A 57,299-nucleotide genomic window follows, 5' to 3' on the forward strand; every position below is an offset into this window, starting at 1 on the left:
ATGAGCTACGAGCTACGAGCTACGAGCTACGAGCTACGAGCTACGAGCTACGAGCTACGAGCTACGAGCTACGAGCTACGAGCTACGAGCTACGAGCTACGAGCTACGAGCTACGAGCTACGAGCTACGAGCTACGAGCTACGAGCTACGAGCTACGAGCTACGAGCTACGAGCTACGAGCTACGAGCCGGGCGGCGCCAACATACTGCACGCCTCACGCCTCACGCCTCACGCCTCACGCCTCACGCCTCACGCCTCACGCCCCGGCGGTGGTGCTTCGGTGACCACGTCTTCGTCGGCTTCGAACAGCTCTTCCAGTTCCTTGGCGGCCTGCTGCGCGGTCTGGATCTGTCGGGCTTCGTCGCCGAAGATTTCCATCTGGCGCATCAGGGTGGTCGCGTCGTGACGGCGGAAGGTGTCCACGGTGTGCTGTGCGCGCTGACGGTCGATGCCGAGCGCCACCAGGACCTCCCGGGTCAGCTCGAGGCTGGCCGGCAGCAGGTCGCGGACGATGTCCTGGACACCCGCACGCATCAGCAACTGGGCGTGATGGCGATTGCGGGCCCGGGCGAACAGGCGCAACCGCGGGAAGCGGCGTTGTACGCGCTGAACGATACGCAGTGACGCCTCGACATCGGAGATGGCGATCACCAGGATGCGGGCCCGGTCGGCGCCGGCGGCTTCCAGCAGGTCGAGCCGGGAGGCGTCGCCGAAGTAGATCTCGTTGCCATAGCGGCGCACGAAGGCGACATGCTCGGCGTTGATGTCGAGAATGGTGTAGGGGATGTTCAGCCCCTGCAGCGTACGTCCGATGATCTGACCGAAGCGGCCGAACCCGGCGATGATGATCTCCGGCGAGGTGTCGGCAGGGCGGTCGTACTCGTGCTTCGGCGTGGCCGGCGCGAACCGCGGTCGGACCAGTCGAGCATGGAGCTGGAAGAGCACCGGCGTGGCGGCCATCGACAGCGAGACCACCAGGATCAGCAGGCCGACCAGGTCGGGGGCCAGCAGGGTCGCGGCGCCGGCGGCGGTGAGCAGCACGAAGGCGAATTCGCCGCCCTGGGACAGCAGCGTGCCGAGGTTCAGGGCATCGCGCCAGTCGGTGCCGTAGGCGCGGGCGGCGATCACCACGCTCGACCACTTGGCCACCAGCAGCAGCGCCGTGAGGCCCAGCACCAGGCCGGGGCGTTCGGTCAGCAGGCCGATCTGGGCGGTCATGCCCACGGCCATGAAGAACAGCCCCAGCAGCAGGCCGCGGAAGGGCTCGATGTCGGCCTCGATGCTGTGCCGGTACTCGGAGTCGGCCAGCAGCACGCCGGCGACGAAAGCGCCGAGGGCCATGGAAAGGCCGGCCAGCTCCATCGACAGGGCGGCGCCGATCACCACCAGCAGGGAGGTGCCGGCGAACACCTGCCGGCTGCGCGTGGCGGCGGCGAAGCGGAACAACGGCCGCAGCAGGTAGCGCCCGCCGACGATCAGGGCGATGAAGGCGCCCACGCCGATCAAGGCATCGCGCAGCATGCTGTCCCAGCCGTCCGCCATGGCGGCGCCACCAGCCAGCAGCGGGATGGCGGCCAGCACCGGGATCGCCGCCATGTCCTGAAAGAGCAGCAGCGCGAAGCCGAGGCGGCCATGGCGCGTGGTCAGCTCGCCTTTCTCGCCGAGCAGCTGGAGTACCAGGGGCGTGGAGCAGAGCCCCAGGCTGAAGCCCGCCACCAGGGCGGCGGGCGGCGAGAGCCCCAGGACCAGCGCGAGACCGCCCAGCGCCAGGCTGGTGATCAGCATCTGCAGGCCGCCGAACCCGAATACCGGCTTGCGCATCAGCTTCAGTCGAGCGGGCTTGAGCTCCAGGCCGATGACGAACAACAGGAAGACGATACCCACTTCGGAGAACTGCAGCACCGCTTCGGCGTCGGGGACCAGGCCCAATACCGAGGGGCCGATGACGACGCCGGCGATCAGGTAACCGAGTACCTCGCCGAGGCCGAGACGCTTGGCCAGTGGCACGATCAGCACGGCGGCAGCGAGGAAGATCAGGCAGTTGTAGAGCAGGTCGATGGCCACACGGTTACTCCCTCGTCAATGTCGGTCCCGGGGGGCTCCACGCTTGCACTTGCGGCACGTCAGGGCGAGGCCGAGTCGCGAGCGACGTCCTTCTTCGGTCAATACCCAGGGACGTTCGGTCCAGGGTGGCTGATGCCGCACGTGCTGGTCGTGGCCGCAGGCGAGTTCCGCCACCCAGTGGCCCTCCTCGTCGCGATGATAGCCGATGATCGCCTGATGCATCCGTCGGGCGTGGCGATTCAGGCCGCCGGTGCACCGGCCCGGGGCAGCACCACATCCCGGGTCAGGGGCGCCAGAGGCAATGTCATGGCGTCGTCGGGCGTGACCCAGCGCAGCTCGGCGATCTCCGCGGCGGCCCGGGGCGGGCCGTCCAGCTCGACGCGAAACAGGTGGGCAGACAGCCGGTGGCCGGGCTCGTTAGCCGCTGGGGCGGTAAACTCGCCGAGCGACTCGAGGCGGCGGGGCCGACACCCGAGTTCCTCGAACACCTCCCGCGACAGAGCGTCAGCCGGTGACTCTCGGGGCTCGATCTTGCCACCGGCCTGCATGAAGGCGGTGGTATCGTGCTTGCGGACCAGCAGCAGGCGCCCTGTCTCGTCCTCGATCAGGGCGGCGGCGATATGCAGAGTGGGCACAGCGGCGGGCATGGCGGACTCCGATGATGATGACCGCGCCATTCTAGCATCGTCGGCCGTCAGGCCGAGATATCGTAGAGGCGCAGGTGCGAGACGACCACGTCTTCGATGGTGGCCAGGGTATCGGCATCGAAGGACGTCAGGGAGAGGCGGCGTAGCAGGGGCTCCCGCGCGATCAGGAAGAACACCATCTGGCCGACCAGAGTGTGCGTCTCGAGTGTCGTGATCGGGTCATCGGCGTCGCGCCCGGTGAGGCGCGCGATCAGTTGGCTCAAGGTTGCCTGGATCACGCCGAAGGCCTGATCCTGCAGGATGTCGAAGGCCTCGCTGGGGTGGATCTGCTCGCGCATCACCATCAGTAACCAATGGCGGCATTCGACGTCCGTGGCGAAGGTTCTCACCATGCGTCGCACGATGACCTCGAGGGTCGCCCGGGCGGTATCGCGGTCGTCGGGGGGGACGAGGGAGTCGCCGATGCCCAGGCGTTCACGCAGCGCACCGGCGATGTGGCGGGCCGCGGCCAGATAGAGGCCGTGCTTGTTGTCGAAGTAGTAGGCGATGGAACCGATATTGGCCCGGCCCTCGTCGGCCAGCATGCGGGTGGTGGTGGCCTTGTAGCCGTGCTCGCCGAACAGCCGGATGCCGGCCTGGATCAGGCGGTCTCGGGTGGTGTCCTCGGTCGTCATGGTTCAGGTGTCTCCGTCGCGCTCAGGAAATACTGAATAAATCGCCGAGCATAGTGAAGCGCAAGGCGCACGGAGCACAGAAAGCGAGACATAACGAGGGGTTAGGCGAGCTTTCGAGCACCGCGTAACGCAGCGATTTGCATGCGCAGGCATTTAAGCAGTGTTTCCCTCTGTGGTGTCGATGCCGAAGAAAAGGGTGTAGAGCACCGGCACGACCCCGAGGCTCATGATGGTACCGATGCCGAGGCCGAAGGCCATGGCGGCGGCCATGCCGTAGAACAGCGGGTCACGACCGACGATCAACGGCAGAAAGCCCAGAATCGTGGTGATCGCCGACATCAGGATCGGCCTGAGTCGGCGCGCCGAAGCGCGCACCACGGCATCCCGGGCGGGGGCGTCGGAGGTCAGTGCGCGACGTTCGATGTCGATGCGGTCGATCAGCACGATGGCATTGTTGATGATGATGCCGGCCAGGCTGTAGAGGCCGAGCATCACCATGAAACCGAAATCGGCCCGGGTGGCCAGTAGCCCCAATGCCACGCCGACGATCACCAGCGGGATGGTGGCGACGATCAGCAGGGGGCGCTTGAAGGAATTGAACTGGGCGACCAGCAGAATGAAGATCAGGCCGATGCACAGCGGCAGGTTGGCTTGCAGTGCCGCCTGGCCCTCCGCCGACTCCTTCACTACGCCGTCGAACTCGATCCAGTGGCCGGGCGGCAGGTCTGCCTCGAGTGCCCGCAATGCCGGCTCGACCCGGGGGACCATGTCCTCGGCGGTGAGGTGGCGGTTGCGCCCCTCGACGGTGATGGTGCGCACCAGATTCTCGCGGTCGATCCGGTAGTAGCCGTTGTCCAGCCGCACCTCGGCGACCTGGCTCAGGGGCACGCCCTCGCCGGCGGCTTCCAGGGGATAGACGGTCAGTGACTCGAGGCGCTCGATGCTGGCGCGCTGTCGCTCGGTGTAGCGCATCATCACCGGAATGATGTCGTCGCCCTCGCGGTAATGGCTGAGGTGATAACCGTCGATGGCGCTGCTCAGCGAACGGGCGATGTCCTCGGAAGTGATGCCGGCGCTGCGCGCCCGGGCCTGGTCGACGTCGATGGTCAACGAAGGAATGCGCGCTTCCCAGCTCTGACGAATGTCCTGGGCGCCATCGACGTCGCCGAGGATGGCCTCCACTCGCTTGGCCGCGCTGAACAGGACCTCCCGGTCCGGTCCCTTGACCTGGACCTGGAGCAGGGTGCTGTCGGAGGGGCCCAGGAACATCCGGGTGACCTGGGGCGAGATGTCCGGGTGGTGAGTGGCCAGATAATGACGCGTGGCGTGGATCACCTCGTCGACATGGTCACGGTCGGCCACGTTGAGCACCATGAAGCCCTTGTTGGGCGCCGGGTCGATGGGGGTCAGCGACAGCACGAAACGCGGGCCGCCGAAGCCTGAGTAGGCGGCGACGCCAGTGAGGTCGTCACGCAACGAGGGTGCCTCGAGCAAGGCCTCGCTCAGCTCGCTGACACGCCGGTCGGTGGCGTTGGCGGCGATGTCGGAGGGGAAGTCGATCGTCACGAGGACCTGGTTGCGGTCCGAATCGGGAAAGAACTTCTGGGGCACCAGTTGCATCATGCCCACGCCGCCCGCCAGGGCCAGTCCCATGATGACCAGGAAGATCGCGCGATGATGAAGCACGCGCCGCAGCAGCCGGGCGTAGCGTCCCGACATCCAGCGGAACAGTCGGTCGGAGAGGCTCGGCGCGGCGTCTTCCCGGAGCGAGGTCGGTGCCTTGAGGAAACGGTGGCACAGGGCCGGCGTCACCGTCAGCGACAGGAACCAGGAGCTCAGCAGGGTGATGGCGATGACGATCGAGATCGAGCGGGTGTACTCGCCGGCGACGTGTTCGGCCAGCATCAGTGGCAGGAAGACCAGGATGGTGGTCAGGGTCGAGGAAAGCAGTGGCATGGCCAGCTCGCCGCCGGTCTCGGCCAGCGCCTGGTCCCGGGTGGCGCCGGCCTCCAGTCGGGTCTTGAAGTCCTCGGCGATGACGATGGCGTTGTCCACCAAGAGTCCCAGGGCGATCACCAGGGTGGCCAGGCTGGCACGCTGCAGGGTCATTTCGGTCAGGCCCATGATGGCCAGGGTGACCAGCATCACCGCGGGGATGATCGAACCGACGATCAGGCCCGTGCGCAGACCGAGGAACAGCACCACCACGGCGAGCACGATGACCAGCGTCTGCATGACGCTCGACGTCACCCCGTAGACGGCGTTGGCGACCTGCTCGGGCTGGAAGGTCATGATGTCGAGCGCATAGCCTGCCGGCAGCGTCTCGCGCAATTCGTTCAGGCGCGTCTCGATGGCATGGCCGTAGTCGAGCACGCTCTCGCCCTCGAGCATGGAAATGGCGAAGACGATGGCCGGCTTGCCGTTGAAGTAGGCGGTGCGATCGGCGGGGTCCTCGTAGCCTCGGAGGATCTCGCCCAGGTCGCGTAGCCTCAGGGTGCCGCCTTCGGGCAGGCGAATTTCGGTGTCGCCCAGGGCCTCGAGGCTCTCGAACTCGCCGGTCACCTCCAGGGCCAGGCGTTGTTCGCCGCTTTCCAGCACGCCTCCCGGCGGGTAGATGTTGCGGCCCTGGATCTGGCTGGCCAGGTCGGAGGGTGACAGGCCGAGTTCGGCGACGCGTGCCTCGGCGATATCGATGAAGATGCGTTGTTCCTGGATGCCGAGCAGCTCGACTTTCTGGGTGCCCTCGACGTCGTAGAGGGCGGCGCGGACGTGTTCGGCGATCTCCTGCTGGTCGGCCTGGGGAAAGTCATCGGCGGTCAGTGCCGCGGTGACCACTGCCACATCGCCGAAATCGTCATTGATGACCGGGTCCTGGGTGCCCTCGGGCAACCGAGGGGCCGTCGCCTCGACCTTCTTGCGCAACTCGTCCCAGATCTGTTCGAGATCGAAGTAGCGATCCTTGATTTCCACATGAAGGATCGAGCGGCCACGCATCGACGTCGAACGGATGCGTTCCACCTCACCGATGGCACGGATGCTCTCTTCCAGGGGCTTGCTGATGTTCTGCTCGACCTGTTCCGCGGGCAGGCCAGGATAGGCGGTGGTCACCAGCGCCTCGCGGATGGTGATCTCCGGATCCTCCCGGGCCGGCATGGCGAAGTAGCTGAAGATGCCATAGAGCATGGCCACCAGGGTGGCCAGATAGAGGACGGGACGGCGTCGGTGGGCGAGCTGGCTGAGGTTCATGGTGGCCCCGGTCATGGTCGAGTCAGTTGTAGCGTTCCGGCCCCTGGCCGAGCAGGCTCACGACCTGGCCCGGCTCGACGAATTCGGCGCCCCTGGCGACGATGCGTTCGCCCGCTGCCAATTCGCCGCGCACCTTGGCGCGCTCTTCGCCGATACTGATCACCGTGACGTCGACGCTTTCCAGGCGGCTATCTTCGCCGATGCGAAGGACGTGCGCATGCTGCTGGTCGTCATGGACCAGGGCGGTGAGGGGAATGGGGAGAACGAAGGCGTCTTGCGACGCGTCGGCCAGCGAAAGTGCGATCTCGGCGGTCATGCCGGCGCGCACGCCTTCGGGCGGCTCATCCAGGGACAGGGTGACGGGATAGTCGTTGGACGAGCGGGGCTGGGTTCCCAGTCGGGTGAGCGTGGCCGGTGTGGTGGCGTCGCTCAGGGCGGGGAGGCTGACACTGTGGGTTGAGCCCGTCGACAGGTCTCCGACAAGGGTCTCGGGCACGCTGGTTTCTACCTCGAAGCCTTCCCGGTCGGAGATGACCTCGAGAATCGCCTGATTGGCGGCGACCCGTTCCGAGGGTTCCGCCTGGCGAGCACTGACCGAGCCCTCGAAGGGCGCGTTCAAGGTGGTCTGGGAGAGGTCGCGCGCGGCGAGCTCCTGGGCGGCGACGGCAGAGGCATGGCGCGATTCGGCGGTATCCAGCCCTGCCCGGGCGGTGTCGAGCTGTGTATCACTGACGTAGCCCTTCTCGGCGAGGCTCGATTGGCGCCGGAAGTCCTGACGTTTCTCGATCAGCGAGGCCTCGGCCTCTCGGACTTCGGCGCGGCGCTGACGGGCCACCAGACGGTAGCGTTTGTCATCGAGGGTGGCCAGGGGGGCTCCGGCATCGAAGCGGTCGCCTACATCCACGGCGATATGTTCGATCTGGCCGGCGATCTCGAAGCTCAGGGTCGTGTGCTCGGCAGCCTGGACCCGGCCCGAGAGGCGAGTGATGTCGGGGCCGTTGGCGGCCTGGATCTCATGGCTGTCCACCACCGTCGGTATCTCGGTGGTGGACGATGTCTCCGGCGAACAGCCGCCCAGCTGCAAGGCGAGACCGAACAGGAGCGTGACAAGGGACAATGGCCGATACGCGCGGGGCATGGTAGCGATCCTCGAGTGCTAAGCGGTCAGGCGCTGTCGAGGCGTCCGACGTTTCGAGGCAGTGTATTAATCAAATGATTAAATCGCAAGTCATGAAAACCCGACGGAAGGACCGCCGGGATCGAGCCATTGTCTCGAGGGAGCCGCCGGTTTCTCAGCTATCGTCCGGCTTCCTGTAGTGTCCGGGCACCGTGACGCGGTCGCCATTGGCTGTCTGTCGTACATGTGTGGGGACATAGACGCGCTTGATGACGCTCTTGCGCTCGCTCATGGGAACCTCCTTGCTTGCCATCGACGCCATGGTTCGACCGTACAGTAGCCATAAAAGCGGGTGAGAATCAATATTGTTCTGGAAAACAGGACGCGACGTTGCTCGAGTGGACGCGAGGACCGCCCATGGATTGTTGGCCATTCATGGATGCTGTTGGCAGCGAGCGCGCATTATCTTGCCTGCATTGCCACCTAGACTGTCTACCCGTCACTGACCGGTACTGAAAGGAGGCACTCCATGGTGAATCGTACGCTCGACGGCAAGGTGGTCCTGATCGCTGGCGGCGCCAAGAATCTCGGCGGCTTGCTGGCGCGGGATCTCGCGGAACATGGCGCTGGCGCGGTGGCCATTCACTACAACAGCGACGCCACGCGTCAGGCCGCCGAGGCGACCCGGGACGCGGTCAAGGCGCAGGGTGTCGACGCCGACCTCTTCCAGGAGGACCTGACCCGCGCCGATCATGTCACCGCGCTCTTCGAGGCGGTGTCGAGCCGGTTCGGCAAGGTGGATATCGCCATCAACACGGTGGGCATGGTGCTCAAGAAGCCGATGCTGGAGATCAGCGAGGCCGAATACGACACCATGTTCGACATCAACGCGAAGAGCGCCTTCTTCTTTCTCAAGGAGGCCGGGCGTGTGCTGGAGGATCACGGCAAGATCGTGACGCTGGTGACCTCGCTGCTCGGCGCCTTCACGTCCTTCTACTCCACCTATGCCGGTGGCAAGGCGCCGGTCGAGCATTTCACGCGTGCGGCGGCCCAGGAGTTCGGCGAGCGCGGCATCTCGGTGACGGCCGTCGGGCCCGGCCCCATGGATACGCCGTTCTTCTATGGTCAGGAAGGCGAGGAGGCCGTGGCCTTCCACAAGAGCGCCGCTGCCTTGTCGGCATTCAGCAAGACGGGGCTGACGGATATCGAGGATGTGGTTCCGCTGATCCGTCACCTGGTGACCGATGGCTGGTGGATGACCGGCCAGACCCTGCTGACCAATGGCGGCTATACCACCAAGTGAGCCGGATACGGCCAGGCAAGTCGCCTGGCCTCGGTTCCCTCTGTGCTCTGCGGTACGCCTGGTCGGCATTCAACGGCTAAGCTAGGGTCTGTACGAAAAGTCCCTGCACTCGGTGATACGGTGTTGAAATCAGGTCTCGTGCGCGAGTCCGATCAAAATGCTCATTTACTCCTTGTAAACTGCGCTTTTTGACTCCGACATCCCTGTCGCTCGCTCTACGAGCAGCAGGGCTGCTCAAATCGTTCATCCTGACGATTTGTCGACCGATTTCGCCTTGTCTCGCCTTTGCTCGCCGACTTTTCGTACAAGACCTAGGAAACGTGTGGTTGGCATTCAGGGAGGAAAGATGCGCACCTTGTTGATTCTGTTGATAGGCATCGTAGCGGTGTGGCTGCTCGCCCGATATTGTCCGCGAGCGCACCGGCGCCCAGCGGCGGTAGCCTTCTCACTGGCCTGGCTGGTGGCCTGCGGCTGGAATCTTGTCATCGGCCTCTCCCATGGCTATGCGCTCGGGGAGGAACTGGCGATTCACGCCGTGCTGTTCGCCATACCCGTCGGGCTGGCGTGGTGGCGCCTCGGGCGTCGGGCACCCCCCGCTCCGTGAGAGCCCGCCTTGCCGGGATGACGTCCATTTTCGTTTTTCGCGTCGATCGGGAGTCTGCATGACATCGGAACGTCCCCACCCCTTGATGCGGCCTCGTGATGGGCACGAGGCCGCTGTCAGCTATGTCGAGCTGCTGTTCGACCTGATCTATGTCTTCGCCATCATCCAGGTCTCGCATTTCCTGCTGGATAACCTGAGCCTGCTGGGTGCGGCCCAGGCGTTGCTGCTGTGGTTCGCGGTCTGGCTGGGCTGGCAGTACAGCGGCTGGATGACCAACTGGTTCGATCCCGATACCACGCCCATTCGGCTGGTGCTGTTCATCACCATGGCCCTGGCCTTGATGATGGCGGCGGCGCTGCCGGAGGCCTTCGGTTCCCGTGGCCTGGTATTTGCCGGTTGTTTCGCGGCGATGCAGGTGGGGCGGTCGCTGTTCATTCTGTGGAGCCTCAAGGGGCATGGCCTGGCCGATTTGACGGCGAATTATCAGCGTATTCTGGGATGGGCCTGCCTCGGCGCCGTGTTCTGGCTGGCGGGCGGCTTGGCGGAGGGGCCGATGCGTCTCTTCCTCTGGGCACTGGCGGTGGCGTGCGAGTATGTCTCGCCGATGTTCGGCTTCCGCCTGCCCGGCCTCGGCCGGTCATACACGCGGCACTGGAACATCGAGGGAGGCCATCTGATCGAGCGTTGTGCGCTGTTCATGATCATTGCGCTCGGCGAGACGATCCTGATCACCGGGGCCACCCTGGCCGGGGCCGATGCCTGGAGCAGCGGTACCCTGCTGGCCTTCGGGGTCGCTTTCCTGGAAACCGTGGCCATGTGGTGGGTGTACTTTCACATTGCCATTCGTGATGCCTCCCGGGTGATTACCGAATCCGACGACCCGGGCCGGATCGGCGCCTACTTCCACTATGTCCATGTCATCATTCTGGGCAGCGTGATCCTCTGTGCGGTCGGCAGCGAGCTGGTGATCGCTCACCCGGTCGGGCACCTGACGACCACGGTGACGAGCGTGCTGCTGGCCGGCCCGATGTTGTTCCTGGCGGGCATGGCGATCTACAAGTTCGTCGTCTACGGGCGGCCGCCGTTGTCGCATCTGGTCGGGCTGGTGCTGATGCCGGCTCTCCTGCTTCCTCTGACGGCCTCGCACAGTGCGCTGCTTTTGCAGGGAGCCAGCGCCTTGCTGCTGCTGGGCGTGGGGGCCTGGGAAATGTTGTCGCGCCAGGGCGTGTTGCGGATCTGACCGCCATGGACAGGATCGATCAATGGCGGGCCTTCATCAGGGTGGCGGAAATGGGAAGTTTTACCCGGGCCGCCGTGGCGCTGGCCTGGCCCAGGGCGACCGTGTCGCTTGCCGTGCGGCGTGTCGAGGAAACACTCGGTGTGCGGCTCTTGCACCGCACGACGCGCAAGGTGCGGTTGACACCGGACGGCGAACGCTTCCTGCAACGGGCCAGGACCCTGGTGGCAGACGCGGAGGACCTCGAACGATCGTTTCGGCATCCGAGCGAGGAAGCCTCGGGCAGACTGGTCATCGATGTGCCGAGCCGCGTGGCCAGGCGACTCGTGGCGCCGGCGCTGGGGCAACTGCTGGAACGACATCCCCGCCTGCAGGTCGTCCTGGGGTCCACGGATCGCCATGTCGACCTGGTGGCCGAGGGGGTCGACTGTGTCGTGCGGTTCGGTCCGCTTCAGGACAGCGACCTGGTCGCGCGCCGGCTGGGACGGGTCGCGCTGGTGAACTGCGCCAGTCCCGATTATCTGAAACGCCATGGCATGCCTCGTCGGGTCGATGATCTCGCCGAGGGGCATCTCATGGTGGGTTACGCCTCGCCGCATAGTGGTCGCGAGGAACGCTTCGAAGTGGTCGAAGATGGTCAGGCCCGGAATATCGAGCTTTCGAGCCGGGTCGTGGTCAACAACGCCGAGAACTACATTGCCTGCTGCCGGGCCGGGCTCGGTCTCATCCAGGTGCCGCGCTTCGACGTCGACGATCTGCTGCGTGGCGGCGAACTGGTCGAGGTGTTGCCCCAGAGCCGAGCCGACGCCATGGAGGTTTCGGTGCTGTATCCGCATCGTCGGCATCGCGCGGTGCGCATCGATGTCTTCATGGACTGGTTCGCCGCCATGATGGCGCCCTACTTCGAGACGCCTTCGCCGTCATGACCTTTCGGCTGGTCGGCCTCCCGTTCCAGCAGAGCTCGCTTGCGTTCGACGCCCCAGCGATAGCCGGAGAGGTCGCCGTCCCGACGCACGACCCGATGGCAGGGAATCGCCACGGCCAGCGGGTTGGCCGCGCAGGCTCGAGCGACGGCCCGCACCGCGGTCGGTGAACCGATGCGCTCGGCGACCTCGGTGTAGCTCGCGGTGGAGCCGGCGGGGATCTCGCGCAGCGCCTGCCAGACACGTTGCTGGAAGGCCGTGCCACGGATGTCCAGGGGCAGCTCGGTGCCCAGAGCGGGATCGTCGATCAGGCCGACCACTCCGGCGACCCAGTCTTCGAAATCGCCTTCGCCGGCTGTGAGCTCGGCCCGTGGGAAGCGATCCTGGAGATCGCGGACCAAGGGGGCGGGGTCGTCACCCAGCAGGATGGCGCAGACGCCGCGCGCGCTGCATGCCACCAGTACCGAGCCCAGCGAACACTCGCCGACGGCGAAGCGGATGGTGGTATCTCGACCGCCGCCCTTGTAGGCCGTCGGCGTCATGCCGAGCATGGCGTCGGCATTCTCGTAGAAGCGGCCACTGGAGCGGAAGCCGGCGCCATGGATGGCCCGGGTGACGTCTCCGTCCGGGGCGTTCAGCGCCTCGCGTACCCGACGCGCCTGGTGCGCCCTGGCATAGGCCCGGGGCGTGAGGCCGGTGACGGCCTTGAAACGATGGTGCAGGTAGGAAGGGCTCAGTCCGACCCGTGCCGCCAGTTCGAGCAGCCCGAGCGGCTCGTCGGCCTGCTCGATGATCCGGCAGGCCCGTTCGACGAGTGCGGCGATCGGGGTGTCGGCCGAGGGAGCGTTCGGTGCGCAGCGCTTGCAGGGGCGGTAGCCTGCCGCCTCCGCGTCTTGCGGGCGGTCATGGAAGGAGACGTTCTCCGGTTTCGCCAGACGCGACGGACAGGAGGGGCGGCAATAGACGCCGGTGGTGAGCACCGCGTAGACGAAGCTGCCGTCCGCCGAGGCGTCGCGTTGGAGCACCGCCTGCCAGCGGCGGTCGCGTTCGGTGTCGATGGGACGCTGTGTTGCCATGGTGAGGGTCATCCCGGTGTCCTCTCATTGTGGGCCATGTGCCGAGTAAAGGACACCGGGAGGGGCGGCGCACTCCGCTGCGGGCTTTTCAATCTCGCTCAGCTGAGTGCGCAGAGTCGGGCGGTCAGAAGGTCAGCTCCAGCCCCGCATAGACACTGCGGTCCGGCGCCGTGGAGAAGTAGCGCCCGCGCTGGTCGTTGATGACGATATTGTCGTAGTGCTCTCGGTCGAACAGGTTGCTGACGCCGACATAGGCCTTGAGCAGGGTGTCGTTGCTCAGTCGCCAGCCGTCGCCGGCGCGCAGATTGGCCAGCCAGACCTCATCCACCTTCACTTTGTTGGCGTCGTCGGCGTACATCGAGCCGACGTAGCGGGTTTCCAGGGTGGTGAAGCGCTCGCCGGTGCCCTGCCAGGTCAGCTGGTTGACCCAGGTGCGCTCGGGCAGGCCGGGAATGCGATTGTTGGCGTGATCGTTGCCGGCGTCGTCCACGTAGTCCTGGAACTCGTAGCGTGCCAGCGTCAGGGCGCTGTCGAGCCGCCAGTCGTCGGCGAACTGCCAGCCCAGGGCCATTTCCAGGCCGTCCTGACGGCTGCGTCCGGCATTGCGATAGAAGTCGCGACCATCGCTGTTCTTGTAGGCAATCAGCGAGTCGCGTACCCGGGTCGAGAACAGCGCGATGTCGTAGTCCAGGCCGCTGTCGATGAAGTGGCCGCGCAGACCGAGCTCGCGATTCCAGGCCTTCTGCGGCTCGATCTCGGGATTGAAGCCGCCGACGCCGGCCGGGTTGGCGAACTCGGTGAAGGTCGGGGTCTCGTAGGCGGTACCCACCGAGAGGTAGGCCTGGTGGTTGGGGAGGTAACGATAGTTCACCCCGGCGCTGCCACTCCACTGGTCGAAGGTGCGATCGCCGCTGTTGTCGCCGTCGCTCAGGTAGTCGTCATCGATGTCGAAGTCGATGTGGTCGAAGCGGGTGCCGAGCGAGAGGGTCCAGCGGTCGGTCAGGTCGAGATCGCCCTGGGCGAAGGCACCCAGCGAGGAGGCCGTCTGGGTCTCGTCGGCAACGCGGTCCTGATGGTCGCCATCGATGGTGACGTCGTCGCGGTAGCGGTCATCCTCCTGGCGGGCCACTTCGACCCCGGCGACGTAGCTCAGCGGCAGTCCGCCGAGCGACAGGGACTGGCGATATTCGGCGTTGGCACCGTAGTAGTCGCGATCATAGGCGACGAAGCTGTCGCCGGCATAGGCGAGCTGCTGTTCGAAATCGCGCTGCAGATAGAAGCCGCGCAGCGTCAGCTCACCCGGGCCGGCGGCGCGGTCCTCGTACTCGAGGCCGAGGACCTGTTGATCGACCGTCTGTCCGGCGTCGATGCGGGTCGGCGAATAGAAGTTGCTGTCGATCGTGCCTTTCCGGTCCTCGGACACGGCCTCGGCGGTCAATCCGCCAGGATCCTCCGAGCGCGGATTGTCGAGCAGGTTGACGATGGCGGTGAGCGAGCGGTCAGCGTCGAGTTCGCGCTTCAGCTTGGCGTTGAGCAGGTATTTCTCGACGTTGCTGTGGTCGCGATAGCCATCCATGCCCAGCGCCGAGACGCTGACATGGTGCGACCAGGGGCCGTCGACGCCACCGTGGCTGACGTTCAGCTTGCGATAGCCGTCGCTGCCGCCTTCGACGCGCAGGCGGGTGCCGGGATCGCTCTCGCCGTCGGCAGTGGTGACGTCGATCACCCCGCCGGCAGCATTACCGTACTGCACCGCCGCCGGGCCACGAATGACCTCGATGCGCTGGGCGCTGTCGAGGTCGATGGCGTCGAGCTGGGCCTGGCCGTCGGGCAGGGTGTAGGGAATGCCGTCGACCCGCACCCTGATACCCCGCACGCCCCAGGGAGTGCGAGCGCCGAAGCCGCGGATCGACACCCGTTCGCCCTGGACGAAGTTGTGGCGATTCTGGAGGTAGAGGCCGGGAACGGTGGCCAGTGCTTCGTCGAGGCGCTCACGCTGCTGGCCCTGGGCGATCTTCTCGCGATCCACCACCGAGACGGCGGCGGGCGTGTCGTAGAGTTCGCGATCGAGGCGTGGGGCGCTGACCTCGAGGGTATCCAGCGTGACGGGCTGGGCCAGGGCCATTCCGGAAACGCTCAGGGTACCGGCGATGAGGAGGGATGGCACGGCACGGTGGGGCATGATGCAACCTCAAGATGCGTAGACAGGTAAGATGCGTAGAAAGATAGTGCGCAAATGATCTCACCGGAGCGCCTAGGCGACAAATCGAGATGAATCGATTCCGTGTCTTCGGTCCCTCGAGGCGCGATAATCGCAAGGCCGTCGGTACCCGAATGGGCTCGGGAAGTCGTCGCCGCCGTGTCGAACGAACAAGGGACGTCACCGTCCCCGATGCTGGGCGACGGTGACGTGGCGGGAGGTTCAGTGGTAGCGCCGGGCCTCGTCCTCGAGGCGCGTGAAGCGGACCGGCGGGCTGTATTCTTCGCCTTCGGGGGCGCGTTCGGGGGCGGGCCTGACGCGCCAGCCCCGGTGGGTCGCCCACTCCTTGAGCCCTCGATAGTCGAGCAGCGGGTACTCGCGGGTGTAGGGGTTCGGCGATGACGAGGGAAAGGCGTAGGCCACGTGCGGATAGTGGGCGAAGGCGTCTTCGCCACCATGTGCGGCCAGGGCGCGATCCAGGGCCGACTGCCAGTCATGGGCGTCGCGTCGGGTGCCGTTAGCTTGGGATACATGCATCGGATTGCCCTCCATTGATACACCTGTGCCAGGGCCTTGCCCGGACGGCGTGGGTGCCGGCGGCACCGGGGCTGCCGGGAGCCATGAAAAACGCCCCGCCCGGCGGGGCCGGGTGGGGCGTCATCATCAGGAAAGGGACAGGGCGTTCAGTCGCCCGGCCCCCATGCGACGGAGGTCGGTGGATGCGCACCATGGGGCGCGGGTGCACGGTGAAGTTCGAGGTTGCCACCATCTTGCTACCTCCCGCCGATGTGCTGGTCAGTCCCAGCTCAGTGCGCCGCCGACCTGATACTCGGTGACGCGGGTTTCGAAGAAGTTCTTCTCCTTGCGCAGATCGATGATCTCGCTCATCCAGGGGAAGGGGTTCTGCGCACCGGGGTACTGTTCCTTGAGGCCGATCTGGGCCAGGCGACGGTTGCAGATGAAATGCAGGTACTCTTCCATGATCGCCGCGTTCATGCCCAGCACGCCGCGTGGCATGGAGTCGCGGGCGTAGGCGATCTCGAGTTCGGTGCCCTCGATGATCATCTGGGTGCATTCGTCCTGGAATTCCGGCGTCCACAGGTGCGGGTTCTCGATCTTGATTTGGTTGATCATGTCGACGCCGAAGTTCAGGTGCATGGACTCGTCGCGCAGGATGTACTGGAACTGTTCGGCAACGCCGGTCATCTTGTTGCGACGGCCCATGGAGAGGATCTGGCTGAAGCCGCAGTAGAAGAAGATGCCCTCGGTCACGCAGTAGAAGGCGACCAGGTTGCGCAACAGTTCCTGATCGGTCTCCGGGGTGCCGGTGTGAAAGTCGGGGCGTGCCAGCGACTGGGTATGCTTGAGGCTCCAGGCGGACTTGGCGGCCACCGAGGGGACCTCGCGGTACATGTTGAAGACTTCGCCTTCGTCCATGGCCAGCGACTCCACGCAGTATTGGTAGGCGTGGGTATGAATGGCCTCTTCGAAGGCCTGGCGCAGCAGGTACTGGCGGCACTCGGGGTTGGTGATCAGGCGGTAGAGTGCCAGCACCAGGTTGTTGGCGACCAGGGAGTCTGCCGTGGAGAAGTAACCGAGGCTGCGTTCGACGATGCGTCGCTCGTCATCGGTGAGACCATCGGCGCTTTTCCATAGCGCGATATCGGCGTTCATGTTCACTTCCTGGGGCATCCAGTGATTGGCGCTGCCATCCAGGTATTTCTGCCAGGCCCACTCGTACTTGAAGGGCACCAGCTGGTTGAGGTCGGCCCGGGCGTTGATCATCTTCTTGTCGTCGACCTCGATGCGCGCCGCGCCCATCTCCAGCTCTTCCAGGCCGGCGGCCACATCGAGCTCGTCGATGGACTGACGGGCACGGGCCAGGCGGTCCTGCTCGGCGACCCGGTAGGTGCCGGCGCTGTCGCGGACCTCTGCCGTGGCGGGCGCCTCGGGAGCGGGCTGGGCGGCCGGTTGGGGAGCGGGGGCCGGCTGAGGCTGCTCGGCAACCGCGCTGTCGTCTTCGTGAAAATCGTCCCAATCGATCATGAGTCATCCTGTTCTATCGCTGGTGGCGTCAACGCATGACGCGGGTCGCTATCTTTGTTGGCTTCGAGCTTCGAGCTTCGAGCTTCGAGCTTCGAGCTTCGAGCTTCGAGCCACTCGCTGCTCGAAACTCGTCGCCCGTGACTGGCGCGAAGCGCCTTACTGACAGGCCTCGCAGCCCAGCTCGTCGATCTCGCCCGCCGACGGCGCCCGGGAACCGCTGCCGCTCTTGCCCTGCAGGAAATCGTCGACGCCGCGTGGTTCCTGTGCCTGGGGCGTGGCCTCGGGGGCGGGCGCCGAGGCAGTGGAAGGCGAGGCGTTGCTCACGGCATTGAGGTTGCCGCGATCGACCGTGGATTTCTCCACCGAGGTGGCGCCCAGGGCACGCAGGTAGTAAGTGGTCTTGAGGCCGCGGAACCAGGCCATGCGATAGGTCACGTCGAGCTTCTTGCCGGAGACGCCCTGGATGTAGAGGTTCAGCGACTGGGCCTGGTCGATCCATTTCTGGCGACGCGCGGCGGCTTCCACCAGCCACTTGGGCTCCGTCTCGAAGGCAGTGGCGTACTTGGCCTTGAGGTCCTCGGGGACGCGGTCGATGGCCTGCACGCTGCCGTCGTAGTACTTGAGGTCGTTGATCATTACCTCGTCCCACAGGCCGCGATCCTTGAGGTCGTTGACCATGTAGGCGTTGACCACGGTGAACTCGCCCGACAGGTTCGATTTGACGAACAGGTTCTGGTAGGTCGGCTCGATGGACTGCGAGACGCCGCAGATGTTGGAGATGGTCGCGGTCGGGGCGATGGCCATGACGTTGGAGTTGCGCATGCCCTGCGCGGCGATCTTGTCGCGAATGCGATCCCAGTCCTGGGTGGCCGAGGTGTCGACCTCGATGTACTTCTCGCCGCGCTCCTGCTTCAGGTTCTCGATGGAATCGATGGGCAGGGTGCCTCGGCTCCACAGCGAGCCTTCGTAGCTTTCATAGTGCCCGCGTTCGGCGGCCAGGTCGCTGGAGGCCTCGATGGCGTGGTAGCTGACCAGCTCCATGGATGTGTCGGCGAAGGTCACGGCCTGCTCCGAGGCGTAGGCGATGTCCTGGGCGTAGAGGGCATCCTGGAAGCCCATGATGCCGAGTCCGACCGGGCGGTGCTTGAAGTTGGAGCGCTCCGCCTGGGGCACCGCGTAATAGTTGATGTCGATGACGTTGTCGAGCATGCGCACGGCGGTGCGTACGGTCTTCTTCAGCTTGTCGCCGTCGAATTGGCCGTCCACCACGTGCTGGGCCAGGTTGATGGAGCCCAGGTTGCACACCGCGATCTCGTCGGGGCTGGTATTCAACGTGATCTCGGTGCACAGGTTGGAACTGTGGACCACACCGGCGTGCTGCTGCGGGCTGCGCAGGTTGCACGGGTCCTTGAAGGTGATCCACGGGTGGCCGGTCTCGAACAGCATCGACAGCATCCGGCGCCACAGGTCCTTGGCGCGGACGCGCTTGAACAGTTTGAGCTGGCCGTTGCGCGTCATCTCCTCGTATTCCTGATAGCGCTTCTCGAAGGCGGCGCCATACAGATCGTGGAGGTCCGGGCAGGTGGCCGGCGAGAACAGTGTCCACTCGCCATCGTCGAAGACACGCTTCATGAACAGGTCCGGCACCCAGTTGGCGGTGTTCATGTCGTGGGTGCGGCGGCGGTCGTCGCCGGTGTTCTTGCGCAGCTCGAGGAATTCCTCGATATCGAGGTGCCAGGTCTCGAGGTAGGCGCAGACAGCGCCCTTGCGCTTGCCGCCCTGGTTGACGGCCACGGCGGTATCGTTGACCACCTTGAGGAAAGGCACCACGCCCTGGGACTTGCCGTTGGTGCCCTTGATGTAGGAACCCAGTGCGCGCACCGGGGTCCAGTCGTTGCCGAGGCCGCCGGCCCACTTGGAGAGCAGGGCATTGTCACGAATGGCGCTGTAGATGTTGTCCAGGTCGTCCGGCACCGTGGTCAGGTAGCAGGAGGAGAGCTGGCTGCGCACGGTGCCCGCGTTGAACAGCGTCGGCGTGGAGGCCATGTAGTCGAAGCTGGAGAGCAGCTCGTAGAACTCGATGGCCCGCGCCTCGCGGTCATCCTCGTTGAGTGCCAGGCCCATGGCGACGCGCATGAACATCACCTGAGGCAGCTCGTAGCGCACCTCGTCGCGGTGGATGAAGTAGCGGTCGTACAGCGTCTGCAGGCCCAGGTAAGTGAACTGGGCGTCGCGGGTGTGATCCAGGGCGTCACCCAGTCGTTCGAGGTCGAACTCGGCGAGCTGCGGATCGAGTTGTTCGAATTCGATGCCACGGGCGATATAGGCCTGGAAGGCCGGCTTGTAGAAGTCGGCCATCTCCTGGTAGGTCGCCTCGTCGGCGATGCCCAGGAACGACAACGCCTCACGGCGCAGGTTGTCCTGCAGCAGGCGCGCGGTGACGTAGGTGTAGTTGGGGTCCTTCTCCACCAGGGTGCGCGCGGTCATCATCAGCGCCTGGGAAACGCCGTCGACGGTCACGCCGTCGTAGAGGTTCTTCAGCGAGTCCTCGACGATCCTGGCCGGCTCGACATTGGTCAGGTTCTCGCAGGCGTCGAAGACCAGGGTCTCGACCCGGCCGAGGTCCAGCGGACGAGTGCTGCCATCGGGGGCGGTGACGTTCAGCGAAGGATGCGGCTTGGCGATGTCGGCACCGGACTCGGCCCGGGCGCGAGCATGTTCCTCGCGGTAGAGCACGTAGGCTCGCGCCACTTTTTGCTCGCCGGCGCGCATCAGGGCAAGCTCGACCTGGTCCTGTATGTCTTCGATATGCAGGGTGCCGCCGTCGGGCATGCGACGCAGGAAGGCCTGCTCGATGTTCTCCGAGGCGCGCTGGACGAAGTCACGGACACGCGAGGAGGTCGCGGCGTTGTCTCCCTCCACGGCGATGAAGGCCTTACTCAGAGCCACGGCGATCTTGCCGCCATCGAAGGGCACCACGTCGCCGGTGCGCTTGATGACACGCAGCGTCTGCGGGGCGGTAACGGAGACGGACGGATGGTCCGGGGTAACGGGGGTATCCATGGCGCCGGGGTTCCCTACCTTAGGAGTCGAAAAATGGGTGATGAAGACCGCCGTTGAGCGGTTGTTGACAGAATTTTGGAAAGTTGCTAAGGGTACACTATCTTGTGTTCCAGTCCAATTGGGACACAAGATAGTGTGCTTTTTACGGGGCTTCAAGTGGATAAGTTGTGGATGAGCTGTGGCCATCCGGGGGGTGTTTTGCGAGGAGTCGACGAGCCCGCATGGTTGAGCCGATCATGCACTCTCAGTGTGTTCCCGGATCGAGCGTAAGAGGCGTATGTCGAGTATCCTTTACCCTTGGCGCGTCCTTTTCCGCCGGCAAGGGGGCAGCCTGCCCGGCGCCGATCATGGCCGGGTTTCTGGACGGAGGCGCCTGTTTAGGGTGTCGTACAGCCGACGACGCTCCGTTGACCGATCACTGCCTGTCGAGGTGACGACTGAGAATGGAAGCTAGCGTGGACTCCCCTGGCATGGAACATGTACTGATCATCGAAGACGATGAGCGGCTGGCCGAACTGACCCGAGACTACCTGGTAGCCAATGGCTTTCGTGTGACGCTGGAGGCCGATGGCGCCCGGGGCGTGCAAGGCATCCTCGATCTGCAGCCGGACCTGGTGATCCTCGATCTCATGCTGCCGGGCGAGGATGGCCTGTCGATCTGCCGACGGGTGCGAGGGGAATACCCCGGCCCGATCCTGATGCTCACTGCCCGCACCGATGACATGGACCAGGTACTGGGACTCGAGATGGGAGCGGATGACTATGTGGCCAAACCGGTACAGCCCCGGGTGTTGCTGGCGCGCATGCGGGCCCTGTTGCGTCGCAGCGAGCCGGCGGGCACCGGTAATGCCGAGGCCCGCCTGTTCTTTCGCGATCTCGAAATCGACAGTGGCACGCGCGAGGCCTGGCTGGGCGGCGAACGTATCGACCTGACCAGTGCCGAGTTCGACCTGCTCTGGCTGCTTGCCAGTCACGCCGGGAGCGTACTGACACGGGAAGAGATCTTCGCACAATTGCGTGGCATCAAGTATGACGGTCAGGATCGTTCCATCGATGTGCGGGTCTCACGGATCCGGCCCAAGATCGGTGACGACCCGCACCATCCGCATCGCATCAAGACGGTGCGCAGCAAGGGCTATCTATTCGTTCGAGACGCCTGATGCCACTGTTTCGACTGCTGCCGCGTGCCCTGATCGACAGCACCTTCCTGCGCGTCTATGTGCTGCTGGCCCTTGCCCTGATACTGGCCCTCGGGTTGTCCCTTTCGGCCATTTCGCTGGTCGACAAGGTGCGTCGAGAGCAGTACCACGAGCGGCTGGCCGAGGTGCCGATGACGCTGTTCGCAGAGCGTCTGGTGGCAATGCCCGAGGCGCGCCGGGCCGCCTGGCTGGCGAGGCATGGCGAACGGCTCGGCATCGACCTGACCCTGCACGAGCGCCGAGACTATCCGCTGGGGTATTTCGAGCGCATGCGACTGTCCGAGGGGCAGACCCTGGTGAGTCGTACCTCGAGCGGAAGCTGGGAGCTGCATCGTCGGTTACCCGGCGGCCCTCGTCTGTTGCGTGCCGAAATGGGCGAGGTGAGCGAAGCGCAACTGAAGGGGCTGGTGCGAGTGCTGGAGGCGTGGTGGCGGGAGCTCGAGCCGGAGGTACGGAAAAGCCGGCTGTCGGATCTGGGCAATCCGGCGGTGCCCTTGGCGTTCGATGCTACACCACCACCTCGGGATGCCATCGAGTGGCCCGAGAGATCGCAGGAAAGCAGCATCGTGACACGCCTGCATCCGGCGGACGGGGCATTGTCGTTGTATCTGCGGTTGTCCGGAGAATCATCAGAGCCCGGTTGGCTGGCCGTCGGGCCGTTGCGCCCTTACCAGCCACCGTCTTTCCCGGTGCTGTCGCTGGTGGTGGTAATGGTGCTCGGGATCCTGGCGGTGGTCATCTATCTGATCGTGAGCGGCGTGGAATCGCGCATGACGCGTCTCGAGCAGGCCGCCACGCGAATTGCCGGGGGGCGCCTGGATACCCGCGTCAAGGTTCACAGCGGCGATTTTCTCGGCCGTCTGGGGATGGCTTTCAATGGCATGGCGGCGCAGGTTCAGGTATTGCTGCGGGCCCAGCAGGACATGACCCGGGCGGTGTCTCACGAGCTTCGCACGCCCGTGGCACGGATTCGTTTCGCGGTACAGATGGTCGAGGACATGACCGATGACCCCGCGGTGCAGCGCCAGTTGCGCGGTGTGGATGGCGATATCGCCGAGCTCGATGCCCTGGTCGATGAGATTCTCACCTATGCGCGGCTCGACAGTCATGCGGCCAATGGCGTGGAATTCGAGATCGAGCCGGTGGCGGCGCGTACCCTGGCCGAACAGGTCATCGCGTCCTTGAGTGATCTGCACGGGCATCTCGACATCGTCCTGGTCGCCGGGCCCGACGTCGAGGCGACGGCCGAGCCTCGTTATCTGCAGCGTGCCTTGCAGAACCTGGTGAGCAACGCCTGCCGCCATGCGGTATCCCGGGTCCGGGTGAGCGTGGAAGGGGAGGTCGGCCTGGTACGTTTCGATGTCGAGGACGATGGGCCCGGGGTGCCGGAGCGTGCGCGTCGCGAGATATTCAAGCCTTTTGCTCGCCTCGACGACAGCCGTGACCGTCGGTCGGGTGGCTATGGCCTGGGCTTGTCCATTGTGCATAAGGTCATGACCTGGCACGGGGGCAGCGTGATGGTGGATACCAGCCCGACACTGGGCGGCGCGCGTTTCACGCTGCTGGTGCCCCGGCGGGACGCCACCATAACCGGGGAAACATGAGCGTCGTCGGGACAGGGGCGGTTCTCAGGCCGGCTTGATGCCTTCCAGTACCGCGAAGGAGGTTTCCCGGGCCGTACGCAGGAAGTCTTCCATCCAGGGCGCCTCCCGGGTGTCCTCGCGGATCGCCGCAAATAACGTGCTCCACACACCACGCTCGCCGAGTGCCACCGCCTTGACGTAGTCGCGCTCCAGGTATTCGGTCAAGGCCCAGTTGGGCAGCGCGCAGACGCCCCGGCCGCTGGCCACCAGCTGCATCATCATGATGGTCAGCTCGGCGGTGCGGATCTCCCTTGGCTGTACGCCGGCGGGATCGAGAAACTGGGTGAAGACATCCAGACGAGCATGCTCCACGGGATAGGTAATGAGCGTCTCGTCGGCGAGTGCCTCCGGCGAGACATGAGGGCGCTCGGCCAGGGGGTGGTGGCGGGAGACCGCGAGCAATCCCTCGTAGCGGAACAGCGGCTCGTAATGGACGCCGGGCAGGGGTTGGGGGTCGGCGGTGATCACCAGGTCGAGTTGCTCCCGGGCCAGGGCCGTCAGCGGTTCGAAATGATGGCCACCGGGGATATCGACCTCCACCTCGGGCCAGTGGTCACGGAAATGATCCACGGTGGGCATCAGCCACTGGAAGCAGCTATGGCATTCGATGGCCATGTGCAGCCGGCCTTGTTCATTGCCGGCCAGTCGTGCCAGGTCGCGTTCGGCCATGCGTACCTGAGGCAGCACCTGCTCGGCCAGGGCCAGCAGGCGCAGGCCAGCACGAGTAAAGGTCACCGGCCGGGTCTTGCGGAGGAAGAGCGGGCTGCCCAGCCGCTCCTCCAGATCCTTGATCTGGTGGGAGAGGGCCGACTGGGTCAGGTGCACACGTTCGGCGGCTTCCACCAGGGAACCGGCGTCACGCAGGGCGACCAGGGTGCGGAGGTGGCGCAGTTCGAGCATGATCGTGAGCTTTTTTCATGTTCAGGATTAGTAAGTTTAGTTTGATTCAGTCGTGGTGGCTAGCGAGACTGGTCGCGATCACTCAAACCGCTCGGGACTTCCTCATGACGCTCACACATGTACTCGGTTATCCGCGCATTGGCGCAAATCGCGAATTGAAGAAGGCGACCGAAGCCTACTGGAAAGGCGGCCTCGGCCGCCAGGCGCTCGAGGACGAGGGCCGCGAGCTGCGCAAGCGCCATTGGGCGGCGCAGCGCGACGCCGGCCTCGATCTGGTCACCGTGGGTGACTTTGCCTTCTACGATCAGGTGCTCAACATCTCGGTGTTGCTGGGTGCGGTACCGGCGCGATTCGGTGCCGAGGACGAGCTGGCCCGGGGCGAAGTGGACCTGGATACCGCCTTTCGCATGGCTCGGGGGCGGGCGCCCCGCGGTGAGCCTGCCGCCGCCTGCGAGATGACCAAGTATTTCGATACCAACTATCATTACCTGGTCCCCGAGCTGCATGCCGGTCAACGGTTCCGGCTGGCCAGTTCGCGGCTGTTCGACGAGGTCGAGGAGGCGAAAGCCGAAGGCCATGCGGTCAAGGTGGCACTGACCGGTCCGCTGACCTGGTTATGGTTGGGCAAGGGGCGTGGCGACAATGCCGAGGACGTCGACCGCCTCGCGCTGCTCGATGAGGTGCTGGAGGTCTATGGCCAGGTACTTGCCAGGCTCGCCGATCAGGGCGTCGAGTGGGTGCAGCTCGACGAGCCCGCCCTGGTTCAGGATCTGCCCGCTGACTGGAAGCAGGCTTTCGAGCGTGCCTACCATCAACTGCAATCGGCGCCGGTGAAGCTGCTGCTGGCCACCTACTTCGGTAGCCTGGGCGACAACCTGTCGCTGGCCGTCGGCCTGCCGGTGGATGGCCTGCACCTGGATGCGGTGCGGGCGCCGGATCAGGTCGAGACGGTGGTCGACCGGCTGCTGCCCCACAAGGTGCTGTCGCTGGGCGTCATCGATGGTCGCAACATCTGGCGAGCCGATCTGGCGGCATTGCGTGAGCGCCTGGTGCCGCTCAAGGCACGCCTGGGCGAACGCCTCTGGGTGGCACCGAGCTGCTCGTTGTTGCATGTGCCGGTGGACCTGACCGCCGAGACGGATCTCGATGCCGAGCTCAAGAGCTGGCTGGCCTTCGCCCGACAGAAGCTCGACGAGACGGTGGTGCTTGGCCGTGCGCTGAACGAGCGTCTCGCGGCCGAAGACGAGACCTTCCTGGCCGACGCCTCCGCGGCCCTGGCCGCGCGTCGCGAATCGCCGCGCATCCACCGATCAGCGGTAGCCGAGCGGCTGTCGGCGGTGAGTGTCGCCGACAGCGAGCGCGATCACCCTTATGTCGAGCGGGCGCGTGCCCAGCGTCGGCACCTGGCGTTGCCGTTGTTCCCGACCACCACCATCGGTTCCTTCCCGCAGACCACCGAGATCCGCCAGACGCGTCGGGCCTACAAGCAAGGTGAGCTGTCCCCCGTCGACTATGAGACACGCATGCAGGCCGAAATCGCCGAGGCGGTGTCCCGCCAGGAGGCCCAGGGCATCGATATGCTGGTTCACGGCGAGGCCGAGCGCAACGACATGGTCGAATATTTCGGCGAGCAGCTTGATGGTTTCGCCTTTACCCGCTATGGCTGGGTGCAGAGCTATGGCTCCCGTTGCGTCAAGCCGCCGGTGCTGTTCGGCGACGTGGCGCGCCCCGAGCCGATGACGGTGCGCTGGAGCCACTATGCTCAGTCGCTGACCGACAAGCCGATGAAGGGCATGCTCACCGGCCCCGTGACCATCCTGCAGTGGTCTTTCGTGCGCGATGACCAGCCCCGCGAGACCACCTGCCGGCAGATCGCCCTGGCCCTGCGGGACGAAGTGGCCGACCTGGAAGCGGCGGGGATCCATGCCATCCAGATCGACGAGCCGGCGTTGCGCGAGGGGCTCCCGCTGCGCCAGGCCGAGTGGCAGGGCTATCTCGACTGGGCGGTCGACTGCTTCCGATTGAGTGCTGCCGTGGCCGATGATGCCACCCAGATCCACACCCACATGTGTTATTCGGAGTTCAATGACATCATCGCCTCCATCGCCGCGCTGGATGCCGATGTCATCACCATCGAGACCTCGCGTTCCGACATGGAGCTGCTCGATGCCTTTCGTGATTTCGACTATCCCAACGAGATCGGGCCGGGGGTCTATGATATCCACTCGCCGAATATCCCCGAGGTCGACTGGATGGTGCAGTTGATGGAAAAGGCGGCCGAACGGATCCCCGTCGAGCGTCTCTGGGTCAATCCGGATTGCGGCCTCAAGACCCGTGGCTGGGCCGAGGTTGAACCGGCCCTGGCCAATATGGTCGAGGCTGCTCGACGCCTGAGACAGCGGCATGGCTGAAGGCCCGAGGGCCAACGATAATGCATGATACTGGCCGCCGGGCGGCGTCAATCTGTCCGGCGGTTTTGTTATCCTGTCGGTACGATGGATGGATGTTGACCCTACAAGGATAATTTGCCATGCCCCGCATTGCTTTCGCCGCCTGGCGGCGTCTTGCCCCTTCGCTGATGGTGTTCGGCCTGGTCGGTTGTGCCGCGTCCTCTCCCGAGCCTGATGTCGCGCCGCCACCGCCCGAGGCCGATACGTCGGACGACGCGGCCAGGGCTCCCCTGCTGCCTTCGGCGCTGTTCCCCGGCGATGCCGAACACTTCGTCGGCTGGCGTTGCACGCCGGATCAAGGCCTGGTGACCGCCCACAACGAAGACGACCTTCGCCTGTGGTCGGCGCATGGCGCCTATCGCTTGAGCCCGGCCGTGGTGGCCAGTGGTGCGCGTTACGAGCAGGGGGATCTGAGCTTCTGGTCGAAAGGTGACGAGGCCGTGGTCGAGAGTTCCCGGGGTCGCCTGGAGTGTCAGCAGGATACCCGACACCGTGCCCTGACCCGGACGTCACACCCCGACGTGATGTTCCAGGCTCGCGGCAACGAGCCGGGATGGCACATCGAGCTGGCCAACGACACGCCACGGATTGCCATGTCGCTGGACTATGGGGAGCGTGAGGTGACCTTGCCCTATCGGGTGACATCGCTGGATAACGAGACGGGACGGGTGACGCTGGCCAGTGGTCAGTCGGCGCGCCCCTTCGAACTGCGCATCGAGGCGCGAGCCTGCTTCGATGACATGAGCGGGCAGCCCTGGCCGGCCCGGGTGACGCTCTCGCTCAATGGCGAGACCTATCGAGGCTGTGGGCAGGGCATTGCCCCTTAAGGGAAACACTGAATAAATGCCTGCGCATGCAAATCGCTGCGCTATAGCCGCCATCCCTGGCGGCTACCCTGCGGGCCCGTCTAAAGACGGTTCAAATTCGCTCCTGGCGAATTTGTGTGCGGTGCTCGAAAGCTCGCCTAACCTCATGTTATGTCTCGCTTTCTGTGCTCCTGACGTCTTGCGCTTCGCTATGCTCGGCTATTTATTTAGCATTTCCTTAGAGGAAAAGTGTCTGCGCTCGCCGACTTTTCGACATTCATGCCCGATGACCCTCGCTTTGGCTTATCCCCGGCGTCCATGGCCATCGGGAGTTTGCTAATGCTTTCTGAATACAGCACAAGGAAGCCTGATTCGAATATTTCGAAAGTTAGGAGTGGTTTTTCCCGCTTATCATCGACAAAAGCGAACATATACTGGTGATCATTCTTCCATGTCTGCTGTATGAAGGAGATCACCATGACCACTCGCGTTCTCGTTCTGACGTCTTCCATCCTCGATGGCAACTCCCTGGCACTGGCCGAGCACTTCAAGGCGCAGATTGCCCGGCGCGATGACATCGAGGTCAGCACGCGCGACCTGATCGCCGATGAGCTCCCCCACCTGGGGTTGCCGGAACTTTCCAGCTGGCAGGTGTCGGCGGATGAGCGCACGCCCGAGCAGCGCGAGCTGGCAGCGCGTTCCGACACCTTGATCGATGAGCTCCAGGCTCATGATGTCCTGGTGTTGGCGGTGCCGCTCTACAATCTGGGCATCCCTTCACAGATGAAGGCCTGGTTCGATCGCATCCTGCGCGCCGGTGTCACCTTCCGTTATACCGAGAACGGTCCCCAGGGCCTGCTCGAGGGCAAGCGGGCGATGATTCTCGCGGCCCGGGGTGGCCAGTATGCCGGTACCGAACTCGACAGCCAGACGCCGCATCTCAAGCATATGCTTGGCCTGATCGGTATCACTGAGGTCGATACCGTGTTCGCCGAGGGGCTGGCCATGGGTGAGGCCCAGCGCGACGCCTCCATGGGCGAGGCGCGCCAGGCGATCGACGGGCTGGTGACTCGCCTTTGAGGTCATTATCCCGGTTCAGGGCGTTCGGCGGGCGGTCTTTCGACCGCCCGCTTGCCGTCGTGGGCGGGTTGTCGGCATGGGCCGGGCACCTCGACGATCCATTCCCGGGGCACGAAACGGCTGGTGCACAGCATGGGCTCCGGGGCCAGGATGCGTCCCACGAGGCGCCGCATGGCGGCGCTGTCGTCGCCACTCGCTTCGGGTAGCTGTCGGGTCGTCGCCAGAGGCTGCCACTCCATACCCTGTCGGTCGGCCAGGGCGTAACGAAACGGGTGGAACCCCGGGAAGCCGAGTCGCAGGTCGGTGGCCACCAGGGTCTCGCGGTCGTCCCGCGTGACGATGTCGAAGCGCAGGAAGGGGCCGGCGAACCAGTCCAGCCGTTGCCCGGCATCGCTGATCGATGCCACCGGTTCCAGGTCGGTCCCTCGCGAGAAGGTTTCCAGTGTCGGCGAATGGTCGCCGTCGAAGACGCCGACCAGCGACTCATGATAGTCACCACCATCGATGATGGTGGCGCGCCACAGCAGGATGTTGAAGGGCGTCGGTTGTACCAGGCGTGGCGCCTCGGTGAGGCCGTGTTCGGCCAGTACCGGCGTCAGGCGGTGCTCGACCAGGGTCTTGGCGCTCAGCGAGACGACCAGATAGGTACAGGACAAGGCCAGGCCCCAGGTCGGAGCGCGGTACCCGTTGCCGGTGATCAGCGCCATGATGATGCTGGCCAGCAGCGGCAGGCTGTATAACGGATCGATGATGAACACCAGGGGCCACGCCGTGGGTCGCACCTCAAGGGGCCACCAGATCTGGGTACCGTAGGTGGTCAGGGCATCGAGCAATGGGTGGGTCATCAAGCAGAGCCCGAAGAAGGTCAGCCAGCGCCCGAGCCCGATGTCTCGCAGCGGCATCAGTCGCCGGGCGAGCAGAGCCGACACCGTTGCCAGGCCGGCGAGGACGAACAGTGAATGGCTGAAGCCCCGGTGTCGCGTGACATTGGCCACGGCGTCGCCATAGTCGATGACCACGTCCAGGTCCGGCAGGGTTCCCAGTATGGCACCGAACAGCACGGCTCGGCGCCCCAGGCGCCGGCCCAGCACGACGCCGCCGATGGTCGCGCCCAGGGCGGCTTGCGTTACCGAATCCATGGCGGTCTCACGTCTCCCGGGTCCAGGGCGGGGCGGCGGCGAGAATGCGGCGCTGAACCGGACAATCGTCGCGATGGGCACCAGGCAGATACCCGGTGCTCATCAGGAATTCACCGACGATCTCGGGACCGGTGAAGCGGAAGGTGCGCTTGAACAGTTTCACCCAGTCGCCGTGCGATAGCGGATGATGCTGGTCCAGCCAGGCACGGAAGCTGCCATGCTCCTTGCGCAGCGTCTGGATCACGCCAGCGTTGTGGATCGTGGCAGACACCTTGAGGCGATTGCGAATGATGCCGGCGTCGTTCAGCAGGCGGGCCTGATCCGCCTCGCCATAGGCGGCAACCCGATCGATGGAGAAGTTCTCGAAGGCCGTGCGAAAGGCATCGCGCTTCTTCAGGACGGTGAGCCACGACAGGCCGGCCTGGTTGATTTCCAGTATCAGGCGCTCGAAGAGGGCATCATCGTCTTTCACCGGGAAGCCGTACTCGTGGTCATGATAGGGACCGTGAAACGGGTGGGCCGGTGCAAGGTCACAATAGTCGCTCATGGGGTATCGATCTCGTCGCGGAGGTGGCGGATCGATGACAGAATGCCCCTATTCGCTCTCACTGTGAACAAGGAGATTCTCATGCAATACCTGCATACCATGGTTCGGGTTGCCGATCTCGAGGCATCCCTGCATTTCTATTGCGACCTGCTGGGGCTCAAGGAAGTGCGCCGCAAGGAGAGCGAAAAGGGGCGCTTCACGCTGGTGTTTCTCGCGGCACCCTCCGACGAGGCGCGCTCGACGGAGCTTCAGTCCCCGGAGCTCGAGCTGACCTGGAACTGGGACCCCGAGACCTATACTGGGGGGCGCAATTTCGGTCACCTGGCCTATCGCGTCGACGACATCTACGCGCTGTGTCAGCACCTGCAGGACAATGGGGTGACCATCAATCGGCCGCCACGCGATGGCCACATGGCCTTCGTGCGTAGCCCCGACGGAATTTCCGTCGAGTTGCTGCAGGCCGGCGAGGCCCTGGAGCCGAGGGAACCCTGGGCGTCCATGGAGAATACCGGTACCTGGTAATGCGGCGTTCGGAGCTGGCCCAGGGTGCGCATTCATGACGTGTGAATGTCGTCCTTGTGCTAGCTTCACCTTGTGGTCTGCATGGATGTGGGACTGCATGGGCCCGTCGGGAACGGGCCTGGCTCTTGCCGCTGTTCGCTGCGTTGTCGCGCAACTTGGGTGGGGCGGCCAACGCCGACAGCGACGGCGTCATGCAACCGGTGACAACCGGTGAGGGTGTCAGTCTGGCCGGACCGCCATGCGGCCGCTGCCGAGGAACACCAGGGCCAGGGCGCTGAACAGGAACATGCCTTGCAGCTCCAGCGCCCAGCCGCCGCTGTCACCGAGGCGGAAGAGTTCGCCCATGTGTACCAGAACCACGGCGACCAGCATGTTGCCGGCCATCAGCAGTCCTGCCAATCGAGTCCTCCAGCCAAGGATGGCCATCATCGGGGCCAGTACTTCGCCGATCAGCACGCCATAGGCCAGCCATGACGGTAGCCCTTGATTGGCCAGGAGGTTCTCGATCCACCCCAGGGTGCCGGGATCGAGCAGCTTGGCGATACCGTGGAGCAGTATCAGTCCTCCCACGGCGAGACGCAGGATCAGTTTGCCGAGAGCGTCGTTGTGCAGGGCGTCTAGCATGCAGTTTTCCTTCATCGAGATCGGTAGTGACAGCATTGTCCTGATCCCCGTGCTGGGGCAAGCTGAGGCGCGTAGTCATTCATGCGGGTCCCGTCTCGCATTTCCCCAGTCGCAAGGAAGATAGCACGATGACCATGACGTTACGCCGTATCCTGATGATGACCGCCATTGCCGTGGGACTCGCGGGTTGCGCCAGTGAGCCGGAGACGGGCGTTGCTCCCGATGGCGATGTCTCGGGGCCGGTAGTGGGGCCGCGTTGGAACCTGCTGCTGGTGGGCACCAGCGAACGCCTGGATCTGTCGCCCACGCCGTATTTCCGGATTACGCCCGATGGCAGGGTCAGCGGCCACGACGGCTGTAATCAGTTCGGCGGGACTGTCGAGCTCGATGACGAGAATCGCATCGAATTCGGCGAGCTGAGGTCGACCATGATGGCATGCCCTGACATGCAGGATGCCGATCGTGTCACGGCCATGCTCGATGAAGCCTATCGCTATCTGATCGACCACGACAGGCTGGTGTTCTTCGGTCCCGATCAGCGCGTACTGGGCGGGTTCCAGCGTGCCGATTGATGGGCACTGAATGATGCGACCACATCGACCGCCCCGAGGCGGTCGATGTGGAAGGATACAGCGCCGGCTCAAGGGATCAGTAGAGCAGGGCGAAAAGCTTGCGTCGGTAGGCCACGGTCAGGGGATGATCGGCCCCCAGGGCATCGAAGACGCGCAGCAGCGTCTTGCGGGCGGCGTCGTCACCGTAGGCACGATCCGAACGCATCAATGCCAGCAGGGTCTCGAGGCCGGTCTCGTACTGGCCATCGGCGACCTGGCGCAGGGCCCGCTGATAGCGAGCCTCGCTATCGTCGCGTTCTCCCAGGGCGGCGATCTCCTCGGCGGAAGGCGCCTCCTCGCCGAATTCGATACTGGCGCGTACGCCCCGTGCCGGTGGGGCATCGCGTTCCTCCGGCGGCAAGGCCTCGAGCATCTGCCGTGCCTGCTGCGGCTCGCCATCGGCCACCAGGGCGCGAGCCAGCTCCACCTGATAGGCGGTATGGTCGGGCCACTGCTGTACGAGTTCCTCGTAGATGCGGCGAGCGGTGGCACTGTCACCGGCCTCGAGGGCGGCGGCGGCCTGTTCCTCGGGGCTTTGCTGCGCGCCCTCGGGGGCCTGGAAGTACTTGCCGAGCCATTCGCGGATAGCCTGCTCCGGCTGCGCTCCCTGGAGCTGATCCACCAGGCCGCCCTGGCTGACCAGCTTGACGTCCGGTGCCGACTGGACGCCCAACTGGCCCGCGATGTCCGGGTTGTCGTCGATGTTGAGCTTGCCGAGGATGAAGGCGCCGTTGTGCTCCCGGGTCAGCTTCTCCAGCACGGGCACCAGATTCTGGCTGGGCTCCGACGATGGTGCCCAGCAGGTGAGCAGCACGGGAATCTGCATGGAGGTTTCGAGCAGCTGCTGGATATTGCCGCGATCGACGTCGATGATGACATCGGCATCGGATGGCTGGCCCTGGGAGGGGGCGGTGTTCTGTTCCGCGGTGCCGTCGGAAGTGAGCGGCTCGCCGGTACGAGGGTCGACGATCGGCATGGTGTCAGGCCTTGAATATGAGTGAGTTTGCCATGGAAGATGCGGGTGACACGGGATGGATTCAAGGGGGATGCATCGCGATGGGCGTGTTCCCTCCCTATCCTCGAACGACTGGCTGCGGATGGGGCGAGCGATTGGCAGCCGTTCCTGTTCCTCTGAGGAACCGGTTTTCTCGATGCTTGACTATCCCACTTCCCAGGAGAGCGGACGATGGAAATACCTCACCAGCGCCTGATCTATTTCCAGCTGACGGTGGAGACCGGGTCGATCCGTGCTGCTGCCTTGCGACTGGACATCGCCCCTTCGGCTGTGAGCCGACAGATCGGGCTGCTGGAGTCGGCTCTGGACGCTACCGTGCTGGAGCGGAGGCGCGATGGCGTGCATCCCACGCCGGTAGGCGACATGCTGCTCGACTACTGTCAACGGCGTACCATGCTGGATCGCCGCTTCAGCGATGAGCTGGATGCCTACCAGCGTCTGGAGACCGGTCAGATCACCCTGTGCGTGGGCGAAGGCTTTGTCGGTGACCTGATCGATCATCCGTTGCGTGAGTTCACGGAGGCGTATCGCGGCATTCGTCTGGAGGTCGATACCGGCAGTACCCGGCGGATCATCGAGTCGGTGGTCAACGACGAAGCACACATCGGATTGATGTACCACGAGCAGGTCCATCCCCATCTACGCTTCTGGCATTCCACCCGTCAGCCCTTGATGTTGTTGATGGCGCCGCAGCATCCCCTGGCGGCGAGCGAGGAGCCGGTTACCCTCGATACCCTGGCCCAGCATCCGTTGGCGTTGTGGCACCCGGGCCATGGGGTGCGCGAGTTGGTTGACCTGGCCTTCCGCGAGGCAAACCATCGGCCCATCGTGGGTATTCAGACGGGGTCGCTGGAAGTATTGAAACACTCGGCGCGGGCGTCGCTTTGCGTGACGCTGTTGCCACGCTTCGCTGCCGCCCGGGAGTTGGAGGAAGGCACGCTGGTGGCTCGCGACGTGGTGGGCAAGCACTTCGGTCAAGCCAATGCCCATATGGTGACTCGTATCGGGCGTCGCATGCCGCGCGCAGGATTGCAGTTGCTGCGCCACCTGCAACAGTGGATGAGCGCCTTCCGTTGCGAGGATACCACTCTCGGCGCCTGAGCGTGCCCGAGCGGCCGGGCCATGGTACAAGCCAGGGCCTAGATCTTGATGTCGTAGTCGACGTACTTATGCATCAATTCGTCGTAGGTACCGTCTAGCTTGATCTGGTGCAACGCCTCATTGAACTGTTCCGCCAGGGTTTCGTTACGAGGATGGAAGGCTACCGCCACGCCGTGTCCGAAATAACTCTTGGGCTCACGGATCAACGGCGAGCTGGTGACGATGTTGCTGTCTTCAGCGTCGACGTCGAGCGCTGACAGGGCGAGCGGGTAATACATGAAAGCGGTGTCGAGACGGCCCGTCCTGACGTCCAGGGCTAGATCTTCGCCAGTGTCATAGCGCCGTACGTCGACGATCTCACCATAAGTATCGGTGATGTAATTATCGCGGATGGTGCCACGCTGCACGCCCACTGTCAGGCCTTCCAGCGCGTCACGGTCCTCGATATCGACCTCGTGGTCTGCCTGGGTCACCCAGACGCTGGGGTTGCTGTAGTAGGGCTCGGAGAACAGCACCTTGTGGCGGCGCTCTTCGGTGATCGCCATCGACGACATGATGGCGTCGTACTTGCGGGCCAGCAGACCCGGTATGATGCCGTCCCAGCCTTGCTCTACCCACTCGCACTCGCGTTCGATACGCCGGCACACTTCCTCACCGAGCTCGACCTCGAAGCCTGTCAGAGTGCCATCGGGCAGGCGATATTCGAAGGGTTCGAAGGGGATGTCCACGGCGAGCCTCAGTGGATCATCGGCGTGGGACGGATTGGCAATCAGCAGCGTCGTCAGCGTAGCCGCCAGTCCTGAGGGGATACGAAACATGGTATCTTCCTTGTGGTTATTATATGAAATGGTAATAAAGCTATCATGCCGCCCGTAGCTGGGTCATGGCAGAAGGTTCGAAGTCCTGTGCCTCACAGCCGACGGTGAGCCATCCTTGCGGCAGGGGGCGCTCAGGCGGTACGACTCTCTTGTGTGCTTATCCGGGCCTCCTGGAACGGTTGACGCGCCTCTCCAGTCGTCCTGGGGGGCGTCGGTGAAAAGGCTGGCGTGAGATTATCGCAAGGTCGCCGAGCGCTCTTCGAAGCACAGCAGGGTGCCGCCCAGTACTGCTGGCGCGATGTCGCTGCGCTTACGTGATATCGGTTGCCAGGCTACATCATGTGCGGCCCAGTGGGCCTGGGCCGTGGCGATCGATTCACACGCCAGGCTCAGCGCCACGCCGCGAGTTGGGTGGGGTTCGATGTCGTGCAGCAGCGGGAAGCGTGTCGCGAGGGCCGACGGCGTGAGCAGATAGGCGTTGCCCTTCTCGGTCTCGATGCAGTAGCCCCCCTCGCAGTGATGTACAGCCTGGTCACCGTGTATGGTGCGAAACGCATTGGTGTCCTGCTCGGGCGCGGCGCTGACATACCATACGGCGGTGATACCCTTGGCGGTGTTGGGATGGTGCTCCAACGATGAGTCGGTTCGGAAAAGCTCTGGTCGCAGTTGCTGGCACAGGAATTGGGTGAGGTAGGGGACCCGAGTGTCGTGCAGGATGTCGAGCGATACCCCGACCTCCTCTGTGCGGCCGCCCGGTAAGTGGGCCTGTCGACGAAATACGATTGGCGATGGTGGTTTGGCGCCGCGCAGGATCAGCGTCTGGTGATCCCGAGCCATGTCCTCGCTCTCGAGCGCCAGCATGGCGATCCCCTCGCCGATTTGGAGCCGGTCAGCCACTTGCTGTCCGAACCGGAAACCGTTGGCATCGCGATAGTCGAGTAACTCCGGGCGCCCGATGCCAATCAGCTCGATGAAATTTTCGGGGAAGAACAGCAAGTAGTTGTCCGTTCCCCAGGGATGCTGGTGTCGTGGGTTCAGCCGAAAGCCGAGCCGCCGGGCCTGATCGGCGGCGGCTTCCAGGTCATGGACGGCGACCAGGGGATGATCGATACCAAGGCTCATTGGTCATTCTCCTGGTGCGGTTGACTGTCTCCATAGCCCATGGCGGCTGTGGCGTCGGGGGCGGTTTCGACCCATACGCTGCGGGGAATGCTGTATTCGTGCAGGCCGTCGAGGCCGCTGGAGCGCCCGTAGCCACTGTCAGCGAAGCCTCCGAAGGGGGACATCACGCTGATGCTCTTGTAGCTGTTGATCCAGACGGTGCCGGCGCGCAAGCGATGAGCGATGCGCATCGCCTTGCCGGTATCCCGACTCCATACGGCGCCAGCGAGCCCGAAGCGTGTGCCATTGGCCAAGGCAATAGCTTCATCCTCATCCTTGAAGGGCATGATCACCAACACCGGACCGAAGACTTCCTCGTTGGCGATCGCCATATCGGGCGTGACGTCGGTCAGAATCGTAGGGGCCAGAAAGTAACCTTCGGCGGCGTCCGCCGGCAGATGGGCCGGAGCTCTGCCGCCGGTCAGCAGGGTGGCGCCCTGGGCCACTGCCTCGTCGATGATCTGGTGGACCCGGCGCAACTGGGCTGCATTCTGGAGGGGCCCCATGCGAGTGGTGTCGTCATCCGGCAGGCCCACGGCGATGGTTTCCGCTGCACGTGCCAGACGCTCGGGAAGTTCTGCCATCAGGCTCTCCTGGAGCAGTAGACGCGAACCGGCCACACAGCTCTGTCCTGCCGCAGCAAAGATCGCCGCCTGGGCACCGATGACGGCATCGTCGATGGCGGCATCCTCGAAGACGATATTCGCCGATTTTCCCCCCAGCTCCAGGACGCTCGGCACCAGACGATGGGCCCCTGCCTCGGCGATGCGGCGCCCGGTCTCGGGAGAGCCGACGAACACCAGCTTGGCAATGCCGGAGTGCGACGTCAGGGCCTTGCCGGTGGTATGGCCCAGGCCATTGACGATACCGATCAGTCCCTTGGGTAGCCGGCCGCCTCGCTCGAGCAGCATGGCGAGTATCACCGAGGTCAAGGGTGTCAGCTCCGAAGGCTTGAGCACGGCCGCATTGCCGGCGGCCAGGGCTGGGGCGAGCTGCCAGCCGCAGGTGAACATCGGAGCATTCCAGGGCGTGATCTGACCGACCACGCCGTAGGGAATGCGCTGGACGTAGTTGAGGTGAGAGGTGGGTACGTCGATGACCTCGCCGTGTTGCTTGTCGCACCAGCCTGCGTAGTACTCGAACATTTCCCGAACCTTGCCCACTTCGCCACGGCAGTCGCGCAGGGGCTTGCCGGCGATCAGGCTTTCGAGTCGAGCCAGGCTCTCCTCATGGCCATCGAGCCCTCGTGCGGCACCTTGCATGCGCCGACCGCGTTCGCTGGCGCTCATTGCGAGCCATGCCTGTTGCGCGGTGGTCGCGGCCTGCACGGCCTCATCGACGAGTTGCCGGTCGGCGTCTCGATAGTAGAGCAGTGGCAGGTTGGTGACTGGGTCAAGTAACGTGATGTCCTCGCCTGCCCCCTGGACGGGTTGTCCGGCGATCCAGTTGGTCATTGGCACCTCGGCGTCGCTCATGCCATAGGCGTCGAGTAACTGTGCCACGGCTTCGCAGTTTCGCTGGTTAAGGAGATTCATTGTTGATCGTCCTCCCGATTTTCAGAAACGTCGCGGTCGGCGGCTTCGAGCATTCGGTGCGCTACGCAGTTGAAGTCTTCGGCGTCAGGGAGTGCCTCAGGGGCGGCATGCCAAGTATCCAGGACATGCTTCAGCAGGCCGTCCGGCAGGCCCAATTCGTGAGCTGTCCGATAAGCCAGATGCAAGTCCTTGCGCATCAATCCCATCGTGAATCCTGAATCGAAGCTGCCCGAGAGAATCCAGCGGGGAAAGTTGATCTCGCTGACGGCGCTGCGGCCAGAACCACTGTTGAGTCCTTGCAAGCAGGCTTCTGGATCAACCCCCGCGCGGCGTGCCATGGCAACGGCTTCGGCCGTGGTGAGGAGGTGGGCCGCACATAGATAGTTGTTGGCTAGCTTGACGACATGGCCGCTACCCGGGCCGCCTACGTGGGTTGTTTTCACTGCCAAGGCGTCCAGCACGGGACGTATGCGTTCCACCGTGGCGGTAGCGCCGCCCAACAGCATACCCAGTTGGCCACTGATGGCGCCGGTGGGCCCGCCGCTCACAGGGGCGTCGAGCCAGACCAGGCCGGCCTTCTCGACGTCGGCGGCCAACTGGCGGGAGATGACGGGGTCGCTGGTGGACGTATCCATGATGACGCTGCCGGTCTCCGCTCGGAGGAGTAAACCCTGAGAGCCCTTCAGGACCTCACGCACGTGCTCCGAGGTTGGCAGAGAGAGTAGATAGACATCGCTATGGCCGATCGCTTCCGGTGCCAGGGTCGTGATGCCCTCGTCGCCCAGCCGTTGCCGAGCCCCTGTATCGATATCGCTTCCCACGACGGTGAAACCGGCTCGGTGCAGCGTGAGCGCCATGCCTCGCCCCATGTTGCCTAGCCCAACGACGGTGATGGTCATATCGGTCAAGGTGGTCTCCTTATTGGTTGATTGCTTTGTTCGATTCGTTACTACCCGATGCCCAGCAGCCAGCGTGGCAGCATCAGGGAAACCCAGGGCAGGAATGTCACCAGCAGCAGGATGGGCAAGTGACCCAGCAGGGTGAGCTTGAGAGTGGGAACGAGGTACTCGGAGAGCTGGCTCTTGCCGATGCCACCGGCCATGAACAGCAACGGAGCACAGGGAGGCGTGACATTGCCAAGCCCCAGGTTGGTCCCGACGATGGCGGCAAAGTGCAGAGGGTGAAGGCCTAGTTGCTGTGCCACGGGCCAGAGCACCACGGCCGCCACGATGCTGCCGGACACGTCATCGATCAGCATGCCGATCGCTAGCAATACCAGGTTCAGGATCAGCAGGGAGGCCCACGGCGAATCGGTGATTCCCAGCAAGAAGTCGCTGATTTGTCCAGGGATTTGCTCGAGAAGCATGGCGCGGCTCATGATCGCCAAGGCAAACAGGATGACGATGAGGGCGCCGGAAATACGTGCGGCATTGACGACTTCACGGCCAATACCTGCCGGTTCGAGCCCCCGGTAGATCACCGTGCCGATGAGGATGACGTACCCTACGGCGACGGCTGCGGCTTCGGTCGGCGTGAACAGGCCGCTGTATATGCCCCCCAGCATCAAGACCGGCATGAATAGTGCCCAGGCGGCGTGACGGAAGGTGTGAGTGACTCGCCGCAGGTACGTCGTGGTATCGGGCGATGCGACGGTCGCGCCGTCATCCGGCCAAGCTGTCGGCTCGGCGGGGGCGTAGCGCATGTTGAGGAGGCAATACATCAGGGCGATCAATACGCCGGGCACCAGCGTGGCGAGAAACGCGGCAGTGACCGGGATACCGGTCATGAGAGCAAAGACGATCATGGGAATGCTGGGGGGGATCAGCTGTGCCAGCACCGAGGAGCAGGCGACCAGAGATACCGCATAGCCTCGGTGGTAGCCACGATCCGTCATACGCTCGATCATCAAGCCGCCGATGGCGGCGATGGCTGACGAGCCACTGCCGGAAATGGCGCCGACCAGCGTGCAGGTGATGACGGTGACGGCGCCGATTCCACCTCGAAGCCGTCCCACCACCGCTTCGATGAAGGCCAGCAATCGCTCCGCCACGCTGCTGGCCTTCATCAATTGACCGGCTAGAACGAACAGTGGGAGCGCCAGAAGGGCGAAGCTGCCGACTTGCCAGAATGCCTGGGCGAGCATGTAATCCAGTGGACGTCCAGATATCCAGATGAATGCCAGCGCCCCCATGCCGAAGGCGTATGCAACAGGAATTCCCGAAAGCAGCAGCATGACGATAGCGCAAAGCAGCAGGCCGAATAGCATCATGCTCGGCGCTCCTCTATCAGCCGCAGGCACAGACGCAGCGAAAAGAGGGTCGCCAGCAGGAAACCGCATGCCATGGAAGCGGCCCACAACCAGGTCGGCCAGCTCATGTATGTGCTGGTTCGTCCAGATTCGAACAAGGATAGGGTGTACTGAAGGGCTAACCAGCAGAAGATGGTATTGGCTATCAGTGTGAAGCCTGCTTCATAGACGGCCAGCAACCACCTGCCGCGAGGCGATGTCACGAGCAGGTCGGCAATGCCTCCACGGATTTGCTCCCCTGATCGAGTGGCCAAGGCCATACCGAGGAAGTAGAACCATACGCCGAGCAGTACGCCGATCTCTTCGATCCCGAGAAAGCCGCTTTCCATCATGTAGCGCATGATGACTTGAGCCAGCATCAGCCCTGTCAAGGCGATACCGCCAAATACCGTCAGGCCGTTCACGCAGCCTGACAGGCTGGTGACGAAGCGTCTCGAGAGGGTCATTGAATGTCTCCAGGCAGCGGTGGGCACCTGGCCCACCGCTTGGGAAGAAACTGGTCAGGGTGTGGAGGTCGTTGCTTCACGCACGGTATCGATAAGCGCCTGGCCGACTTGTTCTTCCATCCAGGGCCAGACCTCGTCACGAGCCAGGGCTTGGGCTTGCGTCATTTCTGCTTCGCTCAGCTCGACGATCTCGACACCGGCCTCGCGAATCTTCGACTTGAAGGTTTCGCTGGTGTCCCGGGCCTGCTCCCAGGCGACGTCCAGGGCGTCATCACGTGCCTCCAGGATGGCCTGTTGTTGTGCTTCGGGGAGGCTGTCCCACCATTGCTGATTGACCACCCACGCGCCTTGCTCGAAGGAGTCGTTGGTGAGGATGTAAGAGGACAGGACATCGCGCATCTGCCAAATTTCCGCAGGAGTGGCGTAGGCTCGCCCATCGACCGTTCCGAGCTGCAGTGCGGTATACAATTCGGCATAAGGCATGGGGACGGGGGAGAAGCCGAATGTCTTGAATTGCTCGACGCCGATTGCGACCGGCGCCACGCGGAGCTTGATTCCCTGGGCATCATCGGGGAAGGCCGTGGGCACGCGATCGTCACCCTTGCGCATGGCCAAACCATAGAAATCCACCGGGATGATGCCGAGTAGTTTCATGTCCAGGTCGGCGTAAATTTCTTCGTATAGCGGGAATAGACTGCCGTCGATACGGATGGCGCTTTCCGCACTCTCCCAGTCCTCGAAGGCATAGGGTAGCAGGGTAATATCGAGTCGCTTGTCGAGGTCGGAGGCCGCATAGGTCATAGACATGGGCAATGCCCCTTGTGAAACCTGCTCGAAGAGCGAAGTCCAGTCGCCGAGGTCTCCCGCGGGATGGTATTCGATATTCAGTCCGGCCTCGTCGGGAAGAGCATCCATGAACGCCTGCGCCGTGGTGTGCATGATGTGGTCTTCCGGCATCGGAGTGGCCAGAATCAGCGATTCCTGCGCCTGAGCGGCAGCGCTGAGGCCCAGAGTGATGGCGGCAGTCATGGTGCTTAATCGAAATGCTGACATGATCGTCTCTCTTTGTTGGTTTTGGGTAGAAGCCAGCGTGACGGCGTGGGTTGAGTATCAAGTCGTCGATTGCTTACCAAGTAACTGCTTGACGAGCTGCACCCAGTAACTCACACCAATGGGCGATAATTGGTCGTTGAAGTCGTAATGGGGGTTGTGCAGGGCAGGGCAGTTTTCGCCGTTGCCAAGCCAGATGTAGGCGCCGGGTCGCTCGTTCAACATGAAGGCAAAGTCCTCCGATGCCATGCTGGGTGGCAGGTCGCGATGCACCCGAGTGATTTCCGGCATGGCGTCGAGCACTGCGGTACAGTGCTGGGCGTGCTCTGGGGTGTTGAACGTCGCCGGGTAGCGTGGCTGGTAGTCAAGGTCGGCTTCCAGACTGTGGAAGTGTGCCAGGGCTTGCACGGCATCGCTGAAACGCTGCGCCAGGTGCTGGCGCAACGTCTCGTCGAAGCAGCGCAGGGTGCCGCGTAGCTCGACGGTCTGGGGAATGACGTTGAAGGCGTCGCCAGCGTGGAACTGAGTGACGCTGAGCACCGCCGTCTGGTGGGCGGGTGTCTCTCGGCTGATCAACCCTTGCAGTTGGTTGACCAGTTGGCAGGCGGCGAGGAGAGTGTCACTGCCCAGGTGAGGCATGGCCGCATGGCAGCCATTGCCTTTGAGCTTGAGGGTGAAGACGTCGAAGGCCGCCATCACAGCGGTGTCGTGCACAGCTGCCTCGCCCACCGGGAGCCCTGGCCAGTTGTGCACTCCGTAGACGGCCTCCATCGGAAAGCGCTCGAAGAGGCCCTCTTCGACCATCACCCGACCGCCGCCTTCACTCTCCTCGGCGGGCTGGAAGATGAAGTGGACGCGTCCGGCAAAATCCGGTTTCCGGGCCAGCCGGCACGCTGCGCCAAGCAACATGGTGGTATGACCATCGTGGCCACAGGCGTGCATCTTGCCTCGAGTCTTTGAAGCGTAGGGCAGGTCGTTGGCCTCGGTGATATCCAGGGCATCGATATCGGCGCGCAGGCCGATGGTCGGGCCCGGTCCTTGACGTCCCTCCAGCGTGGCGACGATGCCGGTCCCACCACCCAGCCCGGTGGTGAACTCGAGGCCAGCCTCGCGGAGGATCTCGGCTATCCGATGGCTGGTGCGATGTTCCTCGAAAGCCGTCTCGGGATGGCGGTGAAAGTCTTGCCGCCAGTTGAGCAGTGTCTCGGCTTCGCGGGGCGGAAAGGCATTGGCGGTCATGGTCATTCGGTCCTCGTTCACAGCAGCAGGTCGGCGATCACGGCGGAGGCGATGAAGGTGCCGGTGAATACCAGCAAGGCGATGAGTATCAGCTTCCAGCCAGCCTGTCGGAACATGGTCAACTCACGGTGGGAGAGTGCCAGGCCCGCATAGGCCAGTACCGGCGTGACAATGGCCAGGAAGCTGACCGCGCCGAGTCGGTCGACCAACCAGGCGTTGCCCGGGACCCAGGGCAGGGTCATCAGGATGCTGACCAGCGAGACCCAAGCCACTCCCGGTAAGTAGAAAGGCGCGTAGCGGGTCACCACCAGGCCGATCATGGTCATCACGTAGAGAATCAGCATGCCCGGCAGCGCCTCGACCAGGCTGGAACCATTGATGGTGTTGGCGATCCAGGCAACGACACAGGCCGTCGCCATGACGATGGCGGTCTTGCCCAGATTCTGTTCGGGGCGTTCTTCCCGAGGTGTATCGCTCACCTCATTGTCGGTGATCTGGGCGCCCACGGGCTTGGCCTGCCGCTTGCCGGTCAGCATCGTGTAAAGCTTCTCGGCGATGGGAAGGGCGATGAACAGCGACAGATAGAGGCCGGTGGCGTAGGTCATCAGGTTGCTGGCGCCGGCAAAGGCGAGCAGCTCATCCTTCATTTCCGGTAGTGAACCGGCGATGGCCGCCGAGCAGGCAGCGACCATGCTGCCACTACCCACGCCGCATGCCATGGCCAGGGCGCGCGGGTCGAGAATGTCCAGCGAGGTCAGGTAACCGGCCATCAGGGCGAACCACAGGGTGCCGAACATGGTGCCAACCACGTAGGTCCCCATCACGCCGATGCCCTCGGGCCCCTTGAGTCCATACTTGTCGGAGATCACTGCGATGTTGGGCTCGCGGGCGATGGAATAAGTGGCACCGATGGCCTCACGGCCCATCTTGAATACGAGCACTGCTATGGGCAGGGCAATCAGCATGGTGCCCAGGTTGCCCAGTTCCTGGAGGATCAGTGCCGGTCCGGCGTTGATGAGATCCTCGATGGCAGGGCCGATGGTCGAACCAAAGCGAGCAATGAACGGCATAATCGACAGCAGGATCAATGGCCCGGCGGCCTGGCTAAGTTCCTTGGGAAGGAACCTGCCAGCGGTGCGTGTCACGTTTGGATTAGTGATCACGCCGATAATGAAGGCGTAGAACAGCGGCAGCAGAAGAAGGGTTCCTGGGCCCATGGGGACTCGGAGGATGCCGATGGCCTCGGAGATCAGCGATATGGCGATGACCAGCGCATGGAGGCGCCAGTCCAGCAGTTTGGAAAGGGGCATGGGTCGTCCTTCCTGGTCGGTTTGTGGTTATTGCTATGCCAGCGGCGTGTCCGTTGAAGTATTGTAAAGGCTCATGAGCTAATTAAAGGTAGATGGTGTTCTGACTTTTAGAATGCTGAGCTGCCCGCGTGGTCTGCCGAGGAACTGGCCGCTAATCCAGCGTTTCCACGAATAAGTCACGCAGCGGAAGCTTCTCGTCGATTTGACAGTCGTGAAACGACGCACACATATTGATGTGGCGAAATAATAAAACTCACCAAAAAGCGAGAGAATCATGAAAGGAATAAACGCATCGCTTCTACCTGCGGCCCTTCTGGGAGCCATGGTCATCGGTAGCGGACTGGCCACGACTGCCGCCGCGCAGGATTCCTATACGGTTGGTGTCGAGGCCTCTTTTCCGCCCTGGGCCTATGTGGAAGGCGGGGAGTTCAAGGGGATCGCCATTGATGCCATGGAGGCAATCGCCGAGGATAGGGATATCGAAATCGAATTTCAGGATATGCCTTTCCCGTCGCTGATCCCGGCCTTGGCGGCCGAAAAAATCGATATCCTTGCTACCGGGCTTACCGTGACAGAAGAACGTAGCGAGAATATCGACTTCACTATTCCTTGGTGGGAAACCAACGATGTCGTGTTGGTGCCCGAGGATTCCGAGCACAATGTATTTACTGCCGTGTGCTGTGGGGCTCGGGTCGGCGTTCAGGGCGGGTCTTCTCAGCAAGCCTGGATGGAAGAGAACGTACTGAACTCCAGTGATACCGATGTCGAGCTGGCCAAGTACGACAACTACGTGACAGCGGTGGATGATATGGCGATCGGTCGTATCTCCTCGGTCATCGTCGATGACACGTCTGCCCAGGAGTATATCAATGCTGGTAAGCCGGTGAAAATGGCTGGCAAGATTTATATCCGTGCCCCTCTGGCGTTGGCGGTATCCAAGGGCGATCCTCAGGAAATCCTGGGGGACCTCAATCAGGGTATCCTTGCTATCTACGAATCCGGCGAGTGGGGCGAGATCGTCGAGCAATATATCCCCGGGGTGTCCATTCCCTCCATTCCAGGCCATATGCCTGATTTCGTCGATACCTACCAGAAGCCGGTGGCTGGCCTTCCCGATCTCGGTAACGAATAAACCATTATGAGGATAGGCGCCTTTCCAGAAGGAAAGGCGCCTTTTGCTTCAGGGAAGCCGGTATGGATATCTACGACGTACTTTTGCGTGACTTTCCCTTTCTTCTGAAAGGGTTAGGGGTGGCCATCGTCCTTTTGGCTGCTTTGTTGCTGATCGGCTTTGTGTTGGGCATGGGGATCTGCCTGGTACAGCTATATGGCCCGAAATCCCGGTTAGTGCAGTGGCCATTGGTGCTCTATGAGCGCGTCTTTCGGGGTGTGCCGATCATCATCATGTTGTTCATCTTCTTCTATGGTATTTCGGGAATCTTCGATATCTCGGCTTTCGGGGCTGCGATATTGGCCATGGGACTCCGCTCCGCGGCCTATCAGTCGCAGATTTTCCGCAGTGCTTTCCAGTCAGTACCGGCTGGGCAAATGATGGCCGCTCGTGCCATGGGTATGTCCAAGGCCAAGGCGATTCGTCATATCGTCTTTCCACAGGCAGCTCGGCATGCCATTGGCCCCTGGACCAATGAGTTCTCCTCGGAGATCAAGGAGACGTCTCTGGCTTATGTCATCGGGGTGGTCGAGCTGACGCGTCAGGCACATTACATCATCACCAGCACCCAGGGTAACGTGCTGACCGTGTTTGCCGTCGTGGCATTGTTGTACTTCATCCTCAATCGGACAGGCAACAGCCTGCTATATGCCTTCGAACGCAAGCTGGCCGTGCCGGGCTTCGAAAAATAATGCGAGAGGGACGCCAAGAATGGCCGATGACCTGATTCTAGATGTACAGAATGTGACGAAAGCCTATGACGGTCTTGCAGTACTGAAGGGTATTGGCTTCGGGCTGCGAAAGGGTGAGACCAAGGTGCTGATCGGGCCCTCGGGATCGGGCAAGAGTACACTGCTTCGTTGTATCAATTATCTTACGGTACCGGATGCCGGGCGTATCTATCTCAACGGCGAGGAGGTTCTAGATGCCAACATCGATGCCATGAGGGCACGCATGGGATTCGTTTTCCAGGACTTCAACCTCTTTTCTCACCTGACCGTTCTCGACAACGTGCGTATTTGTCAGATCAAGGTCAACGGTACGGACAAGGAAACTGCCATCCGGCGTGCATACAGAGAATTGGAGCGGGTTGGCCTGGAAGAGAAGGCCAATGCCTACCCGGCCGAGCTCTCCGGTGGTCAGCAGCAGCGGGTTTCCATCGCCAGAGCCCTGGCGATGGACCCGGACGTACTGTTGTTCGATGAGCCCACATCGGCGCTGGATCCGGAATTGACCGGTGAGGTGGTGAGGGTGATGCAGCAACTGGCCAATGAGGGCATGACCATGGTGGTGGTGACGCATGAGATGAGCTTTGCCCGGCAGGCGGCGGATGAAATCATCTTCATGGAGAACGGACATATCGTCGAGCAGGGGGCGCCTACGGCGTTGTTCAAGGCCGCCACCAACGAGCGTACTCGCGCTTTTCTCAACGTCATTGCAGAGCACGGGTGAACCATGCGGGAATTCATCGCGTTCGGTATTGAGTGGTTACCTGAGCTGCTCAAGGGCGTGCCGGTCACGCTGGCGTTGTGGGTGATCGCCATCACTCTGGGGTTCTTCCTGGGCCTGGTGTTGTGCTGGGCCAGGGTATACGGCAATCGGCTCTTTTATTGGATCGCCACCGCCTATGTGGAGCTGTTTCGCGGGACCCCCATGCTGGTGCAGATGTTCTTCATTTATCTGGGACTGCCCCATGTGGGCATTGTCTTCGATGCCTTCACCGCAGCCGTGATCGCCATCACTCTCAACAGCGCCGCTTATCAGGCTGAGTACTTCCGAGGCTCGGTGCTGTCGGTACCCAAGGGACAATTAGTGGCCGCGCGGGCCTGTGGCATGACCCAGTGGCAGGCAATTCGCCATATCATGTTGCCCCAGGCGTTGCGTCGAGTGATTCCTCAGTGGTCCAACGAGGCGATCATTGAGCTCAAGTTCACTTCCATTGCCTATACCATTGGCGTGGTAGAGATCACCGCCATCGCTTCGGACATCGGTTCACGCACTTTGGACTTCTTCCTGGTCTTCCTCTGGGCGGGGATCATCTACCTGGTGCTGACCTCCACGGTGGCAAGTTTGCTGGGGTTGCTCGAACGGCGTACGTATGTGCCTGGGGTGACAAATGTATGAATGCAGATCAAGTCGAATTGTGGAGGAGCCCCGAGGCTGTTGCCTGCGGGGCTCCAAGTGTACGGCATGAGTCGATATCGGCATCAAGCTTTGTGATCAGCCTCTGGCGTTCTGGCCTCGCCCGATAAATCTTATTCCACCTTGATCACCTTGCGTGACAGCACCTCCCGGTTCGCCACGTCCAGAAAGCGCAGTTCGTACATGCCGGGCTCCTCCGGCAGGGGGATCTGCACCGGCGGTTTGCCGGAGATCTTGACTGCTTCCAGCCAGGTAAAGATCGCCTGGTTGCCGCGCGCCAAGGTGATCCGCTGATCGGCGCTGCCGCTTTTTACATTCCAACCTACTTCGATTATGGCACCGGGCTCTGCGGTCTCCGGTGCGCTCAGGCTGGCGCCGCTTTCCAGCGCTGCATCGGCGGCAAGTACCTCGATCATGTGACGCGCCATCGTCCGGCCGCCTTCCTTGAGCACGTAGCGCAGCTCGTATAGACCGGTATTCTCCGGAGCCTGCAACGTCTTCGTGCTCTCGTCGCGGACACGGAAATACTCGGTATAGCTGCCTTCCTCGGCGCCCATCGGCACGATGGTGATGTAATCCTCGCCATCGACCGCGCCGCTCCATTGGACAGGGATTCTTGTGCCGGCTCTGACCTCGTCCGGCCCGCTGACGGTGACCTCCGGCTCGGTGATCTCGATGGGCTGGCGTGCCATCGTCCGGCCGCCTTCCTTGAGCACATAGCGCAGCTCGTATAGACCGGTTGCCGCCGGGGCCTGCAGCTTTTCCTCGCTCTCGTCGCGTACGCGGAAGTAGTTGGTGTAGCTGCCTTCCTCGGCGCCCATCGGCACGATGGTGATGTAATCCTCGCCGTCGACCGCGCCGGTCCACTCGACCGGGAACCGCTCGCCCGCCAATGCCGTTTTCGGCCCGCTGACGGTGACCTCCGGTTCGGTGATTTCGATCATTGCGGTGCCAAGCACCTCTCCGCCCTCTGACGTCATGTAACGCAGTTCATGCATGCCGGTATCGGCCGGGGCACGCAGATCGCCTTCTGTCCTGTCCTTCACGCGAATATAGTTGCCGTAGTCACCCGCTTCGGTTCCTGTGGGTACGATGGTGACATAATCCCTCTTGTCGAGGGCCTTGTCCCAGCCGATGCGAACAAGCGAGCCGGCGAGGGCCGATTCGGGGCCGCTGACGATCACCTCGGGACGTTCTGGTTCTGGTTCGGGTTCTGGTTCGGACACGGCGGTGGCCACGGCGCTTAACGCTCGGCCCAGCTCCTCGGCATTGCCAGCCTCGATATACTGCCCGTCGGTATTCTCGGCCAGACAGGATAGAGCGCCGGTATCCGCATCGCCGAGGCCGAAGCCCACCACATGCGCGGTGAATCCAACGCCGCCCTTTTCAAGCGTCTCGGCCAGCGCGCAGGGGTCGCGTTCGCAGCTCTCCAACCCGTCCGAGATAAGGACCACAGTGGCGGGTGTATCGGTGTAGGAAAGCTCGGTCGCGGCCTGTTCCACGGCGCTGGTCAAGGGGGTCTTGCCCGTGGGGGTAATCGTTCCGATCCGATCCAGAATCTCGGCGCGTGAGCCTTCGCTCGGTACGACAATGGTTTCCATATCGGTGCAATCGCCGCGGCGGCGGTGACCATAGGCCATCAGCCCGACCTTGCGGGTTTCGGTCCACTCTCCCAATAGGTTTTCCATCACGTTCCGGGCAATCTCGATCTTGGCGGTGCCGTCGATCTGGCCCCACATGGAATTCGAGCCGTCAAAAACGATCATCACGTTCTCGTTCGTCGCATTGACGGGGGTGGCGAACGCCATCCCCCCGGCAAGCGCGAGGGCGGCGGCTCTCAAGGCGATCTTCTTCACTTCGGGTTCCTCCCCTGGCCGTATACTGGGTCGATCTCCCGCCACGCTCCTTCAGGTCGCGGAATTTCCCCGACATCCCAGCTTAGACCCCCATTCCGGGTTGGGCTGCTGGCCTGTGATCGTCTTGAAGTGGAATTGGTGCGGATTGCACGGGCGAGGATCTCTTTATCCACAAAGCCAACTGCGACGCGCAGGAAGGCTGACAGGATGCTCGAGAGCCGCTTGGCGGTGTTGCATGGGACGATCACGTGATGGGGCCACTGAAAAGAGGGGCGGTGACCGATGCGTTTACCTGCCCTACCGGGCGTCAATCAGCGGGACGCAAGCACGTTCTGGGAGTGTATTACTGAGGGGCAGTCGAGTGAGGGCGCAGCGTTGGCATGTGGTGTGTCCCCGTCGGTGGGGACGCAGTGGTTCCGTGGGGCAGCACCGACCAACTTGGTACCGTACTCAGGGCGTTATTTATCGTGCGCAGGGCGCGAGGAGCTTGCGCTGTTGTGGGCCTTGGGGGAGGGGGGCGCGAGATTGCCCGGGGCTCGTTGGGCATACAAGAAAGCCGGCTCCCTGAGGAACCGGCTTTCTCGATATTTGGTGGCGGGGACCGCCGGGCTTGAGAGAGCGAACCGATGACCTGCACGGGGTGATGAAGCGCCGAGCCCGACGAACTCTCTTTGAGTAAACGAAGAAGGCCGACACCCCTAGGTATCGGCCTTCTTCTGATGTTTGGTAGCGGGGACCGCCGGGCTTGAGAGAGCGAACCGATGACCTTCCCGGGGTTATCGAGTGTCGAGCCCGACGAACCTCTTTGGGTAAACGAAAAAGGCCGACACCCGTAGGTATCGGCCTTCTTCTGATATTTGGTAGCGGGGACCGGATTTGAACCGATGACCTTCGGGTTATGAGCCCGACGAGCTACCAGACTGCTCCACCCCGCATCAACGTGGGACGTATTCTACACATCGTGAGTGCTGCGTCAACCACGGCTTTCGCAGGCGCTTTCGTTTGGCCAGCGTTGGTCCATACTCTTCAAGGTGTCACATGGATGACCGCTGAAGGAACGACACTGTGGGCAAGGCTTGGAATGGCATTATCCAAGCATGGCGTGAACCGGAGAGGGAGATAGCCAATGACAACATCAACGTCCGTCGCCTGGGTGACGGGAGGTACCGGCGGCATCGGCTCTGCCATCTGTCGGACCCTGGCCGATGCCGGATATTTCGTGGTGGCGGGGTATCGCAATCCTGACAAGGCTCAAGCCTGGCTCGAGACGCAACGGGCCGATGGTTACACGAATATCGCACTCTCTGGTGTCGACCTTTCCAGTCATGAGGATTGCGTGAAGGGAGCCCAGAACATTCGCGATACCCATGGGCCGATCAGTGTGCTGGTCAACTGCGCCGGTATCACCCGTGACGGTACCCTGAAGAAAATGACGTCCGAGCAGTGGCACGAGGTGCTCGATACGAACCTCAACAGCGTGTTCAATACCTGCCGTAGCGTGATCGAGGACATGCTCGAACATGGCTATGGCCGCATCATCAATATTTCGTCGATCAATGGGCGCAAGGGGCAGTTCGGGCAGGCCAACTATGCCGCTGCCAAGGCTGGCATGCATGGTCTGACCATGTCGCTGGCGCAGGAGACGGCGACCAAGGGCATCACCGTCAACACGGTGTCGCCGGGGTATATTGCCACCGACATGATCATGGACATCCCCGACAAGGTTCGCGAGGCGATTCGCGAGTCGATCCCCATGAAGCGCTTCGGCACGCCGGAGGAGATCGGTCGGCTGGTGGCTTTCCTTGCCGACAGGGAATCCGGTTTCATCACCGGCGCCAATATCGATATCAACGGTGGACAATTCATGGGCTGATTGCCCGTGGCACCCGCGATTCCCCCGGCGTGGGCCACCTTCAGGGAGGCGGAAGCTGAGTCAGGCTTTCCAGAGTACGATCCAGTTCGCCGACCTCCCGTTCCCACAAGGCCGGGGGAATTGGCCCGGTGGCCAGCAGTTCGCATAGTACCTCGCGGAGTTCTTCGGCCCGCGAGGGCTCCTGTCCCAGGTTATCATTCAAGCGTTCTACCTGGATGGCCAACCGCAGGGGGTCGTCTCGCTGGGCGACCTGCCCACCGGCGAGCAGTGCCAGATGGACGCGGACACGCGCCAGTCGTTCCTCGACATCCGCCTGGTCGGGCGGGTTGCGACGGGCTGCGTTGCGCCGTTCGTGGGCACTTTCCAGATCGCTCGACAGCGCTGGGGCACCAGTATGCTGAACATCGTGTGGTGTCTCGCCTTCCAGGCTGGCGGCGTCCGCTTGCAAGTGGGCGTCGAGTAGAGGGCGCACGCGGTGCCAGCGGTGGACCACCTCGGCCAGGGCGAGGCGAGCCAGACGCTCGCGCCGGGCGCGGATGATGCCCGACCAGCGTTTTCGCATGCCTTCGCTGCGTCGTCCGTGGGGCAGGGGTTCCAGCGCCATGGCTTCGTTGATGGCGTCGTCGAGCCGGGCGGTGTCGTCGCTGGATCCGGGGTGCCAGGCATCCAGACGCTCGATCAGGGCCTGCATGGCATCGAGTTTTGCCTTGTTGCTCTTGTCGTGCTGCTTGCGGGCGGCATCCCGGCTGGCGAATATCTCGTCGCAGATGTGACGAAACTCGCGCCATAGGGCCTTCTCTTCATGGCGTGGTGCGCGACCGAGTGCGCGCCAGCGTTTCTGCAGCGTCTTGGCGCTTTCTGCCCGTTGAGCCGCAGCTTGTTCGCTGTCGCGAAGACGGCGGGCTTCCTCGATCAACGTTCGTTTGGCATCGGCGACCTTGCCGGCACGACGCTCGATCAAGGCCTGCAGTTCGTGGCGGATACGACCGAAACGTCGGCCGATGGCCTCTGCCTGGTCACGGGGGACCGGGGAGTGACGTCGCCATTGCTGGCGGGCACGGTCGCGGATTTCGCGCAGGGCGTCTGGGTCCGCCTGGTTCGAGGGTTGGTCGAGCAGGGTCTCCAATTGCTCGCACAGGGCTTCTCGAGCCTCCAGGTTGCTCTCTCGCTGTGCCTGCTGCTGCTGACGCCACGGCCTCAGGCGCTCGTGGATGCGATCGGAGGCGGCGCGGAAGCGGGTCGATTGTTCGCGGTTGGCGGCGGCATCGCCGAGGCCTTTCCATTCCTTGATCAGACGGCGGTGGCGACGGTCCAGTTCTGCATCGCCTAGGGTGCTGTCATCGGCCAGGGCAATGATGTCCTGGCAGAGCTGGTCACGCTTGGGGCCGGCGACGAAGCCGCGCCAATCGCGCAGTTCGGCGAGTCGCGCGCCCAGGCGCTTGAGTCGGCCGGCGTCGATACGCTTGCCGGGGAGTTCGTCTGCCTGCTGGCGCAGGCGCTGATGCAGACGGCTGGCGCTCTTGAAGGCGCCGCTTTCCAGCAGGCGCTCGAGTTGTTCCAGGTCGTCGTCGAAGCGAGCCAGGCGTGTCTCGAGATTCTCGTCCGTCGGTGTTTCCTGTCGCGCGAGCTGGTCATGAGCACGTTGCAGGAGCGGGGAAGGAGGCAGTTCGCGGGGCCAGCCGCAGGCGTCGACCAGGGCGGCGAGGCGGTCGTCATCGCCATCGCTCAGGGCCTGCTGGATGGCCTCGGTACGCTCGTCAAGGCGCACCCGGGCCTGGACGATGCGGTCATAGCTTGCCAATGCCGCGTCGTAGCGCTGGCGCAGGGCATCGTCGGCGAGGTGCTTGTCGGAGAGCGCCTGCCAGCGGCTGGCCATCAGTTGCTTCTGTGATCGCAGGCTGGCGATGTCCTGGTCGGCGAGACGCTCGCCGTGGCGCAGGCCATCGAGGCTTTCCTCGAGCGCCTCGACCAGGGACTCGCGGGCCTGGTCGGCATCTTCCCGTCGGCGGTCGGCGGCGTCCTGGGCGTGCTCGTGCGCTTCATGGTCGCTGATGACCTTGCGGCAGCGCAGACAGGCGTCCTGGTAGCGGCGCTCCTGTTCGGCATCGGGGATGTCTTCCAGTTGCGACCATTCGCGCATCAAGTGACGAAACCGTCCGGCATAGAGCGGTTCCCAGGCGCTGGCGGCATGCCCCTCGAGGCTTTCCAGCAAGGCCCGGCGGCGTTCCCGGGCCGCCGCCAGGGAAGCGGCATCGGCACGTAACTGGTTGAGGCGTTCACGGGCGCGGCGAACCACTCGGCGGTCCCGGCGTGCCTCGTTGACCAGGCGGGCCAGGCCCGCTTCGCTGGTGACGCGCTCGGCGGCGGCGTGACGAACCGCGGCGATGCCATTCTCGCAGGCTTGTCGAATCAAGGCGGTTTCGCTGTCGAGGCGCGCCAGCGCGGCGAAGCGCAATTGCTGGTTGTCCCCTTCCAGAGCGAGGCGCTCGAGCATCGCCGGATCGTCGAGCGTCTCGGTCAGGGCGATGCGTCGACCCAGGTCATGGTGTCCCGCCCGGCCGATGAGCAGCATGATCAGACGTTCGCGGAGTTCTTCCGACTCGCCGTGTTCGGTACGCAGGGCGATCAGCCGATCCGGATCGTCCAGTCTCGCCAGGGCGGCACGACGGACGCCGCCATCCTCGTCGACGGCGAGTCGCTCCAGCGTCTGGCGCTGCTCGTCGCGCTCGGGGTCGAGTCGAAGGGTGGCTTGGCGTCGGACGTCGGGGTCCGGGTGCCGCCAGCGGGAGGCGAACAGTCGGCGTAGCAGTCCTGGCATGATGTTCCCGGCGAGGTCGCGGCAGGGGGCGACATGATTAGGGTGAACGGGGTTTGGGGCGAAATTGGCTCAGCAGTTATCTAAGCATGCGTCGGCGCGGCAGAAAAGGGCGCCGGGCACGAGTGTTGCCGTTACGAGACACTGACACGAAGGGGGCGTTGGGCTTATGATCAGTTGCAGGGTCCGGGGCTCTCGCTTAGCTTGGGAGCTGTACCCCGACCATCACCCGACGTGGAGTTCGGCAATGAGTCTCAAAGTGGAAAGAGACGGCATGGCATTCACCTTCAAGGGCGGTATGTTGCCGATGACGGTCATGGAGCTGGCCAGTGCCGACCCCGAGCACATCCGCGAGCAGCTCGCCGGCAAGCTCAGTCAGTCTCCGGCCTTCTTCCATCATACCCCGGTAGTGCTCAACGTCGAGCGCCTCGATGAGCCGCATCTGGCGCTCGAACGGATCTGTGCGGTATGCCGCGCCCACAAGCTGCTGCCGGTGGCCGTGCGTGGCGGGCCCGATCCGGTCAAGCAGTCGGCCTGGGCCCTGGGCCTTGGCTGGTTCCCGCCCCAGGAGGCCGATCGGCCTCGTCCTCTGGAGAGCGTGCCGGTGAGCGAGGCGCCCGAGCCCGGTGCGGAGGCAGCGCCCCCGCCCGTGGCCGATGAGATGACGGGAGGACGTATCTTCCGGGGCACGGTGCGTTCGGGCCAGCAGATCACCTCGCCCGAGGGCGATCTGGTCGTGGTCGGTGCGGTCAATGCCGGCGCCGAGGTGCTGGCCGGCGGCAGCGTGCATGTCTACGGCCCTCTGCGCGGCCGTGCTCTGGCCGGTATCCACGGCAATACCCAGGCCGGCATCTTCTGCCGCGAGCTGCGTGCCGAGCTGCTTTCCGTGGCCGGCAACTACAAGCGCCTCGAGGATATCGATTCGCGTCTGCTGGGCACCGCCATACAGGTACGCCTGAGCGAGGCGCAGTTGAGTATCACGCCGTTGGACTGACACGGCCGCACAACGACGATTCGGCGGCGCGCGGTGCCGCCCTTTCTCCCAACATGACAGACAGGATGTGACACTTGGCAAAGATCATCGTTGTGACCTCCGGCAAGGGTGGGGTCGGCAAGACAACCAGTGCAGCCGCTGTCGCCACGGGCCTGGCCCTGCGTGGGCAGAAGACCGTGGTGATCGACTTCGACGTCGGGCTGCGTAATCTCGATCTGGTCATGGGCTGTGAACGTCGCGTGGTCTATGACCTGGTCAACGTCATTCAAGGCGAGGCAGGCCTCAATCAGGCGTTGATCCGCGACAAGCGGATCGACAACCTGCATATCATGCCGGCCTCCCAGACGCGGGACAAGGATGCCTTGACCCTGGAAGGCGTGGAGCAGGTGCTCGAGACCCTGAACAAGGATTTCGACTATGTTATCTGTGATTCGCCTGCCGGCATCGAGCGTGGTGCGCAGCTGGCCATGTACTTCGCCGACGAGGCGATCGTGGTCACCAACCCCGAGGTGTCCTCGGTACGTGACTCCGACCGCATCCTTGGCCTGCTGTCTTCCAAGACCCGCCGTGCCGAGCGTGGTGATGATCCGATCAAGGAACACCTGCTGATCACCCGCTATAATCCGAATCGAGTGGATCGAGGAGATATGCTCAATCTCGAGGACATTCGCGAGATCCTGGCCATCAATCTGGTGGGCTTGATTCCGGAGTCCGAAGCAGTGCTGAGAGCCTCCAATCAGGGCGTTCCGGTCACCCATGACGAGGCCAGCGACGCCGGTCAGGCCTATGCCGATACCGTCTCCCGGTTGATGGGTGAGGACGTGCCCCTGCGTTTTCACGAATACCAGAAGAAGAGCCTGTTGAGCCGCATGTTCGGAGGAGGTCGCCGGTGAAGCTACTCGATTTCCTGAAGCGCGAGCGCAAGCAGTCCGCCTCCGTCGCCAAGGAGCGGCTGCAGATCATCGTTGCCCACCAGCGCAGTCAGCGTGGGGGAACGCCGGATTACATGCCGATGCTCGAGAAGGAACTGCTGGAAGTGATCCGCCGTTATGTCCAGGTCGAGGATGACGCCATCAACATCAATCTGGACAGCGAGGACAACTGTTCCGTACTGGAGCTCAACGTCACGCTTCCCAGGGCGTGAGATGGCGGCTGAGCCGCCGGCGGGGCTGTGCTAGGCTGTGGGCTTCATGTCCCAGTCCGTTCGGAGTGCATCGCCCATGGCGCAGAAGAAAGCCGCCCCGCTGACCTTCCTGTGGCACGATTACGAGACGTTCGGGGCCGACCCGCGTCGTGATCGGCCGTCACAGTTCGCCGCCATCCGCACCGATGCCGATTTCAACGAGATCGGCGAGCCCATCGAACTGTTCTGCCAGCCTGCCGACGATTACCTGCCGCACCCCCAGGCCTGCCTGATTACCGGCATCACGCCGCAACAGGCCAGGCGACGGGGACTTCCCGAAGCGGAATTCGCCGGTCGCATTCAGGCGGCGATGAGCGAGCCGGGCACCTGTGCATTGGGGTACAACAGCCTGCGCTTCGACGACGAAGTGGGGCGTCATCTCTTCTATCGCAACCTGATCGATCCCTATGCCCGGGAATGGCAGAACGGCAATTCCCGCTGGGACCTGATCGATGTGGTGCGTGCCTTTCACGCGCTGCGACCGGATGGCATCGTCTGGCCGACCCGTGACGACGGCACGCCGAGCTTCAAGCTCGAGGACCTGACCGCCGCCAACGGCATCGAACACGCGGGGGCACACGACGCCCTGGCCGATGTTCGGGCAACCATCGAGCTGGCGCGACTCTTGCGACGCAGCAATGCTAACCTGTTCGACCATCTGCTGGGCATGCGTGGCAAGCGTGCGGTAGGGCGGGCCATCGATGTGCCGTCGCGCAAGCCGGTTCTGCACATTTCGCGCCGCTATCCGGCGAGCCGGGGATGCAGTGCCCTGGTGATGCCGCTGGCGGAGCACCCGACCAACCCCAACGGGGTCATCGTCTATGACCTCGCGATGGATCCCGAGCCGCTGTTGTCGCTGGATGCACAGCAGATCCGCGATCGGGTCTTCGTCAGCAACGATGACCTGGCCGAGGGTGAATCACGCATTCCGCTCAAGGTCATCCATATCAACAAGTGCCCGGTGATCCTGCCCGCCAATGCGCTCAAGGATGCCAGCGGGCCGCATCGGGGAGAATACGGTGAGGTCGTCGAGCGCCTCGGCGTGGATGTGGCATCCTGCCGGCGTCACTGGCAGTTGCTGGCGGCGAACCCGGATGTCTCGGCCCGGGTGGCCGACGTGTTCGCCGGGCCGCCTCCCGATTCGCCCCACGATCCCGACCTGATGCTCTATTCCGGCGGTTTCTTCTCGCCGTCCGATCGCCAACAGATGCAGCGGGTCCGCGACAGTGATCCCTGGGACCTTGTCGGGGCCAGCTTCGCCTTTCAGGATCCGCGGCTCGAGGAGATGCTGTTCCGTTATCGGGCCCGCAGCTACCCGGATACCCTGACCGGCGAGGAGCAGGCGCGCTGGGAGACATTCCGCTGGGAGCGCATGAATGATCCGGCGGTTGCCGGCTTCACGCTGCCCGAGTTCGCACGGGAAATCGAGCGGCTCAACCAGGTATCCCTGGCGGATCGCGAGCGCCAGATCCTCGAGGAACTGGTGATGCATGTGGAAGCGATCATGCCGGCCCAGGCCTTCGGCTGACCGTCGGCGAGCCACTGTTCCGGTGGCCCCATG

48 protein-coding genes and 1 tRNA gene are annotated in these 57,299 nt (G+C 63.5%); 21 read left to right on the top strand and 28 right to left on the bottom strand.

Annotation, left to right across the window (positions count from 1 at the left end):
• Window positions 1-249 precede the first annotated feature (249 nt).
• The 6 genes from LU493_RS14205 to LU493_RS14230 form a co-directional block, all read right to left on the bottom strand.
• The gene (locus LU493_RS14205; protein ID WP_275288446.1) at window positions 250-2,064 is read right to left on the bottom strand and encodes a monovalent cation:proton antiporter-2 (CPA2) family protein; all 1,815 of its coding nucleotides are present in this window, start codon (window positions 2,062-2,064) and stop codon (window positions 250-252) included.
• A gap of 15 nt (window positions 2,065-2,079) precedes the next feature.
• A complete protein-coding gene (locus tag LU493_RS14210) occupies window positions 2,080-2,286 on the bottom strand; it encodes a DUF3565 domain-containing protein (RefSeq protein WP_275288447.1) in 207 nt (68 codons plus the stop codon).
• Window positions 2,287-2,303: 17 nt separating this feature from the next.
• The gene (locus LU493_RS14215; RefSeq protein WP_275288448.1) at window positions 2,304-2,711 is read right to left on the bottom strand and encodes an NUDIX hydrolase; all 408 of its coding nucleotides are present in this window, start codon (window positions 2,709-2,711) and stop codon (window positions 2,304-2,306) included.
• Window positions 2,712-2,758: 47 nt separating this feature from the next.
• Window positions 2,759-3,385, bottom strand: a complete 627-nt coding sequence (locus LU493_RS14220) for a CerR family C-terminal domain-containing protein (protein WP_275288449.1) — start codon at window positions 3,383-3,385, stop codon at window positions 2,759-2,761.
• A 153-nt stretch (window positions 3,386-3,538) separates the two neighbouring features.
• Window positions 3,539-6,646, bottom strand: a complete 3,108-nt coding sequence (locus LU493_RS14225; protein WP_275288450.1) for an efflux RND transporter permease subunit — start codon at window positions 6,644-6,646, stop codon at window positions 3,539-3,541.
• A 7-nt stretch (window positions 6,647-6,653) separates the two neighbouring features.
• The gene (locus LU493_RS14230; RefSeq protein WP_275288451.1) at window positions 6,654-7,769 is read right to left on the bottom strand and encodes an efflux RND transporter periplasmic adaptor subunit; all 1,116 of its coding nucleotides are present in this window, start codon (window positions 7,767-7,769) and stop codon (window positions 6,654-6,656) included.
• Window positions 7,770-8,277: 508 nt separating this feature from the next.
• Between LU493_RS14230 and LU493_RS14235 the strand changes: the two genes are divergently transcribed.
• The 4 genes from LU493_RS14235 (at window position 8,278) to LU493_RS14250 (ending at window position 11,818) form a co-directional block, all read left to right on the top strand.
• A complete protein-coding gene (locus LU493_RS14235; protein ID WP_275288452.1) occupies window positions 8,278-9,051 on the top strand; it encodes an SDR family oxidoreductase in 774 nt (257 codons plus the stop codon).
• A 346-nt stretch (window positions 9,052-9,397) separates the two neighbouring features.
• On the top strand, window positions 9,398-9,655 hold the full coding sequence (locus LU493_RS14240; RefSeq protein WP_275288453.1) for a hypothetical protein: 258 nt from the start codon (window positions 9,398-9,400) through the stop codon (window positions 9,653-9,655).
• A gap of 58 nt (window positions 9,656-9,713) precedes the next feature.
• A complete protein-coding gene (locus tag LU493_RS14245) occupies window positions 9,714-10,895 on the top strand; it encodes a low temperature requirement protein A (protein WP_275288454.1) in 1,182 nt (393 codons plus the stop codon).
• Window positions 10,896-10,900: 5 nt separating this feature from the next.
• Window positions 10,901-11,818: a LysR family transcriptional regulator gene (locus LU493_RS14250; RefSeq protein WP_275288455.1), complete on the top strand. Its 918-nt coding sequence runs from the start codon at window positions 10,901-10,903 to the stop codon at window positions 11,816-11,818.
• Here the strand turns inward: LU493_RS14250 and ada are convergent.
• From ada to LU493_RS14275, 5 genes are all read right to left on the bottom strand, one after another.
• Window positions 11,791-12,903 carry a bifunctional DNA-binding transcriptional regulator/O6-methylguanine-DNA methyltransferase Ada gene (gene ada / locus LU493_RS14255; protein ID WP_275288456.1) on the bottom strand — a complete coding sequence of 371 codons (1,113 nt, stop codon included), beginning with the start codon at window positions 12,901-12,903 and terminating at the stop codon, window positions 11,791-11,793. The two genes, LU493_RS14250 and ada, sit on opposite strands and share 28 nt — an antisense overlap.
• Window positions 12,904-13,015: 112 nt before the next feature.
• On the bottom strand, window positions 13,016-15,073 hold the full coding sequence (locus LU493_RS14260) for a TonB-dependent receptor family protein (RefSeq protein ID WP_275288457.1): 2,058 nt from the start codon (window positions 15,071-15,073) through the stop codon (window positions 13,016-13,018).
• 240 nt (window positions 15,074-15,313) lie between these two features.
• Window positions 15,314-15,628 carry a hypothetical protein gene (locus LU493_RS14265; RefSeq protein WP_275288458.1) on the bottom strand — a complete coding sequence of 105 codons (315 nt, stop codon included), beginning with the start codon at window positions 15,626-15,628 and terminating at the stop codon, window positions 15,314-15,316.
• A gap of 258 nt (window positions 15,629-15,886) precedes the next feature.
• On the bottom strand, window positions 15,887-17,137 hold the full coding sequence (locus LU493_RS14270; protein WP_275288459.1) for a ribonucleotide-diphosphate reductase subunit beta: 1,251 nt from the start codon (window positions 17,135-17,137) through the stop codon (window positions 15,887-15,889).
• A gap of 156 nt (window positions 17,138-17,293) precedes the next feature.
• On the bottom strand, window positions 17,294-20,200 hold the full coding sequence (locus tag LU493_RS14275) for a ribonucleoside-diphosphate reductase subunit alpha (protein WP_275288460.1): 2,907 nt from the start codon (window positions 20,198-20,200) through the stop codon (window positions 17,294-17,296).
• 443 nt (window positions 20,201-20,643) lie between these two features.
• Between LU493_RS14275 and LU493_RS14280 the strand changes: the two genes are divergently transcribed.
• Window positions 20,644-21,360 carry a winged helix-turn-helix domain-containing protein gene (locus LU493_RS14280; RefSeq protein ID WP_275288461.1) on the top strand — a complete coding sequence of 239 codons (717 nt, stop codon included), beginning with the start codon at window positions 20,644-20,646 and terminating at the stop codon, window positions 21,358-21,360.
• Window positions 21,360-23,003 (top strand): ATP-binding protein, encoded by a 1,644-nt coding sequence (locus LU493_RS14285; RefSeq protein ID WP_275288462.1) that lies wholly within the window; start codon window positions 21,360-21,362, stop codon window positions 23,001-23,003. The genes LU493_RS14280 and LU493_RS14285 overlap by 1 nt, the downstream gene beginning before the upstream one ends.
• A 24-nt stretch (window positions 23,004-23,027) precedes the next feature.
• On the opposite strand, the gene LU493_RS14290 is transcribed toward LU493_RS14285, so the two are convergent.
• Window positions 23,028-23,942, bottom strand: coding sequence for a LysR family transcriptional regulator (locus LU493_RS14290; protein ID WP_275288463.1), 915 nt, complete (start codon window positions 23,940-23,942; stop codon window positions 23,028-23,030).
• A gap of 104 nt (window positions 23,943-24,046) precedes the next feature.
• Here LU493_RS14290 and metE point away from each other — a divergent pair, with 104 nt between their 5' ends.
• From metE to LU493_RS14305, 3 genes are all read left to right on the top strand, one after another.
• On the top strand, window positions 24,047-26,353 hold the full coding sequence (gene metE / locus LU493_RS14295) for a 5-methyltetrahydropteroyltriglutamate--homocysteine S-methyltransferase (protein ID WP_275288464.1): 2,307 nt from the start codon (window positions 24,047-24,049) through the stop codon (window positions 26,351-26,353).
• A 119-nt stretch (window positions 26,354-26,472) separates the two neighbouring features.
• Complete coding sequence (locus tag LU493_RS14300; RefSeq protein WP_275288465.1) at window positions 26,473-27,219, top strand: COG3650 family protein; 747 nt, start codon at window positions 26,473-26,475, stop codon at window positions 27,217-27,219.
• A 456-nt stretch (window positions 27,220-27,675) separates the two neighbouring features.
• Window positions 27,676-28,278, top strand: a complete 603-nt coding sequence (locus LU493_RS14305; protein ID WP_275288466.1) for an FMN-dependent NADH-azoreductase — start codon at window positions 27,676-27,678, stop codon at window positions 28,276-28,278.
• A gap of 5 nt (window positions 28,279-28,283) precedes the next feature.
• On the opposite strand, the gene LU493_RS14310 is transcribed toward LU493_RS14305, so the two are convergent.
• Window positions 28,284-29,417, bottom strand: coding sequence for a metal-dependent hydrolase (locus tag LU493_RS14310; RefSeq protein ID WP_275288467.1), 1,134 nt, complete (start codon window positions 29,415-29,417; stop codon window positions 28,284-28,286).
• Between the two features lie 7 nt (window positions 29,418-29,424).
• On the bottom strand, window positions 29,425-29,964 hold the full coding sequence (locus LU493_RS14315; RefSeq protein WP_275288468.1) for a DNA-3-methyladenine glycosylase I: 540 nt from the start codon (window positions 29,962-29,964) through the stop codon (window positions 29,425-29,427).
• Window positions 29,965-30,045: 81 nt separating this feature from the next.
• On the opposite strand from LU493_RS14315, the gene LU493_RS14320 reads away from it, so the two are divergent.
• Entirely contained in the window at window positions 30,046-30,486 is a 441-nt protein-coding gene (locus LU493_RS14320; RefSeq protein ID WP_275288469.1) for a VOC family protein, read from the top strand.
• Window positions 30,487-30,705: 219 nt separating this feature from the next.
• On the opposite strand, the gene LU493_RS14325 is transcribed toward LU493_RS14320, so the two are convergent.
• Window positions 30,706-31,110: a DoxX family protein gene (locus LU493_RS14325; protein WP_275288470.1), complete on the bottom strand. Its 405-nt coding sequence runs from the start codon at window positions 31,108-31,110 to the stop codon at window positions 30,706-30,708.
• 128 nt (window positions 31,111-31,238) lie between these two features.
• On the opposite strand from LU493_RS14325, the gene LU493_RS14330 reads away from it, so the two are divergent.
• Window positions 31,239-31,682, top strand: coding sequence for an META domain-containing protein (locus LU493_RS14330; RefSeq protein ID WP_275288471.1), 444 nt, complete (start codon window positions 31,239-31,241; stop codon window positions 31,680-31,682).
• 76 nt (window positions 31,683-31,758) lie between these two features.
• On the opposite strand, the gene LU493_RS14335 is transcribed toward LU493_RS14330, so the two are convergent.
• Complete coding sequence (locus tag LU493_RS14335) at window positions 31,759-32,697, bottom strand: tetratricopeptide repeat protein (protein WP_275288472.1); 939 nt, start codon at window positions 32,695-32,697, stop codon at window positions 31,759-31,761.
• Between the two features lie 210 nt (window positions 32,698-32,907).
• Between LU493_RS14335 and LU493_RS14340 the strand changes: the two genes are divergently transcribed.
• Window positions 32,908-33,837 carry a LysR family transcriptional regulator gene (locus tag LU493_RS14340; protein WP_275288473.1) on the top strand — a complete coding sequence of 310 codons (930 nt, stop codon included), beginning with the start codon at window positions 32,908-32,910 and terminating at the stop codon, window positions 33,835-33,837.
• Between the two features lie 38 nt (window positions 33,838-33,875).
• On the opposite strand, the gene LU493_RS14345 is transcribed toward LU493_RS14340, so the two are convergent.
• From LU493_RS14345 to LU493_RS14385, 9 genes are all read right to left on the bottom strand, one after another.
• The gene (locus LU493_RS14345) at window positions 33,876-34,655 is read right to left on the bottom strand and encodes a transporter substrate-binding domain-containing protein (protein WP_275288474.1); all 780 of its coding nucleotides are present in this window, start codon (window positions 34,653-34,655) and stop codon (window positions 33,876-33,878) included.
• A gap of 234 nt (window positions 34,656-34,889) precedes the next feature.
• Window positions 34,890-35,777 (bottom strand): VOC family protein, encoded by an 888-nt coding sequence (locus LU493_RS14350; protein WP_275288475.1) that lies wholly within the window; start codon window positions 35,775-35,777, stop codon window positions 34,890-34,892.
• A complete protein-coding gene (locus LU493_RS14355; protein WP_275288476.1) occupies window positions 35,774-37,351 on the bottom strand; it encodes an aldehyde dehydrogenase family protein in 1,578 nt (525 codons plus the stop codon). Before LU493_RS14355 ends, LU493_RS14350 begins: the two co-directional genes overlap by 4 nt.
• On the bottom strand, window positions 37,348-38,355 hold the full coding sequence (locus LU493_RS14360) for an NAD(P)-dependent oxidoreductase (RefSeq protein WP_343076094.1): 1,008 nt from the start codon (window positions 38,353-38,355) through the stop codon (window positions 37,348-37,350). Before LU493_RS14360 ends, LU493_RS14355 begins: the two co-directional genes overlap by 4 nt.
• Window positions 38,301-39,620 carry a TRAP transporter large permease gene (locus LU493_RS14365; protein ID WP_275288477.1) on the bottom strand — a complete coding sequence of 440 codons (1,320 nt, stop codon included), beginning with the start codon at window positions 39,618-39,620 and terminating at the stop codon, window positions 38,301-38,303. The genes LU493_RS14360 and LU493_RS14365 overlap by 55 nt, the downstream gene beginning before the upstream one ends.
• Window positions 39,617-40,063, bottom strand: a complete 447-nt coding sequence (locus tag LU493_RS14370) for a TRAP transporter small permease (RefSeq protein ID WP_275288478.1) — start codon at window positions 40,061-40,063, stop codon at window positions 39,617-39,619. The genes LU493_RS14365 and LU493_RS14370 overlap by 4 nt, the downstream gene beginning before the upstream one ends.
• A 96-nt stretch (window positions 40,064-40,159) precedes the next feature.
• Window positions 40,160-41,134: a TRAP transporter substrate-binding protein DctP gene (dctP, locus tag LU493_RS14375; RefSeq protein WP_275288479.1), complete on the bottom strand. Its 975-nt coding sequence runs from the start codon at window positions 41,132-41,134 to the stop codon at window positions 40,160-40,162.
• An 81-nt stretch (window positions 41,135-41,215) separates the two neighbouring features.
• Window positions 41,216-42,394, bottom strand: a complete 1,179-nt coding sequence (locus LU493_RS14380; RefSeq protein WP_275288504.1) for a M20 aminoacylase family protein — start codon at window positions 42,392-42,394, stop codon at window positions 41,216-41,218.
• 17 nt (window positions 42,395-42,411) lie between these two features.
• The gene (locus LU493_RS14385; protein ID WP_275288480.1) at window positions 42,412-43,704 is read right to left on the bottom strand and encodes a DUF3100 domain-containing protein; all 1,293 of its coding nucleotides are present in this window, start codon (window positions 43,702-43,704) and stop codon (window positions 42,412-42,414) included.
• A gap of 274 nt (window positions 43,705-43,978) precedes the next feature.
• On the opposite strand from LU493_RS14385, the gene LU493_RS14390 reads away from it, so the two are divergent.
• The 4 genes from LU493_RS14390 (at window position 43,979) to LU493_RS14405 (ending at window position 46,999) form a co-directional block, all read left to right on the top strand.
• Entirely contained in the window at window positions 43,979-44,836 is an 858-nt protein-coding gene (locus tag LU493_RS14390) for an ABC transporter substrate-binding protein (RefSeq protein WP_275288481.1), read from the top strand.
• A 62-nt stretch (window positions 44,837-44,898) separates the two neighbouring features.
• Window positions 44,899-45,567 carry an amino acid ABC transporter permease gene (locus LU493_RS14395; protein ID WP_275288482.1) on the top strand — a complete coding sequence of 223 codons (669 nt, stop codon included), beginning with the start codon at window positions 44,899-44,901 and terminating at the stop codon, window positions 45,565-45,567.
• Window positions 45,568-45,586: 19 nt separating this feature from the next.
• Window positions 45,587-46,327 carry an amino acid ABC transporter ATP-binding protein gene (locus LU493_RS14400; RefSeq protein ID WP_275288483.1) on the top strand — a complete coding sequence of 247 codons (741 nt, stop codon included), beginning with the start codon at window positions 45,587-45,589 and terminating at the stop codon, window positions 46,325-46,327.
• Between the two features lie 3 nt (window positions 46,328-46,330).
• A complete protein-coding gene (locus LU493_RS14405) occupies window positions 46,331-46,999 on the top strand; it encodes an amino acid ABC transporter permease (protein WP_275288484.1) in 669 nt (222 codons plus the stop codon).
• Window positions 47,000-47,130: 131 nt separating this feature from the next.
• On the opposite strand, the gene LU493_RS14410 is transcribed toward LU493_RS14405, so the two are convergent.
• Window positions 47,131-48,873 (bottom strand): vWA domain-containing protein, encoded by a 1,743-nt coding sequence (locus LU493_RS14410; protein ID WP_275288486.1) that lies wholly within the window; start codon window positions 48,871-48,873, stop codon window positions 47,131-47,133.
• An 858-nt stretch (window positions 48,874-49,731) separates the two neighbouring features.
• A tRNA-Met gene (locus LU493_RS14415) sits at window positions 49,732-49,808 on the bottom strand.
• Between the two features lie 191 nt (window positions 49,809-49,999).
• On the opposite strand from LU493_RS14415, the gene phbB reads away from it, so the two are divergent.
• Complete coding sequence (gene phbB / locus LU493_RS14420; RefSeq protein WP_275288487.1) at window positions 50,000-50,746, top strand: acetoacetyl-CoA reductase; 747 nt, start codon at window positions 50,000-50,002, stop codon at window positions 50,744-50,746.
• A 40-nt stretch (window positions 50,747-50,786) separates the two neighbouring features.
• On the opposite strand, the gene LU493_RS14425 is transcribed toward phbB, so the two are convergent.
• Complete coding sequence (locus LU493_RS14425; protein WP_275288488.1) at window positions 50,787-53,564, bottom strand: DUF349 domain-containing protein; 2,778 nt, start codon at window positions 53,562-53,564, stop codon at window positions 50,787-50,789.
• Between the two features lie 244 nt (window positions 53,565-53,808).
• Here LU493_RS14425 and minC point away from each other — a divergent pair, with 244 nt between their 5' ends.
• The 4 genes from minC (at window position 53,809) to sbcB (ending at window position 57,266) form a co-directional block, all read left to right on the top strand.
• Window positions 53,809-54,555 carry a septum site-determining protein MinC gene (minC, locus tag LU493_RS14430; protein WP_275288489.1) on the top strand — a complete coding sequence of 249 codons (747 nt, stop codon included), beginning with the start codon at window positions 53,809-53,811 and terminating at the stop codon, window positions 54,553-54,555.
• Between the two features lie 74 nt (window positions 54,556-54,629).
• Window positions 54,630-55,448, top strand: a complete 819-nt coding sequence (minD, locus tag LU493_RS14435; RefSeq protein ID WP_275288490.1) for a septum site-determining protein MinD — start codon at window positions 54,630-54,632, stop codon at window positions 55,446-55,448.
• Complete coding sequence (minE, locus tag LU493_RS14440) at window positions 55,445-55,699, top strand: cell division topological specificity factor MinE (RefSeq protein ID WP_275288491.1); 255 nt, start codon at window positions 55,445-55,447, stop codon at window positions 55,697-55,699. The genes minD and minE overlap by 4 nt, the downstream gene beginning before the upstream one ends.
• A 76-nt stretch (window positions 55,700-55,775) precedes the next feature.
• Window positions 55,776-57,266: an exodeoxyribonuclease I gene (sbcB, locus tag LU493_RS14445; protein WP_275288492.1), complete on the top strand. Its 1,491-nt coding sequence runs from the start codon at window positions 55,776-55,778 to the stop codon at window positions 57,264-57,266.
• Window positions 57,267-57,299: the final 33 nt, after the last annotated feature.

The organism is Halomonas elongata (assembly GCF_029081005.1).
Lineage (GTDB): Bacteria > Pseudomonadota > Gammaproteobacteria > Pseudomonadales > Halomonadaceae > Halomonas > Halomonas elongata_B.

Bases quoted from the DNA above. Each gene is read 5' to 3' on its own strand.
- LU493_RS14210 (WP_275288447.1), bottom strand. From the start codon at position 2,286: ATGCATCAGGCGATCATCGGCTATCATCGCGACGAGGAGGGCCACTGG.
- LU493_RS14215 (WP_275288448.1), bottom strand. From the start codon at position 2,711: ATGCCCGCCGCTGTGCCCACTCTGCATATCGCCGCCGCCCTGATCGAG.
- LU493_RS14220 (WP_275288449.1), bottom strand. From the start codon at position 3,385: ATGACGACCGAGGACACCACCCGAGACCGCCTGATCCAGGCCGGCATC.
- LU493_RS14225 (WP_275288450.1), bottom strand. From the start codon at position 6,646: ATGACCGGGGCCACCATGAACCTCAGCCAGCTCGCCCACCGACGCCGT.
- LU493_RS14230 (WP_275288451.1), bottom strand. From the start codon at position 7,769: ATGCCCCGCGCGTATCGGCCATTGTCCCTTGTCACGCTCCTGTTCGGT.
- LU493_RS14235 (WP_275288452.1), top strand. From the start codon at position 8,278: ATGGTGAATCGTACGCTCGACGGCAAGGTGGTCCTGATCGCTGGCGGC.
- LU493_RS14240 (WP_275288453.1), top strand. From the start codon at position 9,398: ATGCGCACCTTGTTGATTCTGTTGATAGGCATCGTAGCGGTGTGGCTG.
- LU493_RS14245 (WP_275288454.1), top strand. From the start codon at position 9,714: ATGACATCGGAACGTCCCCACCCCTTGATGCGGCCTCGTGATGGGCAC.
- LU493_RS14250 (WP_275288455.1), top strand. From the start codon at position 10,901: ATGGACAGGATCGATCAATGGCGGGCCTTCATCAGGGTGGCGGAAATG.
- ada (WP_275288456.1), bottom strand. From the start codon at position 12,903: ATGACCCTCACCATGGCAACACAGCGTCCCATCGACACCGAACGCGAC.
- LU493_RS14260 (WP_275288457.1), bottom strand. From the start codon at position 15,073: ATGCCCCACCGTGCCGTGCCATCCCTCCTCATCGCCGGTACCCTGAGC.
- LU493_RS14265 (WP_275288458.1), bottom strand. From the start codon at position 15,628: ATGCATGTATCCCAAGCTAACGGCACCCGACGCGACGCCCATGACTGG.
- LU493_RS14270 (WP_275288459.1), bottom strand. From the start codon at position 17,137: ATGATCGATTGGGACGATTTTCACGAAGACGACAGCGCGGTTGCCGAG.
- LU493_RS14275 (WP_275288460.1), bottom strand. From the start codon at position 20,200: ATGGATACCCCCGTTACCCCGGACCATCCGTCCGTCTCCGTTACCGCC.
- LU493_RS14280 (WP_275288461.1), top strand. From the start codon at position 20,644: ATGGAAGCTAGCGTGGACTCCCCTGGCATGGAACATGTACTGATCATC.
- LU493_RS14285 (WP_275288462.1), top strand. From the start codon at position 21,360: ATGCCACTGTTTCGACTGCTGCCGCGTGCCCTGATCGACAGCACCTTC.
- LU493_RS14290 (WP_275288463.1), bottom strand. From the start codon at position 23,942: ATGCTCGAACTGCGCCACCTCCGCACCCTGGTCGCCCTGCGTGACGCC.
- metE (WP_275288464.1), top strand. From the start codon at position 24,047: ATGACGCTCACACATGTACTCGGTTATCCGCGCATTGGCGCAAATCGC.
- LU493_RS14300 (WP_275288465.1), top strand. From the start codon at position 26,473: ATGCCCCGCATTGCTTTCGCCGCCTGGCGGCGTCTTGCCCCTTCGCTG.
- LU493_RS14305 (WP_275288466.1), top strand. From the start codon at position 27,676: ATGACCACTCGCGTTCTCGTTCTGACGTCTTCCATCCTCGATGGCAAC.
- LU493_RS14310 (WP_275288467.1), bottom strand. From the start codon at position 29,417: ATGGATTCGGTAACGCAAGCCGCCCTGGGCGCGACCATCGGCGGCGTC.
- LU493_RS14315 (WP_275288468.1), bottom strand. From the start codon at position 29,964: ATGAGCGACTATTGTGACCTTGCACCGGCCCACCCGTTTCACGGTCCC.
- LU493_RS14320 (WP_275288469.1), top strand. From the start codon at position 30,046: ATGCAATACCTGCATACCATGGTTCGGGTTGCCGATCTCGAGGCATCC.
- LU493_RS14325 (WP_275288470.1), bottom strand. From the start codon at position 31,110: ATGCTAGACGCCCTGCACAACGACGCTCTCGGCAAACTGATCCTGCGT.
- LU493_RS14330 (WP_275288471.1), top strand. From the start codon at position 31,239: ATGACCATGACGTTACGCCGTATCCTGATGATGACCGCCATTGCCGTG.
- LU493_RS14335 (WP_275288472.1), bottom strand. From the start codon at position 32,697: ATGCCGATCGTCGACCCTCGTACCGGCGAGCCGCTCACTTCCGACGGC.
- LU493_RS14340 (WP_275288473.1), top strand. From the start codon at position 32,908: ATGGAAATACCTCACCAGCGCCTGATCTATTTCCAGCTGACGGTGGAG.
- LU493_RS14345 (WP_275288474.1), bottom strand. From the start codon at position 34,655: ATGTTTCGTATCCCCTCAGGACTGGCGGCTACGCTGACGACGCTGCTG.
- LU493_RS14350 (WP_275288475.1), bottom strand. From the start codon at position 35,777: ATGAGCCTTGGTATCGATCATCCCCTGGTCGCCGTCCATGACCTGGAA.
- LU493_RS14355 (WP_275288476.1), bottom strand. From the start codon at position 37,351: ATGAATCTCCTTAACCAGCGAAACTGCGAAGCCGTGGCACAGTTACTC.
- LU493_RS14365 (WP_275288477.1), bottom strand. From the start codon at position 39,620: ATGATGCTATTCGGCCTGCTGCTTTGCGCTATCGTCATGCTGCTGCTT.
- dctP (WP_275288479.1), bottom strand. From the start codon at position 41,134: ATGACTGCCGCCATCACTCTGGGCCTCAGCGCTGCCGCTCAGGCGCAG.
- LU493_RS14380 (WP_275288504.1), bottom strand. From the start codon at position 42,394: ATGACCGCCAATGCCTTTCCGCCCCGCGAAGCCGAGACACTGCTCAAC.
- LU493_RS14385 (WP_275288480.1), bottom strand. From the start codon at position 43,704: ATGCCCCTTTCCAAACTGCTGGACTGGCGCCTCCATGCGCTGGTCATC.
- LU493_RS14390 (WP_275288481.1), top strand. From the start codon at position 43,979: ATGAAAGGAATAAACGCATCGCTTCTACCTGCGGCCCTTCTGGGAGCC.
- LU493_RS14395 (WP_275288482.1), top strand. From the start codon at position 44,899: ATGGATATCTACGACGTACTTTTGCGTGACTTTCCCTTTCTTCTGAAA.
- LU493_RS14400 (WP_275288483.1), top strand. From the start codon at position 45,587: ATGGCCGATGACCTGATTCTAGATGTACAGAATGTGACGAAAGCCTAT.
- LU493_RS14405 (WP_275288484.1), top strand. From the start codon at position 46,331: ATGCGGGAATTCATCGCGTTCGGTATTGAGTGGTTACCTGAGCTGCTC.
- phbB (WP_275288487.1), top strand. From the start codon at position 50,000: ATGACAACATCAACGTCCGTCGCCTGGGTGACGGGAGGTACCGGCGGC.
- LU493_RS14425 (WP_275288488.1), bottom strand. From the start codon at position 53,564: ATGCCAGGACTGCTACGCCGACTGTTCGCCTCCCGCTGGCGGCACCCG.
- minC (WP_275288489.1), top strand. From the start codon at position 53,809: ATGAGTCTCAAAGTGGAAAGAGACGGCATGGCATTCACCTTCAAGGGC.
- sbcB (WP_275288492.1), top strand. From the start codon at position 55,776: ATGGCGCAGAAGAAAGCCGCCCCGCTGACCTTCCTGTGGCACGATTAC.